Genomic DNA, 57219 nt, shown 5'->3' on the forward strand with positions numbered 1-57219 from the left:
GGGGGTTCGCCAGATCGGAGGCGTAGTCGAAGACATCGTTGATCCCGTACATCGCGAGGTTGTACGGGACGAGGAAGTAGAGGGTCCCGATCACCAGGGTCATGTCGAGTTCTCGCGTGGCGAGGAGATAGGCCGCCGCGAAGGGGAACGCGGTGTTGATCCAGCTGATCGGCCGCGAGGAGAGCACGATCTGCGCGAGATCCCGTCCGAAGGTGCGCTCGCGTGCGGATCGGGCGTTCATCCGCGGGCCTCGTCATTCTCGGTCGAGACTTCGCGCGCTCGCCGCCGTGCGCGCAGAGCCGTCCACAGGGCGGGAAGGAGCAGCGCGCCTGCGAGCGGATACGCGAAGTCCTCGATGGGGGCGAGGCCGATGTGCAGACCGAGCAGGGGATCCTGTGCGTAGTGGAACAGCCCACTCGCGATCATCAGCGTGTCGAAAACGGCCGTGAGGAGGAACAGGACGAGCACCGTCAGCAGGACGGCCGCGGGCACGGGTCCGCGTCGGCGGGAGGCGAGGGCCAGGACGATGCCACCGGCGGCGGCGACGAGGAGGAAGCAGGCTGCGACGTGGATGTAACTCATGCGTCACCGGCCTTCGTACCGAGCCGGTCGCGCCTCCGAGCGAGCAGGCGGGCGGAGCCGGTGTAGATGACCATCGTGCACACGATGAGGAAGAGCAGGAACACCGGTTCCTCCACGGGCAGTTCCGGTGCGAGCACCAGACCCGTCGCGATCGCCGCGTCGCCGCGGAGGAAGATGCCGTTCACGATGCCCGCCGCGTCCCACAGGAGGAAGAAGACGAGGCCGACCACCGTGACGACGGCGGCCGAGAGCGCATCCCGCCAGAAGAACAGCCGGAACCGCCAGTCCAGAAGCAGCATGCAGCCCAGCGAGACCAACAGCGCGGTCAGGTACAGCGCGCCCATCAGGAGCCCGCCGTCCCGATCGTGGGGGCATCCGGTTCCGGGAGTGGGCCAGGGGAGTGATCACCGCGGAGACGCTTCAGGACGATCTCGGCACTGATCAAGCACATCGGCACGCCGACGCCGGGCGCGGTCGTGGCACCGGCGTAGAAGAGTCCCTGCACCCGCCTGGACGCGTTCTGAGCGCGGAACATCGCACTCTGGGAGAGGATGTGCGCCGGCCCGAGCATCCCGCCCCGCCACGAGCGGTAGTCGTCGCGGAAGTCGGCCGGCCCTTTGGTCTCGCGCACGACGATCCGCTCACGGAGATCGGGGATGCGTGCCCATGCCGCGACCTGGTCGATGGCGGCATCGGCCGCTCGCTCGATCTCCGCGGACCCCGACCCATCGGATCCGCCATGCCCGAGCTCGACATCCGCCGGAACGGGAACCAGGATGAACAGGTTCTCGTGGCCGGGCGGCGCGACATCGGGGTCGGATGCGCTCGGTCGGCAGACGTAGGTCGAGGCCGGGGCGGGGACGGACGGGGTGGGGCCGAAGATCGCGTCGAAGTTCGCATCCCAGTCGTCGGTGAAGAACAGCGAGTGGTGAGGGAGTTCGGGCAGGGAGCCTTCTACCCCGAGCATGACGAGCACCCCGCCGGGACCGCTCGTGCGGCGAGTCCACCACGACTCAGGATAGCTCTGCAGTGATCGCGGCAACAGCCTGGTCTCGGTGTGGTGCAGGTCTGCGGCGGAGACGACGATATCGGCGAGCTCGACGTGGGAGGTACCCGATCCGTCCACCCAATCGACGCCGGTCACGCGTGTTCCGCCGTCCCCATCCTCGGTGCGGATGCCGGTGACGTCGGCACCCGTGACGACCCGGGCTCCCGCATCGCGGGCCAGGGCCTCGATCCGTTCGATGACCCGCCAGAACCCGCCCTGTGGGTAGCTGACGCCCTGGTCCAGGTCGAGGGAGCTCATCAGGTGGTACATCGCGGGAGCGCTGCGAGGGTCTGTGCCGAGGAACACCGCCGGGTAGCCGAGGATCTGACGCACGACCGGATGCCGGAAACGACGAGCCGCGAAGGACTGCAGCCGGGTGCCGAGCAGCGTGAACAGACGGGGTAGCGCTCGAAGGACCTCCGGCGCCAGGAGCGACCGTGTCCGGGTGAAAGGGTTGTAGAGGAAGTACTTCTGCGCCATCTCGCCGGCATGACGTGCCGACTGCAGGTAGGAGTCCAGCGCCGGGGCAGAACCCGGTTCCAGATCCTCGAAGAGGCGCGTGACGGCCTGCCTGCCGGCGGGCACCGTCACCGCGCCGCGCGTCGGATCCTCTGCGGTCGGTTCGCGGAACACGCGATAGCCGGGATCCAGTCGGGTGAGGTCGAGCTGCTCCTCGGTCGTGGTGCCCATCATCGCGAAGAAGTGGTCGAAGACCTCGGGCATCAGGTACCACGACGGTCCGGAGTCGAATCGGAAGCCGTCACGCTCCATCGTTCCGGCCCGCCCGCCGACGCGGTCGTTCTTCTCGAGGACGACGACCTCGTGCCCGTCCCGTGCGAGCAGTCCCGCGGTCGCGAGGCCGGCGACGCCCGCACCGATCACCACCACACGGCTCATCGGTCGCGCTCCATCGCGGTCACGGCTACCGCGCGAGCGGCGAGCACGGCCTTGATCGGGTCGGGCACCCGCACCCGTCGTCGGTACAGGACCTCGGCCGGTGTCTTCGCAACGCGGCGGGTCAGTGCGGCGAACAGCGCCAGCGCGCTGCGCACGGCCGCGCGAGCATCCTTCGGGAGCAGGGGGATCGCCGCACGGGCGTCGGCCAGCTGGCGCAGGATCGTGTCGACCCAGTCGTCCCGGTCTGCGTCGGTCAGACGCGTGGTGCCGCCGAGGTAACCGCGGTGCAGACGATCCGTGTCGTCGGCGAGGTCGCGCAGGAAGTTGACGTTCTGGAAGGCTGCGCCGAGCTGTCGCGCACCGCGTCGGAGGGTCTCGAGCTCCTCGGGTGTGCGGGGCGAGTCCCGCAGGAATACCTGAAGGCACATCAACCCGACGACCTCGGCGGACCCGTAGACATATGCCGCGTGGGCGTCGGCGTCGTAGGCGGCGAAACCCGTCTCACGGTCGACGTCGGCACTCATCGAATCGAAGAAGGGCGTGGTCAGGTCTTCGTCGATGTCGCACTCCCGGGCCGTCCGCGCGAAGGCGTGCAGGATCAGGTCGCTGCTGTATCCGCTGCGCATCGAGCGATGAGTCGCTTCCACATAGGAGGCGAGAGCTGCCGACTGCGCCGCGCTGTCGAGCCCGGCCTCGGCGGCGACACCGTCGACGATCTCGTCGGCGATGCGCACCATCGCGTAGATGTTGCGCACATGTTGACGATGTCGCCGTCCGAGAAGCCGGGTCGCGAGTCCGAACGACGTCGAGTAGGTGCGGATCACGTCGCTCGTCGCGATCTCCGCCGTGCGGCTGAAACGGCGGAGGGCGGCGTCGTCGGAGGGATCGTGGGGGATGGTGGTCATCGCTCGCGACCATCGACGCGGGAGGCCAGTGCGCGGATCGTCCGTCCGGCGGCCGGTGGGAGTGTGCCCTCGGACTCCGCGTCGCGGAGAACGGTCGATGCGGCCTCGAGGTGCTCGCGGACGAGCCCACGCACGAATGCCTCGGCGCCGCACTCGCGCAGTCGATCGCGAGCTCGGGAGCCGTCCGCGCCGCTGAGATCGGCTCTGCCGAAGTGCTGTTCGATCCCCTCCCAGTGGCTCGTCATGCGGGCATAGGAGATGATCGCGGTCTCCTTGCCTTCCCGCAGGTCCGAGAAGGGATCCTTGCCGTGTTCGTCGGGGTCGCCGAACACGGAGAGCAGATCATCCTGCAGCTGATACGCGAGGCCGAGGTGTCGGCCGATCGTGGTGAGTCGCTGCTCGGTCGCCGCCGACGACCCTGCCAGCACGGCTGCGGCGCGCAGCGGAAGCACGAACGAGTACGTCGCCGTCTTGTAGGCGCTCGTCGAGAGGATCGTTCGTAGATCCGGAGTGATCATGCCGTCGCTGAGAGCGACATCGGCATGCTCACCGGCGACGGTCTCGAGGATGGTCTGCTCCAGAAGCGAGAGCAGGCGATCGCGTGCGTGCACGGAGACGTCCACCCGGGCGAACCCCAGCACCGCCGAAGTCAACAGGAGATCGCCGAGGAGGATCGCGCTCGATCGCGCCCAGTGCAGTTTCGGTGCGGCAGGGGCGTCCGGCCGACCCGCGACGAGAGTGCCAATCAGGTTCGGTCCGCGCCGGCGGATGAGATCTCCGTCGATGACATCGTCATGCAGGAGGAAGGCGAAGTGCAGCAGCTCGACCTCGGCCGCGACATCGATCGCGGACTCGCTCGCCTCCGCCGAGAGCGGGTGCGGTGAGAGGGCCTGCGCCAGGTCGACGAGCAGTCGCGGCCGGATGAGTTTGCCGCCGAGTGCGTGCTCGGCCGCCACCGTCCACAGCTCCGTGAACCCGGGGCCGTATTTCTCCGCCGCTGCCGTGTGCGCGGAGAAGCGTCGCCGCAGCGCGGCTTCGATCCGTGTACCGAGTGCTTCCTCGGTCGCCGTCGCGCTCATGATTCAGACCTCGCCGAGCCGTCGCAACAGCGGAAGCTGCTCGACGAGCCACGGGCTGAACGCGAACGGTGCATGGGTGACGGCTTCGATCAGGGCGGGAACTTCGACCCACGTCCACTCGGACACCTCGTCCGGATCGGCCTCGGGTTCTCCGTCGATGACGGCCACGTGCACCGGGCAGATCTCGTTCTCGACGATTCCGCTCGCGTCGACGGCGCGGTAGCGGTAGTCGGGCAGCGCGAGGCGAATACCCGTGAGCTGGACGCCGAGCTCGTCGATGCCGCGGCGCCGAACGGCGTCCGCCATCTCCTCGTCGGGTCGTGGATGACCGCAGAAGCTGTTCGTCCAGACTCCTGGCCAGGTCCGCTTCGCGAGGGACCGGCGTGTCAGGAGCAGACGCCCTCGTGCGTCGAAGACGTAGCAGGAGAAGGCGAGATGCAGCGGGGTATCGCTCGTGTGGACGTCGCTCTTCGGCAACGTGCCGACGGCGGTTCCGTCATCGGCCAGGAGGGTCACGTAATCCATGGCATCTCCCTTGTTCGAGCCTCTCAAGATTGCTAACTTGGTGAGTAGTCAACTTAGCATGAAACTGTGGGTGTGTAACATGATCGCATGGACACGGAGCCCGGCACCACCCCGCACGCGGGGTCGCCGGCGATGAATCCGCCCGTCGACGGCGATACGAGCTCTGCTGACCGCACGCCGGATGGGTTGAGCCACGCAGCGATCTACGACGTCGATGCCAGTGATCCGCGAAGCACACTGGTCGACCGAACCGGCGTGCCGCCAGAGGAACTGCGGCAGATCGCCCGCCTCATGGAGTCGCTCGCGGGGCTTCGAGAAGCGGAACAGACCCTCTCTCAGGCGTCACGCCGGTACATGCGGCTGAATGAGACAGATATGCGTGCGCTGCACTATCTGATCGTGTGCGCGAACCGGAGCCTGGTGGCGACACCGGGAGGGATAGCTCACCACCTGGATGTCTCGACGGCCGCGACGACCAAGCTCCTCGATCGGCTGGAGAAGGGCGGGCACATCACCCGCTCACCCCACCCGACCGACCGGAGGGCGCTCCGCATCAGCATCACGCCGGAGACGCGGCTCGCGGCGATGGAGACGGTCGGTCGACAGCAGGCGAAGCGCTTCTATGCGGCCGCCCGGCTCTCGCCGGCAGAACGCGATGTCGTGATCCGATTCCTCCAGGACATGACGGAAGAGATCACGCTTCGAGACGAAGCCTGGTTACAGCAGACGTCTGATTGAGAGAACGGCCCACGAGGGGCCGAACTCAGTGCGCTGCCTTGTACGCATCCAGGATCGGGGCGGGGATGCGTCCTCGCTCGGAGAGCGTGTAGCCGTTCTCATTGGCCCATGCCCGGATGGCGGCGACCTCGGGATTGCGTGCCGGTCGCTTGCGAGAAGATGAAGAGGAACGTGCGGTGCTGGAGGACCCGGCGCGACGCCCTGCAGCGATATACGGCTCGAGAGCCTTTCGCAATTCCTCCGCATGCGCGGCATTCAAATCGATCTCGTAGGAGGCGCCGTTGACCGAGAAATGCACGGTCTCGCCTTCTCCGACTTCGAGGACGCTGCCGTCGATGTCGTCGACCAGCTGGTGCACAATTCGTCTAGCCATGCGTGCGACTTTACCTGCAGAAGCGAAATGCGACAACAATTGAATATTGCATGGTCATAATCCGCTTCAGCGCTGGTCTCAGGGAAGAAGCCCCGCGCGGCGCGCTCGAGTGACGGCCGCATGACGGGTGGAAGCGTCGAGTTTCGCCATCGCGGTGCCGAGGTATGCCTTGACCGTGCCCTCGCGCAGCCCGAGTTGCGCGGCGATCTCCGCATTGGTCGATCCCAGCGCCGCGCAGGCGAGGACGTCGGTTTCACGGGGTGAGAGATGGATCGTAGGCACGGGGGCCGTCGTAGCGGGAGTCGAATCCCCGGCGAGTGCCACGAGGCGCCGCTCGACCTCGGCGATCCGTGCCCGTATCGCCGCGTCGTCGACCGACGCCGCGATGCTGCGCAGCTCGGCGAAGCTCTCCCGGAGCGCCTCGCGCTGCGGGGGCGCCACAGCCTCACTTCCCAGCGGGCTCGTGTCCAGCCGTCGCTGTACCTCGTCGCGGATCCGCAATTCGTCGGCGACGGACTGGGCCACCTGCATGGCTGGAGCGGTGGTGACGCCACCGACCTGTTCCTCATCCCACGCGCCGGCGTAGAGCACGCCGCGGGACCGGCCGTGGACGACGATCGGGAGGGCGAGGAGTGTGCGCAAACCTTCACCGAGGACGAAGACGTCGTAGTCGTGGGTGATCTGCTGCGACGAGCCGTAGTCGCTCGTCATCCGTGGGCGCAATTCCATCATCGCGCGCCCGCCGAGACCGCGCTCCGGTCGCACTCGCAACCCGTCCAGGGATCGGGTTCGCGCGCCGACGATACTGGTCACGCTCACGACGCCCTCTTCGATGAGACCGCCGAATGCGACAGGGAATCGCGTTCGCCGCGCGAGCTCGCGCACCGCATGGGCGACGAGCTCCGACTCGGAACCGAGAGGGACTGGGGCGCTCACAATTACCTACTTCCGGGGTGACGACTGTGTTCCCCGTTTCGTAGCGTCGACTTTATCATCCGCACAGTTCCGCTGCGCGGGGACCGGACATGTGGCAAGGAGGCCCCATGAGTGATCAGACGCACGTCGATTCGAACGGTGAGATCGACTACATCGCCGTCGAGCAGTCTCCACGATTCCAGAGGTTGAAACGGACGCAGAGATCGTTCATCTTTCCGCTCGCCGTGTTCTTCCTGTTGTGGTATTTCGCCTATGTGCTTCTTGCGGCATTCGCGCCCGATTTCATGGGACAACGTGTGTGGGGCGATATCACCATCGGGCTCCTCCTCGGTCTCGGACAGTTCGTCACGACGTTTGGCATAACCATGGCGTACGTGTCGTTCGCGAATCGGAAACTCGACCCGTTGGCGACGGAGATCCGTGAAGAACTCGAGAAGGCGCAGGGGCACGCATGAACGCAATCCGCGCGGCGGTCGAGCCGGTCGCTCTCGATATCAACCCCGTCTTCAACATCTCGATCTTCCTGGCTTTCGTCGCGGTGACACTCTTCATCGTCATCCGCGCGAGCCGCAACAACAAGACCGCTGCCGACTACTACGCCGCCGGCCGTTCTTTCACGGGACCGCAGAACGGATTCGCCATCGCAGGCGACTATCTGTCCGCGGCGTCCTTCCTCGGCATCTGCGGCGCCATCGCGATCAACGGCTACGACGGATTCCTCTATTCGATCGGATTCCTGGTCGCCTGGCTCGTCGCACTGCTGCTGGTGGCGGAGCTGATGCGCAACACCGGGAAGTTCACGATGGCGGACGTGCTGTCGTTCCGCTTGAAGCAGCGCCCGGTGCGAATGGCGGCCGCGATCACGACGCTCGCTGTGTGCTTCTTCTATCTGCTGGCGCAGATGGCCGGTGCCGGTGGGTTGGTATCGCTGCTGCTCGGCATCGACGGACGGCTCGGGCAGTCGATCGTGATCGCCGTGGTCGGCTTGCTGATGATCGTCTACGTCCTGATCGGCGGCATGAAGGGCACCACCTGGGTGCAGATCGTCAAGGCCGTCCTCCTGATCGGCGGCGCCGTCGGCATGACGACCTGGGTGCTCGCGATCAACGGCTTCAGCCTGAACACCCTTCTCGAAGCCGCGGTCGCGAATTCCGACAAGGGCGATGCGATCCTGGCTCCGGGACTGCAGTACGGCGCGAACCCGTGGGACTTCCTGTCCCTCGGCATGGCGCTCGTGCTCGGGACCGCCGGCCTGCCGCACGTGCTCATGCGCTTCTACACCGTGCCGACGGCCAAGGAAGCACGCCGCTCGGTCGTCTGGGCGATCTGGCTCATCGGTGGTTTCTACCTGCTGACCCTCGTGCTCGGCTACGGTGCCGGAGCACTGGTCGGTGCGGATGTGATCGCGGCCGCTCCGGGCGGCGTGAACTCGGCGGCGCCGCTGCTCGCGCTCCGGCTCGGCGGTCCGGTGCTGCTGGGCTTCATCTCCGCCGTGGCTTTCGCGACGATCCTCGCGGTGGTCGCTGGCCTGACGATCACGGCTGCGGCGTCGTTCGCGCACGACATCTACGCCAATGTCATCCAGAAGGGGCGCAAGGATGCTGCCGGCGAGCCGGTCGCCGCAGATCCGAACGGCGAGGTGCGCGTCGCTCGTCGCACTGTGGTCGTGATCGGCATCCTGGCGATCCTCGGCGGCATCGGAGCGCAGGGGCAGAACATCGCATTCCTCGTCGCTCTCGCTTTCGCCGTAGCCGCTTCCGCCAATCTGCCGACCATTCTCTATTCGCTCTTCTGGCGGCGGTTCACGACCCGGGGCGCGGTGTGGAGCATGTACTGCGGGCTCGGGTCGGCGATCCTGCTCATCGTGCTGTCGCCGGTGTTCTCGGGAACCCCGACATCGATGATCCCTGGGATCGACATCGCCGTGTGGCCACTGAACAATCCCGGGATCGTCTCGATCCCGCTGGGTTTCCTCCTCGGCTGGCTCGGAACGGTGACGAGCTCCCGCAAGGAGTCTCCGCAGCTCGCCGCCGAGATGGAGGTGCGCTCGCTCACGGGGTTCGGCGCGGAGAAGGCGGTCGAGCACTGACCGCGGCCTCCTGAGGATCGAACCCGGGCAAGACGTGGACCCGGCGGCCTACTCGCCGGGTCCACGTCTGCGTCCGCTCGCTCAACCCGCCTCGAGGTCGAGCAGGTATCTCTTGCGCTCAGGGTGCGCGCCGTACTGGCCCACACTTCCGTCCGACCGGACGACGCGATGCACCGGCACGATGATCGAGAACGGCGTGAGCCGACACGCGGTGCCGACCGCGCGGGCCGCGCCGGGGTGTCCGGCACGGACGGCCACCTCTCCGTAGCTCATCGTCTCGCCCCATTCGATCGTGCAGATCGTCTGCAGGGCGCTCAGGTGGAATCCGTCCACCAGCCGCCAGTCGAGCCGGAGGTGCTGGTCGAAACGCACCGGGTCGCCGTCGAAGTAGTCGGCCAGAAGATGCGCGAGCTCGTCGGCGGCCCCGGGGTCGGGCTCCGGAACGGCGCCCAGCTGTCGTGTGACGCCCTCGAGGAGCCAGGGAACGAGCGGGTCTTCGGATTCGGAGAGGTCGAATCGCACGATGCCCTCGTCCGAGAACACCGCGAGGGCATCACCGAACGGAGTCGGAGCGAAGTCATAGCGGAAGGTCATGCGACCATCCTGACCGGCATCGCCGTCCGGGGAGCACCGGCCTCCCGGGCGGGGTGGAGAACGTGACGGTCATCGCCACAGGGCAGGAGGAGTGCGGATCGGCTCTCGGAGGCGGATATTCGGCGGAAACCCGCCCGGGATACCCCAGCTCGCCCGGTCTCGCGCCTAGGGTGTCATTGTGTGGCGACGTGAAGACAAGACTGCGGAGAACACAGCGGCAGACGCTGCTGTGGCCATCGGCGATCTGCACGAGCCCACGACCGGCGTTGACATCGCCCATGCCGCTGAGGCTGAGCGCACCCGGCTGAGGGCGGAAGCGGCCGACCTCGGCGGCCCCTCTCCGCTGGTGAGCTTCCGCGACGGCCCGGAATCGGGCATCGACATCTCCAAGGCCCACCCCGGCAGCCTGCCGCAGTTCATCACCGGAAAATCGACCCTACTGTCGAACCTCTTCCGCGACGAGGTGGGTCTGCGCACCGCGCGGCTGGCCGCTGAGCGGATCACCGCGAAGAACACCGAACTGCGCACCGTCCGTGGCATCGAGGCCGTGCACCTGGCCGTCGGAGTCGCCCGGTGGCGCATCGGCGGAGCAGGCTTCGCCGCGCCCGTGCTGCTGCGGCCGCTGGCGATCCGGCGGCATCACTCCGACTTCGAACTCAAGCTCCAGGGCGCGTTCGAAGTCAATCCCGAACTCGTCCGCATCGCCCGTGATCATTTCGGGCTGTCGATCGATGCCGCGTCCCTCGCAGCGCTCGCGTACGACGGTGGGATCTTCAAGCCGCAGCCGGTCATCGACAACCTGCGCGTGATGACCCGCTCGATCGACACCTTCTCCGTAGAGCCGCGGCTCGTGGTGTCGACGTTCGCCGACGTCTCCGGAGCGATGTCCCGCGACGCCGGAAGCCTCGATCACGTGCTCCTCAATGCGCTGGGCGGCCATGTGGGCGACCGCGAGCGTGTGACGGCGCCTCGCGCCACGCCGCACCACACCGGACCCGACGATCGGGCTCCCGCATCGGACAATCTTCTTCTCGACGCAGACGCCGAGCAGGAAGCGGTTCTCGCGCGCATCGCCGCCGGGCACTCGCTCACGGTGGCGACGCTCCCCGGCACGGGCGGAACGCAGACGGTGATCAACGCGCTCGGCGAACTCGTCCGCGCCGGCAAGCGCGTGCTCGTGGTCTCGGCGCGTCGTTCGACACTCGACGGCGTTCGTCATCGGCTCGCGGGTATCGGGCTCGACAGCCTCGCGATCTCGCCGGCCAGCGTGCGTCGCGACCTGGTCAGGGCGATCGGCCGCAACGAGAAGGCGACACCACCCAAGGTCAGTGAGGTCGACGACGCGCTGGTGCGCCTCCGGACCGTCCTGCGCGACTACCGCCAGGCTCTCACGGCTCCCATCGCGGGAGTGGATGCCTCGGTGCTCGACGCGACCCGCCAGCTCACCAGGCTCGCGTCGCTGCCGGTGCCGCCGTCCACCACCGCTCGGCTCGGCACCGACGCTCTCCGTCGCCTCGCGGCAGATCGCAGCGAGGCTGCAGAAGCCCTCGCTCAGGCCGCGCGTCTCGGGGAGTTCCGCTTCGGCCCGAATGATTCGCCGTGGTACGGCGTGACCTTCACGAGCACCGAAGCGGCCAGAGCCGCGCACGAGCTCGCCGGTCGACTGCACTCGGACAGCGTCCCCGCTCTTCTCGAGCGCGGCTACGAACTGATCGCCCAGACGCACATGCGACCGTTTGCGACGATCGACGAGCTCGGCGAATATCTGCGTCTGCTGCAGGGCATCCGCGATTCACTCGATCGCTTCAGCCCCACGGTCTTCGAGCGGCCGTTGGGCGAGCTCATCCAGGCGCACGGCTCGCGTCGCGACGCCCCCGGTCTCTCCGGAGCGAACCGGCGGCGGCTGCGGCGTCTGGCGAAGGAGTATGTCCGTCCGGGCGTCCACGTGACCGAGATGCATGAAGCGCTGCTGCGGATCCAGACTCAGCGCACGCAGTGGCAGCGGTACGTCGAGGCGGGGGTCGCCCCGGAGATCCCGCTCGGTCTCGCCGACGTGTACGTGGCCTGGCAGCGGGCCGAGGCGGAGCTCGCCGAACTGGATGCCGCGCTGGGCCGCCGCGAGCCGTTGGCGTCGCTCCCGGTCGCACGACTCGTCCGCACTCTTGCCGGGCTCGCCGCCAAGTCCGACGTGTTCGAGAACCTCGTGGAACGCGCGCAGCTGCGCGATCGCCTCGCGCTCCTCGGGCTCGAGCCGCTGCTCGCGGAACTTTCGGTGCGGCACGTGGCCGAATCGCAGGTGGGGGAGGAGCTCGAGTTCGCCTGGTGGCAGTCGCTCCTCGAGCGCGCGCTGCAGGATAACCGTGCTCTCCTCGGTGCGAACACCGCCGTCGTCGACCGGCTCGAGCGCGACTTCCGGCTGGTGGACGAGGCACACGCCGCGATGGCGGGCCCGCTCCTGGCCTGGCAGCTCGCCAACCAGTGGCGGATCGCGATCGTCGACGAACCGCAGCAGTCGCAGCATCTCCGGCGCGCGCTGACTCAGCCCGCCGCGACCACTGCGCAGGTCGTCAGCGCCGCGCCGACCCTCGTCGACGTGCTCGCGCCCGTCTGGATCTCTTCCCCGTACCTCGTGCCGGAGATCCCGGAATCGGTCGAGTTCGACACCGTCCTTCTCGTCGATGCGGCCGCGATCAATCTGGCTGAGGCTGCACCGGCGATCTGCCGGGCACGCCAGGTCGTCGCGTTCGGCGATCCGGTCACGCAGCGTCCCACACCGTTCCACATCGCCGTGGACCCGGAGGACACCTGGGAGGCGGAGGTGTCGTTCGACGACGTCTCGGTGTTCGAGCGCCTCTCCGAGCTTCTGCCCGTGATGACTCTGACGCGCAGCTACCGTGCCGGTGGCGAGGATCTCGCTGAGCTCATCAACGATGCGTTCTACGGCGGCGAGATCGTCTCCCTGCCGTGGGCGGGCTCCTATCTCGGTCGCGGCAGCCTCACGGTCGACTACGTCGAGGGCGGGACGGGTACCCCTGATCCGGTGTCCGGTGCGGTCGAGAGCCCCGATGCCGAAGTCGCGCGTGTGGTGACCCTCGTGGTCGAGCACGCCGTTCACCGGCCCTCCGAATCCCTCATGGTGGTCACCGCCAGTGCGCGTCACGCCGAGCGCGTGCGTGCCGCTGTCACCTCCGCCTTCGCCGGGCGTTCCGACGTGGCGGACTTCGTCGGCCGTGATACCGCAGAGCCGTTCGCCGTCCTCACCCTCGAGGAATCCGTGGCGGAGAGTCGCGACCGCGTGATCTTCTCGCTCGGGTTCGGACTCACCAAGCACGGCCGTGTCCTGAGCGACTTCGGCGATCTCTCCACACCGGACGGCGAGCGTCTGCTCACGGTCGGGATGACCCGAGCCCGCCGATCGATGGTCCTCGTCTCGTCGATCCGCCCGTCCTCCTTCGACGATGGGCGCCTCGAGCACGGCGCAGCCACGCTCATGTCGATCCTCGGTGGTCTCGCCGCCCGCGGCAGGGATGCGCGGCTCGAGGATCTGGCTGACCCGCTCACTCTCGCCCTGGCCAGGGAACTGCGGCGGCTCGGCGCCTCCGTCGATGTCGACTACCGCGGACTGCTTCCGCTGGTCGCGCAGCACGGCGGCAAGGCGGTCGTGATCGAGCCCGACCCGGAATCGCGCGGTGAGTCCCTGCGCGAGACGCTGCGGCTGCGGCCGCACGTCCTCCGTCGCCTCGGCTGGCACTACGTGCGCGTGCACGCGTTCGATCTCTACAGCGATCCGGCGACCGTCGCGACGCGCATCGCCGCCGTGTTGGGCATCTCCGACACCGTGCCCCGCGCCGAGAACGACACGCAGCCGCTCGATATCGCCGACACCCCGAATGACTGACCAGGTCGACCCCGATGCTCCGCGTCAACGTGTGGTGCGGGTCGCTGGATCGCGTCGTGCCCGACTGACTCCGGTGCCCGGAAGTGACCCGGCCCCGGAGACGGGGACCGATCAGCCGACGCCGCCACGTGCCCGGCCGAAGGGCGCGAAAGGCCCGAACGACGATCAGCTCATCCAGGACGTGCCGCCGCACTACTGATCGTTCTTCACGAGCCCGAGCCGGAAAGAGAGACGCGCGGTCCCTCCGAAGAGGAATCGCGCGTCTCGTGTCTGAGTGGAGGGCGTCAGGCGCCGCGCTGCGCCTTGAGCAGGTCGCGGATCTCCACCAGCAGCTCGGCCTCGCTCGCTGCGGCCGGCTCCTCCTCGGGCTCTTCGGCCGGCGTGCCTTTGCGTGCCTCGACGTGCGCCTTGAAGGTGTTCATCGGGAGTACGAAGACGAAGTAGACGACGGCGGCGACGGCGAGGAAGCTGATGATCGCCGAGATCAGGTCACCGATCGGGAACGTCACCGTCTCGCCGTAGATGTTCGGAACGGGGATCCCGAACTCCCCTGCGGCATCCGCCTTGAGGAAGAGTGAGATGAAGGGGTTGATGATGCTGTTGACCACCGCGGTCACGATCGCGGTGAACGCCGTGCCGATCACGACGGCCACGGCCAGATCGATCACGTTCCCGCGCAGCAGGAAGTCCTTGAAACCTTTGAGCATGGGAACCCCCAGTAGATCAGGGCCTCACGAAGAGGCCGGAGTCGACGCAGCCGCCGGTTTGGCGCTCGTCGTCGATTCCGTCTTCGATGATGCCGAAGCATCCCCGGAACCGCCGGATTTGGCACGCGAGTCCGTGCGATAGAAACCGGACCCGTTGAAGGTGACGCCGATCGAGCCGTACTGCTTCCGCAGCTGGCCGCCGCACTCGGGGCACACCGTCAGGGCGTCATCCGCGAAGCTCTGCACGGCGTCGAACTTGTGTCCGCACGATGTGCAGGCATAGGCGTAGGTGGGCATGGGGGTCCTTGCAGGTCAGCGTCGCCGAGGCGACAGGGTGAGAGTCTGCGACGGCGTCACGATCCCGTTCACGGGCTGATCGTGCACCTCTCGCGGAAGTTCGTCGAGTACCTCGGAATCATAGATGACCGCGTAGACGGGCGGGCACTGCTCCATGGAGCCGATCGTCTTGTCGAAGTAGCCGCGTCCCCAGCCCATCCGCATCCCGGTGCGATCGACGGCGGCGGCAGGGACGATCATCAGGTCCACGTCGTTGACGGCGATCGGACCGAGGACCTCACCGGTGGGCTCCGGCAGGCCGTGGAGTCCTTCGGAAACCTCGTCGTCGTCGGTGGCCACGGCCCAGTCCAGGAGACCGTCGGCGCGGGTGACCGGCAACAGGACGCGGATGCCGCGGCGCACCGCCCTCGTCACGAAGTCACGGGTGCCCGGCTCGGTGGTGGTCGACAGGAAGCACGAGATCGACTGTGCGCCGAGCTCGTCGACCAGGGCGTCGAGGCGCTCGCCGATCGCCGTGGCCGCGGCCTCGCGTTGCGGATCGGAGAGGAGCTGGCGTCTTTCGCGCAGTTCGGCGCGGAGAGCGCGCTTGGCGTGTTCGACGTCATTCGACATGGCTCCGAGTCTACGGCGACGCTCACCGCTAGGCTGGGAGGATGGCTGACCACAAGATCAAAGCCGTCATTCCCGCGGCAGGACTGGGGACTCGATTCCTTCCCGCGACGAAGGCGATGCCGAAAGAGATGCTGCCCGTCGTCGACAAGCCGGCGATCCAGTACGTCGTCGAAGAGGCTGCGGACGCCGGGATCGACGACATCCTCGTCATCATCGGCCGCAACAAGAACGCGATCTCCAACCACTTCGACTCGGTGCCCGAGCTCGAGGTGAGGCTCATGGAGAAGGGCGATACGGGGCGACTCGAGCGAGTGATGAAGTCGAGCGACCTCGCCGACATCCACTTCGTCCGGCAGGGCGAGCCGAAGGGTCTCGGACACGCGGTCCTGCGTGCACGTACCCACGTCGGCGACAGTTCGTTCGCGGTGCTGCTCGGCGACGATCTCATCGACGAGCGCGATCCGCTCCTCACCGACATGATCGCCGAGCACGAGCGCTCCGGCGCCGCGGTGATCGCGCTGATGGAGGTCGACCCGGCCAACATCCACATGTATGGCGCCGCGGCGGTCGAGCCGATCGAGGGCCAAGCTGCCGTCCGGGTCACCGGTCTCGTCGAGAAGCCTGCGCAGGAAGACGCTCCGTCCAACCTCGCCATCATCGGTCGATACGTTCTTCCCGCGTCGGTTTTCGAGATCCTCGAGCGCACCGAGCCGGGCAAGGGCGGCGAGATCCAGCTCACGGATGCGCTGCAGGAACTCGCGACCGATCCCGACGGACCCGGCGTCGTCGGTGTCATCTTCGGAGGACGCCGTTACGATACGGGCGACCGCGTCGACTACATCAAGGCCATCGTTCAGCTCGCCTCGGATCGGGAGGACCTCGGCCCCGAGCTGCGGCCCTGGCTCAAGGAGTTCGCGGAACGCCTCTAGGCGATCCTGCGGAGGTCGGTGCGGCATGGAACTGGCGACGGGAATGCGACACGGACCGATCGAGCTGCGACTCGTGCGGGCGAAGGATGCCCGCCCGCTGCAGCATGAGCTGCTCGCGAACCGATCGTGGCTCCAGCCCTGGGAAGCGACCGTCCCGTACGGCTCCGTCTCGTTCGACATGAGGCTCAGCATCCGTCGTCTGCTTCAGCAGTACCGTGACGGATCGGGCTATCCGTTCGTCATGGAGTACGACGGCGAGGTCGCCGGGCAGCTCAATGTGTGGGGCGTCTCGCGCGGCTCCCTCTGCTCGGCGACCATCGGGTACTGGGTGAGCGAGCGTTTCGCGGGCCGGGGCATCACCCCCACCGCAGTGGCGCTGGCCACCGATGCCTGCTTCACGGAGTACGGGCTGCACCGGATGGAGATCTGCATCCGACCGGAGAACGCTGCGAGCCTTCGAATCGTTCAGAAGCTCGGATTCCGCTACGAGGGTCTGCGCCGCCGCTACATCCATATCGACGGCGACTGGCGTGATCACTACGCGTTCGCGCTGACCCGCGAAGACGTCCCTCAGGGTGTGCTCGCACGCTGGCTCAGCGGTCAGGTGCCGCCTGACGCCGCGACGGTACCGCCGTCCGACCGAATCCCCCTCTGAGCCGGTGCTCGCCGGGCGATCCTGACGGACTCGCCGCGACACGCGCCCTTCTGTACGGCTCTGTCACCGCTGAACCCGTACCGTTGTCGATATGGACGGGCCGGTGCTGAGCGGGGGAGTGATCGTGCTCGTCGCCGTGCTCCTCTGGATGCTCTACCTGCTCCCTTCGTGGAGAGGCCGCTTCCAATACAACGCCGCGGAACGCAACGCCGTTCGACTGAACCAGGCGCTCCGCATCCTCGCCGAGACGAGTGAGACTCCGGCCGAGGTGCACGTCGAGCTGAACGCCCGTACGGCGCTGGCACAGCAGAAGCTCGCCAAGCGGGTGCAGTCGGAACGCGAGGCCGCCGAGCTCGAGTCTCTTCGCGAGGAACTCGCAGCGACCAGGGCCGACCCGGTGATCCGTCGCGCTCGCGCCCGCCGCCGGGTGCGCATGGTCGCAACGATCTCTCTCCTGCTCGGTCTCGCCGTGGTCGCATTCGGCATCTGGCAGCTCGTGGCCGTCGGGACCTCGGTGCTGCTGTGGCTCGGCGGGTCGATGATCCTGCCCGCCGGCATCGCGCTCCAGAGGATGGCGGCGGTCGCGAACCGCGCGGCGCGCGCCACGCATGAGGTGGCGCCACCCGTCAAGGAACGTGTCGCACCCGTGCTGCACGACCAGGGCCCGGCGACGTGGACACCGCGTCCGCTCCCAGAGCCGCTGGCGTCCGTGTCGGGATCGCGTGCGCAGGCTGCGCAGGCCCAGATCGAGGCGCAGGAGCAACGCCGCAAGGCAGCCAGAGTCGCCGCGCTGCGTGAGCGCGCCGAGCAGATGGCGCCGGCAGCACCGGTGCAGCTTCCTGCCGCGTCGTCGCCCTACGCGAAGATGGGCTTCGTCGACGATGCGGAGATCGAGGCGCACGTGCGGGAGTTGCTCTCGCGTCGCGCCGCGGGGTGATCGTGGCAGACGCGAGCAACGCTTTCGTCGTGATAGCGTAGATCTCGTTCACGGGCCTATGGCGCAGTTGGTAGCGCGCCTCGTTCGCATCGAGGAGGTCAGGGGTTCGAATCCCCTTAGGTCCACAGAACACGAAAGCCCCCGGTGAGAACCGGGGGCTTTCTTCTTTCCTCCGGCGCTCTTTGCCTTCCCCCGTCCTCTTCACTTCATGTGCTTGCTCGAGTCGACGGTCGGACCGCGACGGGGGAGAGTGCGCGGCAACGCCGGTCCCTCTCTCTGCCGAATGCACCCGCGCCGTGACGTCGCGCCCGTACGGGCGATCGAGGGTGTGCTCTCGCCGTCCATCGAGGACGGCTCCGTGACGCGGGTTCTCGGGCGACACGCCCGGCGGTCAGCCCTGATTTGCCCGATCCCCGGGATCCGCGTAACTTATTACTTGTTCGCCCCAAACGGTTGAGCGGAGGTCCTCGGACCGGCTCCCGTCAAGCATCGAACACCTCCCGAATCTGAAACACTCACTGAGTGAAGAGGATGAAGGTGCTGGTCCGTTCCCACGGTCAGGCCGAAGAAACTCGGACTTGACAACGGAAACGAGATCGGTAAGATAGAGAAGTTGCCCTGCGGGCCTGGCTGTGATGGCTGGGTCGTGGGAGCATCCGATCCTTGAGAACTCAACAGCGTGCACTTGTCAAATGCCAAATTATCCTCGTCTCCACTTCGGTGGGGGTGAGAATTCCTTTGGATCAAAGACCAACTCCTTCCGGGGGGTTGGCAATGGATGAAGTCAGCAATGAATTTGTCTCTTTGGTCAGCATCAAACTCGCTGCGTCATCGTTTTCCCGGTGTCGTATGCATTTCTTTTTTACGGAGAGTTTGATCCTGGCTCAGGATGAACGCTGGCGGCGTGCTTAACACATGCAAGTCGAACGGTGAACACGGAGCTTGCTCTGTGGGATCAGTGGCGAACGGGTGAGTAACACGTGAGCAACCTGCCCCTGACTCTGGGATAAGCGCTGGAAACGGCGTCTAATACTGGATATGTGACGTGACCGCATGGTCTGCGTCTGGAAAGAATTTCGGTTGGGGATGGGCTCGCGGCCTATCAGCTTGTTGGTGAGGTAATGGCTCACCAAGGCGTCGACGGGTAGCCGGCCTGAGAGGGTGACCGGCCACACTGGGACTGAGACACGGCCCAGACTCCTACGGGAGGCAGCAGTGGGGAATATTGCACAATGGGCGCAAGCCTGATGCAGCAACGCCGCGTGAGGGACGACGGCCTTCGGGTTGTAAACCTCTTTTAGCAGGGAAGAAGCGAAAGTGACGGTACCTGCAGAAAAAGCGCCGGCTAACTACGTGCCAGCAGCCGCGGTAATACGTAGGGCGCAAGCGTTATCCGGAATTATTGGGCGTAAAGAGCTCGTAGGCGGTTTGTCGCGTCTGCTGTGAAATCCGGAGGCTCAACCTCCGGCCTGCAGTGGGTACGGGCAGACTAGAGTGCGGTAGGGGAGATTGGAATTCCTGGTGTAGCGGTGGAATGCGCAGATATCAGGAGGAACACCGATGGCGAAGGCAGATCTCTGGGCCGTAACTGACGCTGAGGAGCGAAAGGGTGGGGAGCAAACAGGCTTAGATACCCTGGTAGTCCACCCCGTAAACGTTGGGAACTAGTTGTGGGGTCCATTCCACGGATTCCGTGACGCAGCTAACGCATTAAGTTCCCCGCCTGGGGAGTACGGCCGCAAGGCTAAAACTCAAAGGAATTGACGGGGACCCGCACAAGCGGCGGAGCATGCGGATTAATTCGATGCAACGCGAAGAACCTTACCAAGGCTTGACATATACGAGAACGGGCCAGAAATGGTCAACTCTTTGGACACTCGTAAACAGGTGGTGCATGGTTGTCGTCAGCTCGTGTCGTGAGATGTTGGGTTAAGTCCCGCAACGAGCGCAACCCTCGTTCTATGTTGCCAGCACGTAATGGTGGGAACTCATGGGATACTGCCGGGGTCAACTCGGAGGAAGGTGGGGATGACGTCAAATCATCATGCCCCTTATGTCTTGGGCTTCACGCATGCTACAATGGCCGGTACAAAGGGCTGCAATACCGCGAGGTGGAGCGAATCCCAAAAAGCCGGTCCCAGTTCGGATTGAGGTCTGCAACTCGACCTCATGAAGTCGGAGTCGCTAGTAATCGCAGATCAGCAACGCTGCGGTGAATACGTTCCCGGGTCTTGTACACACCGCCCGTCAAGTCATGAAAGTCGGTAACACCTGAAGCCGGTGGCCTAACCTTTTTGGAGGGAGCCGTCGAAGGTGGGATCGGTAATTAGGACTAAGTCGTAACAAGGTAGCCGTACCGGAAGGTGCGGCTGGATCACCTCCTTTCTAAGGAGCATCTGACACCTTCGGGTGTCCAGAACCCAGATCGAAGGCATACGTTCTTCGCTGGGAGCTCATGGGTGGAACATTTGACATGGTGTGAAGGATGTTGTTCTTCTCTAGTACGTCGGGTCTTCGGATCTGGTGGGAACGGGGAGGGTGGCGGATGTCGCACCTGCACGCTGTTGGGTCCTGAGGGACCGGATGCGCACTGGCCTTTGGGTCGAGTGCACAGTCGGTTACTCTGGGCCTCTTTCTGTTTCCCCTTTTGTGGGGTTGTGGATAGGGGCACCGCCCGTACTTTGAGAACTACACAGTGGACGCGAGCATCTTGCAGCTGACTTCGGTCAGTTGCACAAGATGATCTTAAAGATCATTAGTCAATTTCAGATTCCATCTTCGGGTGGGGTCGAGTTTTTGATTCAAACTCATGTGATTTCAAGTCTTTAAGAGCAAACGGTGGATGCCTTGGCATCTGGAGCCGAAGAAGGACGTAGCAATCTGCGATAAGCCTCGGGGAACTGATAAGCAAGTTTTGATCCGAGGGTGTCCGAATGGGGAAACCCCGCTGGGCGGCGTGCCGACCTAGTGACTCCCGCCTGAATATATAGGGCGGGTAGAGGGAACGTGGGGAAGTGAAACATCTCAGTACCCACAGGAAGAGAAAGCAACCGCGATTCCGTTAGTAGTGGCGAGCGAAACCGGAACAGGCTAAACCTAGCGTGTGTGATAGCCGGCAGGCGTTGCACGTTGGGGGTTGTGGGACTTTTCAGTCATCTCTGCCGAGGTGGCGGCGTTACAAGAAGGTATAGACGAACGGTCTTGAAAGGCCGGTCATAGAGGGTGCCAACCCCGTAGTCGAAATGCCTCTCTTGGCGCGAAGAGTATCCCAAGTAGCACGGGGCCCGTGAAATCCCGTGTGAATCTGTCAGGACCACCTGATAAGCCTAAATACTCCCAGATGACCGATAGCGGACAAGTACCGTGAGGGAAAGGTGAAAAGTACCCCGGGAGGGGAGTGAAATAGTACCTGAAACCGTTTGCTTACAAACCGTTGGAGCCTCCTTAGTAGGGGTGACAGCGTGCCTTTTGAAGAATGAGCCTGCGAGTTAGCGATATGTGGCGAGGTTAACCCGTGTGGGGTAGCCGTAGCGAAAGCGAGTCTGAATAGGGCGATTCAGTCGCATGTCCTAGACCCGAAGCGAAGTGATCTATCCATGGCCAGGTTGAAGCGACGGTAAGACGTCGTGGAGGACCGAACCCACTTAGGTTGAAAACTGAGGGGATGAGCTGTGGATAGGGGTGAAAGGCCAATCAAACTTCGTGATAGCTGGTTCTCTCCGAAATGCATTTAGGTGCAGCGTTGCGTGTTTCTTGCCGGAGGTAGAGCTACTGGATGGCCGATGGGCCCTACAAGGTTACTGACGTCAGCCAAACTCCGAATGCCGGTAAGTGAGAGCGCAGCAGTGAGACTGTGGGGGATAAGCTTCATAGTCGAGAGGGAAACAACCCAGACCACCAACTAAGGTCCCAAAGCGCGTGCTAAGTGGGAAAGGATGTGGAGTTGCCTTGACAACCAGGAGGTTGGCTTAGAAGCAGCCACCCTTGAAAGAGTGCGTAATAGCTCACTGGTCAAGTGATTCCGCGCCGACAATGTAACGGGGCTCAAGCACGCCACCGAAGTTGTGGCATTGACATTATTGGTAGGCCTTCGTGGTCCAGCCGTGTTGATGGGTAGGAGAGCGTCGTGTGGCCAGCGAAGCGGCGGTGTGAACCAGCCGTGGAGGCTACACGAGTGAGAATGCAGGCATGAGTAGCGAATGACGTGTGAGAAACACGTCCTCCGAAAGACCAAGGGTTCCAGGGTCAAGCTAATCTTCCCTGGGTAAGTCGGGACCTAAGGCGAGGCCGACAGGCGTAGTCGATGGACAACGGGTTGATATTCCCGTACCGGCGAAGAACCGCCCAAGCTAATCCAGTAGTGCTAAGTGTCTGAATCCCAGTGACTGATCCCTTCGGGGTGACGCTCTGGGCCTAGCGCACGACCCCATTCTGGTGCGGTTAGCGTATTAACAGGTGTGACGCAGGAAGGTAGCCCAAGCCAGGCGATGGTTGTCCTGGTGCAAGTGCGTAGGCCGAGTCGTAGGCAAATCCGCGATTCATTAAGGCTGAGACACGATGCGGATAAAAAGTGGGTGATCCTATGCTGCCAAGAAAAGCATCGACGCGAGGTTCTAGCCGCCCGTACCCCAAACCGACTCAGGTGGTCAGGTAGAGAATACCAAGGAGATCGAGAGAATCGTGGTTAAGGAACTCGGCAAAATGCCCCCGTAACTTCGGGAGAAGGGGGGCCTTCGGCGTATAGGGATTTACTCCCGAAAGCGTTTGGAGGCCGCAGAGACTAGTGGGTAGCGACTGTTTACTAAAAACACAGGTCCGTGCCAAGTCGCAAGACGATGTATACGGACTGACGCCTGCCCGGTGCTGGAAGGTTAAGAGGACCGGTTAGCCGTAAGGCGAAGCTGAGAATTTAAGCCCCAGTAAACGGCGGTGGTAACTATAACCATCCTAAGGTAGCGAAATTCCTTGTCGGGTAAGTTCCGACCTGCACGAATGGCGTAACGACTTCCCAACTGTCTCAACCGCGAACTCGGCGAAATTGCATTACGAGTAAAGATGCTCGTTACGCGCAGCAGGACGGAAAGACCCCGTGACCTTTACTACAGCTTGGTATTGGTGTTCGGTGTGGCTTGTGTAGGATAGGTGGGAGACTTTGAAGCATGGACGCTAGTTCGTGTGGAGTCATTGTTGAAATACCACTCTGGTCACTCTGGATATCTAACTTCGAACCGTAATCCGGTTCAGGGACAGTGCCTGGTGGGTAGTTTAACTGGGGCGGTTGCCTCCCAAAAAGTAACGGAGGCGCCCAAAGGTTCCCTCAACCTGGTTGGCAATCAGGTGTCGAGTGTAAGTGCACAAGGGAGCTTGACTGTGAGACTGACAGGTCGAGCAGGGACGAAAGTCGGGACTAGTGATCCGGCAGTGGCTTGTGGAAGCGCTGTCGCTCAACGGATAAAAGGTACCTCGGGGATAACAGGCTGATCTTGCCCAAGAGTCCATATCGACGGCATGGTTTGGCACCTCGATGTCGGCTCGTCGCATCCTGGGGCTGGAGTAGGTCCCAAGGGTTGGGCTGTTCGCCCATTAAAGCGGTACGCGAGCTGGGTTTAGAACGTCGTGAGACAGTTCGGTCCCTATCCGCTGCGCGCGTAGGAAATTTGAGAGGATCTGACCCTAGTACGAGAGGACCGGGTTGGACGAACCTCTGGTGTGTCAGTTGTTCCGCCAGGAGCACCGCTGATTAGCTACGTTCGGGATGGATAACCGCTGAAAGCATCTAAGCGGGAAGCCGGCCTCAAGATGAGATTTCCATACCTTCGGGTGAGAGGCTCCCAGCCAGACTACTGGGTTGATAGGCCAGATGTGGAAGTGCAGTAATGCATGCAGCTGACTGGTACTAATAAGCCGATGACTTGATAACACACCGTTTGTTGGTGCTACGCGTCCACTGAGTGGTTCTCGATGTACGGTCGAGAACCGCATAACAACAATGACTTTGTTATGTGTTTGATTGAAACATCAATAGTGTTTCGGCGGCCATAGCGTGAGGGAAACGCCCGGTTACATTCCGAACCCGGAAGCTAAGCCTCACAGCGCCGATGGTACTGCAGGGGGGACCCTGTGGGAGAGTAGGACACCGCCGGACTCCTTTTAGACAAAATGGCCACCCATCGATGGGTGGCCATTTTGCATTGTGCTGGAGAAGAACAGGAGAGCCATCCCTCGCGGGGTGGCTCTTCTGCGTTAACCCGCGCCGCGACGTCGTTGCTTCACCGCTTCAGACGAGCCTCGAGCATGGCTGCGCACTCCTGTACAGCTGTGGCCAGAAGATTCTCGTCCAGATCCATGCGACCCCACGTCACGGCGACGGCGGCCACCGGCCACCCGGCAGCGTCGAGAACCGCGGCGCCCACACTGCGCAGGCCATCCGCGATCTCGCTGTTCTCTGTCGCGTACCCTCGTGAGCGCACCTCGCGGAGGAGCTCTCGCAGCTCTCGTGGTGAGCGCGGCCCGAGCCCCGTCCGGTCGGGGAATGCCGACAGATCCGGATACAGGGCCCGCACCTGCTCACGGGGGAGTGCAGCGAGCATCGCTCGCCCCGACGCGGTGAGGTGTGCCGGCAGCCGTACACCGACGTCGGTCACGAGAGCGGGCCGTCGTGGCGCGCGCTCCTCGACGATGTAGAGCACATCGCCGCCGCTCATCACTGCAAGATGCGCGGTCTCTCCCAACCGGTCGGAGAGGGCGGCCACCAGAGGCCTGCCCCTCCGAGCGAGTGGCTGTTGGCGGGTGTAGCCGCCGGCCAGCTCGAATGCCGACGCGCCGAGCCCCCATCGCCGTTCCTCGCGCAGGTGCAGAACGAACCCGTGAGCGGCCAGCGTGCTGAGGAGGTGGTAGACGGTCGACCGGGGCAGATCGAGCTCGCGCGCGATCGCCGACGCCGCCACCGGAGCGGGCCGACCGGCGAGAAAACTCAGGATGCGGAGCGTGTTGTCTGCCGCAGGTACCGGCGTGCCGTCGACCGGTGATGCATCGGGTTTGTCTGGGATCACAGACAAAGCATCGCACGAACGGGTGCCGCTCACGACACGTCGGGTGTGGAATCGAGTCATGACTTTTCCTGTTCCCGTTGTCATCGGTGCAGCCCCGCTGTCGCCTGCCGAGGTCGTCGCCGTCGCCCGCCACGATGTCCCCGTGCAGATCGACGCGGATGCTCTCGGCCGCGTCGCAGAGACCCGTCGCGTGATCGACGGCCTCGCCGCAGACCCGCATCCGCACTACGGCGTCTCGACCGGGTTCGGTGCCCTCGCGACCACCTTCATCGCCCCCGACCGGCGCCTGCAGCTGCAGGCCAGCCTGATCCGCTCGCATGCTGCCGGCACAGGAGCCGAGGTCGAGCGCGAGGTCGTCCGCGGCCTCCAGCTCCTGCGGCTGCAGACCCTCGCCTCGGGACGCACGGGTGTGCGCCCGGTCGTCGTCGACACGTATGCGGCCATGCTGAACTCCGGAATCACCCCCGTCGTGCGTGAGTACGGGTCGCTCGGGTGCTCCGGCGATCTCGCCCCCCTCGCGCACATCGCCCTCGGCGCGATGGGCGAAGGTGAGGTCCGCGACGCATCGGGTGCTCTCGTCCCCGCGTCCGAAGCGCTCGCGACGGCGGGGATCGTACCGCTCGTGCTTGTCGAGAAGGAGGGTCTCGCCCTCATCAACGGCACCGACGGCATGCTCGGCATGCTGGTGCTTGCGCTGTACGACCTCGAGACGCTCTTGCTCACTGCCGACGTGGCTGCGGCGATGTCGGTGGAGTCTCAGCTCGGTACCGACGCGGTCTTCGCCGCCGACCTCATGGCCCTGCGCCCGCAGACGGGGCAGACCGCATCCGCCGCTAACCTTCGGGCGCTGCTGACGGACTCCCCGATGGTCGCCAGCCACAAGGGGCCCGAGGACGGGCGCGTGCAGGACGCCTATTCGCTGCGTTGCTCACCCCAGGTGCACGGCGCAGCCCGCGACACGCTCGCGCACGCAGCGATGATCGCCGGCCGCGAGCTTGCCAGCGTCATCGACAACCCGGTCATCACCGTGGACGGACGCATCGAGTCCAACGGCAACTTCCACGGCGCCCCGGTGGCTGCCGTCCTCGACTTCCTGGCCATCTCGGTCGCCGACGTCGCGTCGGTGTCGGAGCGCCGGACCGACCGCGCGCTGGATCCGGCACGCAGTCACGGCCTCCCTCCCTTCCTCGCCGACGAGGTGGGCGTCGACTCGGGCCTCATGATCGCGCAGTACGCGGCCGCGGGCATCGTCTCCGAGCTGAAGCGCCTGGCGGTGCCGGCATCCGTCGATTCGATCCCATCGTCCGCCATGCAGGAGGACCACGTCTCGATGGGGTGGGCCGCCGCGCGCAAGCTGCGCCGTGCGATCGACGGCCTCGGCCGCGTGCTCGCGATCGAGATCCTCACCGGCGCTCGCGCCCTCGATCTGCGCGCCCCGCTGCAGGCAGGACCCGCGACCGGCGCCGTACGCGACCTGGTCCGCACGGTTGCCGCCGGCCCCGGCCCCGACCGCTTCCTCTCCCCGGAGATGGAAGCGGTCACCGCCCTCGTCCAGTCGGGCGACGTCGCCCGCATCGCAAAGGAGCACATCGATGGCTGAGAACACGACCGCTGGGCCGCGTGCCGTCCGCGCTGCGCGCGGAAACACACGCACCGCGAAGAGCTGGGGCGCTGAAGCCGCCAAGCGCATGCTGATGAACAACCTCGACCCCGAAGTGGCCGAGCACCCCGAGGACCTCGTCGTGTACGGCGGGACGGGCAAGGCCGCCCGCAGCTGGGAGGCGTACGACGCGATCGTGCGCACTCTCGACGAGCTCGAACCCGACGAGACGCTGCTCGTGCAGTCGGGCAAGCCGGTCGGTGTGTTCCGCACCCACGAGTGGGCGCCGCGCGTGCTCATCGCCAACTCGAACCTGGTGGGGGACTGGGCGAACTGGCCGGAGTTCCGCCGTCTCGAGGAACTCGGCCTCATCATGTACGGGCAGATGACCGCGGGCTCCTGGATCTACATCGGCACCCAGGGCATCCTGCAGGGGACCTATGAGACGTTCGCCGCGGTGGCACGCTCCCTCGGCCGGGATTCCCTGCGCGGCACCCTCACCCTCACCGGCGGTGCCGGCGGCATGGGCGGCGCCCAGCCCCTCGCCGTCACCATGAACGACGGCGCGGTGCTGATCGTCGACGTCGACGAGTCGCGTCTCTCTCGGCGGGTGGCGCACGGCTACCTCGACGAGTACACGACCGATCTCGACGCGGCTGTCGCACGGGTCCTCGCAGCCAAGGCTGCCGGCGAGGCCCTCTCGGTCGGCGTCGTCGGCAACGCGGCCGAGGTCTTCCCCGAGCTGCGGCGTCGTGGCGTGCCGATCGACATCGTGACCGATCAGACCAGCGCGCACGATCCGCTCGCGTACCTCCCGATCGGGATCGGCGTCGAGGAGTGGAAGGCCGAAGCCGAGCGCGACGCCGAGGAGTTCACTCGCCGGTCGCGCGCATCCATGGCGGCACATGTCGAGGCGATGGTCGCGTTCCAGGACGCGGGAGCCGCCGTGTTCGACTACGGCAACTCGATCAGAGCCGAGGCGCAGCTCGGTGGCTACGACCGGGCCTTCGCCTTCCCCGGATTCGTGCCCGCCTACATCCGTCCGCAGTTCGAAGAGGGGCGCGGCCCGTTCCGCTGGGCGGCTCTCTCCGGAGACCCCGAGGACATCTACAAGACCGATCGCGCCATCGCCGACCTCTTCCCCGAGGACGCGGCCCTGCACCGCTGGCTGGAGAAGGCCGCGGAGAAAGTGCACTTCGAGGGACTCCCCGCACGCATCTGCTGGCTCGGCTACAAGGAGCGGCACCTCGCGGGGCTCAAGTTCAACGAGATGGTCGCGTCGGGCGAACTCTCGGCGCCGATCGTGATCGGGCGGGACCACCTGGACTCGGGCTCGGTCGCCTCGCCGTACCGCGAGACCGAGGCCATGAAGGACGGCTCCGACGCCGTCGCCGACTGGCCCCTGCTGAACGCGCTGCTGAACACGGCATCCGGGGCCTCCTGGGTATCGCTGCACCACGGAGGCGGTGTCGGCATCGGCCGATCGATCCACGCGGGTCAGGTGACCGTCGCCGACGGCTCGGCCCTCGCCGCGGAGAAGCTCGAACGGGTGCTCACCAACGACCCGGGCACCGGTGTGATGCGTCACGTGGATGCCGGGTATGAGCGCGCCCGCGAGGTCGCGCGCGAGCGCGGCCTGAACATCCCGATGCTCTGACACACTCGAAGGATCTCGAACGGGAGGAACAGCGATGCGCACGCTGCTCACCAACATCGCGGAACTGACCACCAACGTCGCCGTCGACGGCGACCCGTGTGGAACCCTGAGCAATGCGGCCGTCCTGATGGAGGACGACCGCATCGCCTGGGTCGGCGCGGCCGCGGACGCACCGGCGTCCGATGGCACGGTGGATGCCGGCGGCCGGGCCGTGATCCCCGGATTCGTCGACAGCCACAGCCACCTGGTGTTCGCGGGCGACCGCGCGGCGGAGTTCGAGGCGCGCATGGCGGGGCAGAAGTACGCGGCCGGCGGCATCCGCTCCACCGTCGCCGCCACCCGGGCAGCGAGTGACGAGGAGCTGCGCGCGCGACTCCGCGGGTTCCTCGCCGAGATGCTCGCGCAGGGGACGACCACCGTCGAGGTCAAGAGCGGCTACGGGCTGAGTGTCGCCGACGAGGAACGGCTCGTGCGTCTGGCGGCGGAGGTCACATCGGAGGTGACCTTCCTCGGCGCGCACGTCGTTCCCGCGGAGTACGCCGACCGCCCGGATGAGTACGTGGACCTGGTCACGGGCCCCATGCTCGACGCCTGCGCACCGTACGCGAAATGGATCGACGTGTTCTGCGAGACCGGTGCGTTCACGGTGACGCAATCACGGCGAGTGCTCGAGGCGGGGATCGCGCGCGGACTCGCGCCCCGCGTCCATGCGAGCCAGCTCGGACCGGGCGACGGCGTGCGCCTCGCGGTCGATCTGGGCGCAGCGTCCATCGACCACGGCACTTACCTGACGGACGCCGACATCGACGCGCTCGCCCAGAGCTCCACCGTCCTCACGCTGCTTCCGGGAGTCGAGTTCTCGACCAGACAGCCCTACCCCGACGCGCGACGCCTGGTCGATGCGGGCGTCACCGTGGCCCTCGCGTGCGACACGAATCCGGGATCGAGCTTCACCTCGTCGATGCCGTTCTGCATCGCGATCGCTGTGCGCGACATGGGCCTGACCCCGGCCGAAGCCGTCTGGGCGGCGACCGCAGGCGGCGCCCGTGCGCTGCGGCGCGACGACGTCGGGATCATCGCCCCCGGTGCCCGCGCCGACCTCGTGCTGCTCGATGCCCCTACCCGCGTGCATCTCGCGTACCGCCCAGGCGTGCCCCTGGTGCGTCAGGTGTGGAAGGACGGCGCGACCGTCGTGCGAGTCGTCGCCGTCGTGTGAGTCACCGACGGGCGGCGAGACCGGCGAGCAGTTCGAGCACGCACAGCGCCGCGAGCCGGACCGTGCGGGCATCCTCGGCATCGGCCGTCGCGTCGACCTCGGCGATGTCGGCGCTCACGACGCGGGGATCCGCGGCCACGGCACGGGTCAGCGCGCGCAGCTCCCATGCCTGGAGCCCGCCCGGCACACTCGCGGGGCAACCCGGTGCGACCGAGCGGTCGCACACGTCCACGTCGATGTCGAGGTGCACGCGGGAGTCCTCACCGGCGCCCGCGATCTCCAGGGCCTCCGCGACCACGTCGTCGACGCCGCGACGGCGCAGCTCGTCGAGGGTGATCACCCGGATGCCCCACTCAGCGGCACGCTGCGCGTAGGCGGCGGAGTTCGCGAAGTCGGCGATGCCGATCTGCACGATCCTGGACGGATCGATGCGCGCGGTGCCGAGCGACGACACAGCAGGCACGTCTTCGACGAGGCGGCGCACCGGCGTGCCGTTGGAGATCCCGTCACGAAGGTCGAAGTGCGCGTCGAAGGTGATCAGCCCTGTCGCCTCGGCGCCGAGGGCCACCGGATAGGTGAGCGAGTTGTCGCCGCCGAGTGCGATCACGAGTTCTGTGGCACCGGTGAGCTTTCGCACGCGGGAGATGACCCTCGCCTCACCGGCGGATCCGTCGGGATCGGTCACGTCGCCGGCGTCGGCGATGCGCAGAACGTCATCGAGTTCGACCACGGGCGGGCCCATCAGGGCGGTTCCGTATCGGGGGAGGGCTTCGCGGATCGCGGTCGGTGTCGCGTGCGCACCTGTCGGTGAAAGCGACGTGCGCCAGGTCGGTACGCCGAGCAGCACGGCATCGGCTGCACCGCTGAAGGCGGGCCAGGATCCGGCGCGCCGCCAGAGCGGGTCGTGACTCAGCTGTCGGGATGCGGGTGCCATATCAGACTCCGGGGATCAGGGCGTGGGCGATCGTGAAGATGGCGAGGCCGGCGAGGGCGCCGACGAACGTGCCGTTCAGGCGGATGTACTGCAGGTCGCGTCCGACCATGAGCTCGATCTTCTCCGTGGTCTCGGCCGGGTCCCAGCGCTCGACGGTGTCGGTGATGATCGACGCGATGTCGTGGCGGTAGCGGTCGACGAGGAAAACGGCGGCATCGGACACCCAGGTGTCCACGCGGTTCTGCAGCGCGGCATCCGTCGTCAGGCGTTCGCCGACCTCCTGCAGCGCTTGCACCGCTCGTCGGCGCAGACCGCTCTCGGGGTCGGCGAGAGCGGCGAGCAACCCGTTCTTCGCGGTGTTCCACGCCTCGGCGGCCAGGGCACCGACCCGAGGGCTGTCGAACAGCGACGCCTTCGCGTTCTCGAGCTTGGCGCGGGTGGCGGGGTCGTTCTGCAGGTTGTCGGCGAGGCGGCCGAGGTAGCCGTCGACGGCGATGCGGGCCGGGTGCCGCGGGTCGGCCTGCACGGCGTGGACGAACTTGATCGCCTCGTTGTAGACGGTGTCGTCGACGAAGCGATGCGCGAGCTTCGGGACCCAGCCGGGAAGGCGCCGCGAGACGAGGCCCGAGAAGGACTCGGCGTTGGCCTCGAGCCAACGTCCGATGCTGTCGACCGCGAGATCGACGGCGCCGTGATGTGCGTCGGCCTCGACGATCTTCTCGAGCCACGCGCCCGCGGGAGGGCCCCACTCCGGAGCGACGAGGTGCTCGCGCGCGAGGTCGGTGATGAGGTCGCGCACGTCGTCGTCGCTCAGCGCGTTGAGCACCGCTGTCGCGATGGTCGCCCCCTCGGCGCCGACACGCTCGGCGTGCGGAGCCTCGCGCAGCCATTCGCCGGCACGGAGGGCGATCCGCGTGCTCGACAGCTTGGTGCGCACGACATCGCCCGCCAGGAAGTTCGTCTCGACGAACTCGCCGAGGCTCCGGCCGATCTCGTCCTTGCGGCTCGGGATGATCGCGGTGTGCGGGATCGGCAGTCCCAGCGGGCGGCGGAACAGCGCGGTCACGGCGAACCAGTCCGCGAGCGCGCCCACCATGCCGCCCTCTGCCGCGGCACGGACATAGGCGAGCCAGTCGAACCGCTGCTGGAAGGCGAAGGCGAACACGAAGACCACGGCCATGAACACCAGCGCTCCGAGGGCGACGGCCTTCATCCGGCGGAGCGCGCGCAGGCGTTCCTGGTCAGCGGGCGAGAGCTGCGTCATCGGTGTTCGCGGCATGACGTCATCCTTTCACGGGCGGTAGCCTCGAGACGTGATCGAAGACATCAAGAAGCGCGCCCTGCACCGCACCAGCATCCTCGAGGGGCAGATGCGCGGCGTCGCGCGGATGATCGAGAACGAGGAGTACTGCATGGACATCATCACGCAGTCGCGTGCGATCCAGCGTTCCCTCGAGTCGCTGAACCGGCTGCTGCTCGAGAACCACCTCCGCACGCACGTCACCCACATGTTCGATGCGGGTGGAGACGAACGCGACAAGGCCGTGGTCGAGCTGCTCAAAGCCTTCGACTTCGACTCCAAGTAGCCGGTTCTCGTCCGCCCACCTGCGACGGATTCGACGCCTTAGAGCACCGACTGCGCGCGCGTCAGCACGTCACGGAGGATCTGCTCGATCTCGCGGAACTCGGCCGGCCCGACGGTGAGCGGTGGCGCGAGCTGGATGACGGGGTCGCCGCGATCGTCGGCGCGACAGTACAGGCCCGCCTCGAACAGCGCGGGGGAGAGGAACCCACGCAGCAGCCGCTCGGACTCGGCGCCGTCGAAGGTCTCCTTGGTGGCCTTGTCCTTCACGAGCTCGATGCCGAAGAAGTACCCGTCCCCGCGCACGTCACCGACCATGGGCAGGTCGAGCAGCTTCTCGAGCTCGGCGCGGAAGAGCGGAGAGTTCTCGCGGACATTCGCGTTGAGTCCCTCCTCGTCGAAGATGTCGAGGTTCTCCAGTGCGACTGCTGCGGAGACGGGGTGACCGCCGAACGTGTAACCGTGCGGGAACGAGACGTCTCCCTTCGAGAACGGCTCGTAGATGCGGTCGCTGACGATCGTCGCACCGATGGGGGAGTATCCGCTCGTCATGCCCTTGGCGCACGTGATCATGTCGGGCACGTAGCCGAGGCCCGTGCAGGCGAACGTGTGGCCGAGGCGCCCGAAGGCGCAGATGACCTCGTCCGACACGAGGAGCACGTCATGGCGGTCGCAGATCTCGCGGACGCGCGCGAAGTAGCCGGGAGGCGGCGGGAAGCAGCCGCCGGAGTTCTGCACCGGCTCGAGGAACACCGCGGCGACCGTGTCGGCACCCTCGAACAGGATCATCTCCTCGATGCGGTCTGCCGCCCAGCGTCCGAAGGCCTCGAGGTCGTCGGCGGGCGCGCCCATCTCGGCCGCGCGATAGAAGTTGGTGTTCGGCACGCGGAAGCCGCCAGGGGTGACCGGCTCGAACATCGACTTCATCGCCGGGATGCCGGTGATCGCCAGCGCTCCCTGCGGGGTGCCGTGGTACGCGACCGCCCGGGAGATCACCTTGTGCTTGGCGGGCTTCCCCTGCAGCTTCCAGTAGTGCTTCGCGAGCTTGAACGCGGTCTCGACGGCCTCGCCGCCGCCCGTGGAGAAGAAGACTCGGTTGAGGTCGCCCGGAGCCTCGTCCGCGAGACGGTCGGCCAGCTCGATCGCCGCCGGATGCGCATACGACCACAGCGGGAAGAACGCCAGCTCGGATGCCTGCGCGGCGGCCGCCTCCGCCAGCCTTCGCCGACCGTGCCCGGCGTTCACCACGAACAGGCCGGCGAGGCCGTCGAAGTACTCCTTGCCCTTCGCGTCCCAGATCCGATGGCCGTCGCCTTTGACGATGATCGGGACACCGGACGCGGTCATCGTGGACTGCCGGGCGAAGTGCATCCAGAGATGGTCCTTCGCCATCGTCTGCAGCGCGGACTCCGACGGGATGGTGCGTGCGGTGTTCATCTGGTCCCCCAGTTGTAGAGCTGCTTCTGCAGCTTCGCGTAGATGAAGGTCTCGGTGGAGAGGACGCCGTCGATCGGGCGGATGACGTCGTTGATCAGAGACAGCAGGTCGTCGTCGTCCTCACAGACCACCTCTGCGAGGACGTCGAAGGAGCCGACCGTGATGACGACGTAGTCGACGGCATCGATCGCCGCCACGGCCTCGGCGACGTGTCGTGTATCTCCCGACACGCGGATGCCGATCATCGCCTGCCGGGGGAAGCCGAGCTGCATCGGATCGGTGACCGCGACGATCTGCATCACCCCGGACTCCGTCAGTCGCTGCACGCGCTGCCGTACGGCGGCCTCGCTCAGGCCGACCACACGACCGATGTCGGAATACGAGCGGCGTCCGTCTTCCTGGAGCAGCTCGATGATCGTCTTGGAGATCGCGTCGAGTGTGGGATTCTTCTTCACCGGACCCATGGTGCGATCTTCGCACTCGTCACCGCGTCAGGCAACCGATTCCGCGGTCGCGACGTGCTTCATCGACGGAACCGGCGGGAATGCGCTCAGGACTCGATCGGACCCAGCAGTGCGCTCGCCGCAGTGGAATGCGCGGATTCGGGGTCGGAGGGGTGGAAGGCACCCGCCAGCACGTCGCGATACAGCCGGGACAGCTCGTTCGCCGAGAAGTAGGAGCCACCGCCCGCCACGAGCATCGCCTCGTCGACGACGTGCTTGGCCATCGTGATCGCGCGGTGCTTGACGCCCGAGAGCAGCGGGAACCAGCGCGCCCCGTTGTCGACACGATCGTCGACGTCGCGGGCGAGCGCCGCGATCTGCGGAGGCAGCGCGTCGTACGCGAGCCCCATGTCAGCGATGCGCCAGCGGATGTCGGGGTCCTGGCTGTACGCCAGCCCGGTCTTCTTCGAGTGCCGCTTCTGCGCGGTGGCGATCGCCAGCTCGAGTGCGCGCCGGGCGATGCCGGTGTACACCGAGGCCAGGAGGATCTCGAACACCGAGAAGATGCCGAACACGATCGGGTCGGGGCTGGGACCGGGATCGATGCGGCGCACCACGTGCGCGGCATCCGCCACTGCACCGTTCAGCCGCGTGGTGCGGCTCTGCGTTCCGCGCATGCCCAGGGTGTCCCAGTCATCGGAGGTGGTGACGGCATCCGTCCGCTCCACGAACGCGAACACCAGCTTCGGCGCGTCGGGGCTCGTGGTGTCGAGGCCGTGCAGTCCGAGCCGCGTCCACACCGGGGCGAGAGACGTGAAGATCTTCGTGCCGGTGAAGGCGTAGCCGCCGTCCCCGTCGGGCACGGCGGCGGTGTCGCTGCCGAACAGGACCAGGTCGTTGCCGCCCTCGCTGATCCCGAACGCGAAGACCTCGCCGGCGACCGCGCCGTCCTGCACGAACTCGAGGCCCGGAACGCCGCGGTCGGAGAACACCTTCGCCACCCCGGTCCACACCAGGTGCATGTTGACGGCCAGCGCCGTCGCCGGAGCGGCACCCGCCAGTCGCTGCTGGAGGAGCGCGGCCTCGGCGAGTCCGAGCCCGGCACCGCCGCGTTCGGTGGGCACCAGGATCGACAGGTAGCCGGCGGCGCGCAGCTCGTCGAGGTCCTGCCGGGGGAAGGTGTTCTCGCGGTCGTGGATCGGCGCGCGCTCCCTGATTCGTTCGAGAAGGTCGTCGGGCAGGAAGGCCGTGGGATCGAACGTGCTCATGCGAGTGCCTCCAGAAGCTGACGGACGGATTCGTCCGGGCGATCACGGTGCAGCGAATGTCCTGCACCCTCGACGACGGACAGGGTGATCAGCGGATTCGCGGCGAGGACTTCCGCGGCGAGGTCCCCGGTGAAGATGCTGTAGACCGCGGGATCGGCGCCGATCACGTGCGTCGGCACGGTGAGGCGCGCGGCGTCGGCACGCACATCCCACGGCTGGTTCTGGACGCTGGTCTGCTCCACCGCCCAGGCGCTGGCGCGCAGGACGGCGTCGACTTTGAGCTCCTGGTCCTGCGGATGCCAGTGCGGGTGCTCCTGCTGCACGACCTCGAGCCGGGTGTCGGCGAAGGCGCGCTCCTGGCTCCGGCGGACGATGGCCGCGTCGCGTCCGTCGACATGGATCGCGGGATCGATGAGCACGAGGCGTCGCGTCCAGCCGGGGGAGGATGCGGCCGCGACCGTGCTCGCCGCGCCGCCGAGGGAGTGGCCGATGACCGCGTCCCAGGATCCGCCGTCCTCCGGATGAGTGGCGGCGAGGTCGGCACCGTAGGCGGCGACGGAGTAGTCGAGGGAGCGCGGGGCGTCGCCGTGACCCCGGAGATCGACGGCCGTGGCATGCCATCCGGCGTCGGCGAGAGCATCACCCAGGCGCCACATCAGCGCGCCCGAAGAGCCGAGACCGTGGACCAGAAGCGCCCGCCGCGAGGCCGACGGAGAACCCCAGGCGAGGCGGGGCAGCGTGAGCGGTGCAGGCATGGCACCAGCCTACGACCGGGAGAGGCGACGGTCCCTGCGCGTATTGGCGGGGGAGTGTCAGTCGAGCGGCGGCAGTGCCGGCAGGTCCGCCGCGATCAGCAGCACTCTCTCGGCGGCGGCGTGGCCCGCGGAGAGGCGCGCGGCGAGGTCGGCGCCGTCGAGGGTCGCCGCCAGGAAGCCGGAGGCGAAAGCATCGCCCGCGCCGACCGGCTCGACCACGTCGACCACCGGAGCGGGGACGAACACCGGCTCGGCATCGCCGTCGTACGCGGTCGCGCCGATGTCGCCGTCCTTGACGATCAGCAGCGCGCAGTTCGGCAGGAAGGCCCGGATCTCGGCCGCCGTCGCGGTTCCCCAGATGCGTTCGGCCTCGTCGCGTCCGACGAAGGTGATGTCGGCGGCGTCGGCCAGGCGGGCGAGGGTCTCGGCCGCGTCCTCTCGACTCCACAGGGGGCGGCGGTCGTTCACGTCGAAGGACACCAGCGCACCGGCTGTGCGCGCATCGGCGAAGAGCCGGTACACCATCTCGCGGCAGGATGCGGAGAGCGCGGGCGTGATCCCGGTGGTGTGCACGATGCGCACGCCGTCGAGCCGCTCCGGCGTCAGGAACCCCGCCTCCATGCGAGAGGCCGCGGAGCCTCGGCGGTAGTAGTAGACGGAGGAGGACTCGACGCCCGGATCCTTGAACATCACGCCGGTCGGGGTGGTGTCGTCGCGCTCGACCCACAGCTCCACGCCGCGACGCTCGAGCTCCGACGCGATGCGGTCGCCGAGCGGATCGGCGCCGAGCCGGGATGCCCACGCCACGCGGTGCCCGGTCGCGGCGACCCCGGCCGACACGTTCGACTCCGCCCCGGCGATGCCGATCGTCGCGTGACCGGCTGTCGCGAGTGCGGCATCGGTCGGTGTGATCAGCGCCATGGTCTCGCCGACGCAGACGATCTCGGGTGCGGAGACGGGGGAGGAGGTGGAGCTCATGAGGGGGTGACCGCCAGGGGTTCGGTGTCGGGATACGGGCTCGCGTCGCGATGACGCAGGTCGGGGAAGGAACGGACGAAGACGATGGAGACGAGCAGGCCGACCGCGGCGAAGATCGTGGCGGCCAGGTAGGCGCCGCGCCAGTCGCTCGCATCGACGAGGAACCCGGCGACGGCGGATCCGGCTGCCGCGCCGATCAGCTGCCCGGTGCCCGCCCAGCCGAAGGCTTCAGCGGTCTCGCTGAACTTCACGCTGGCCGAGGTGATGGCGAAGAGCACGGCGAGGGCGGGAGCGATGCCGATGCCGGCGAGGATCAGGGTGCCGCCCAGCCAGAACACGTTGAGCATGACCATCGTGAGGCCCAGGCCGATCGTGACGATCAGCAGGCGGCGCGCCATGGCCCACGGCCCGATCGGGATGTGGCCGAACGCCAGGCCGCCCGCCAGGCTCCCCGCCGAGAACACGGCGAGCACGAGTCCGGCCGCGAGACTGCCGTGCTCGAAGGTCGCGACGACGCCCACCTCGACCGCCGAGCAGGCGCCGATCAGCAGGAAGCCGATGACGGTCGCCAGCAGCACGGGAGGTTTGAGGACGACCTTGCCCAGCGCATTGCGGCTGCGCGGGATGCGCACCCGACCGACCTCGGGGGAGAGGATGAACCAGGCGCCGCCGCCGACGAGGATGATCGCCACCAGCAGCAGGCCCTCCGCCGTGCCGATCTGGGTGGAGACCAGGGTGATGACGACCGGCGCCAGCACCCAGATGATCTCCTGCAGCGAGGCGTCGAGGGAGAACAGCGGCGTGAGGTTCGAGGAGTTCACGAGCTTCGGGTAGATCGTGCGCACGGCGGCCTGCACGGGCGGGGTGGAGAGCCCCGCGACCATCCCGAGCAGCATGTAACCAGGCACGTCGAGCGGAAGCAGAGCGAGGCCGAGCACGGTGACGACGCACACCGACAGGGTGAGGGTGATCACGCGTCGCATGCCCCAGACGCCCATCCACCGACTCGTGATCGGGCCGGCGACGGCCTGCCCCACGCTGGTCGCGGCTAGGACGAGGCCGGCGGAGCCGTACGACCCGGTCTGCTGCTCGACGTGCAGCAGGATCGCGAGGGACATCATGCCGTTGGGGAAGCGCGCGGTCAGCTGAGCCGCGATCATGCGCGCCACTCCGGGCGTGCGAAGAAGGTCCCGATATCCCGCCACCAGACAACGGTACCGGGCCTCGAGTGTGGTCGTGGAAGAGGCCGTGCGGCGACACGCCCGCGACACGCCGAAAGTCCGATTCCACAGGAAACGAAATGTCTGAGGGGCGGCGTAGCGTGCCCCCTGTGGATGGATCGTTCACAGGGGCTTCCCAGCCGCGATTTCTCGCGGTTCGCGAGCCTCGCGAAGGGGCCTCAGCCTGTGGAAGAAACGGTGGAGAACCTGTGTTGTATCTGTAGAGAACGGTGGATAACTACACGGATGTAACTACTACCCCTTGTGGTCGCCCCCAATGTCGGTCCCCATATGTAGTATTGAAGTCCCGGCAGGGGGTCTACCGGGAAACAGCCTGATGAGAAGCAGGCCAGAGATTTGAGGGGTTACGAAAAGATGTCGATCACGGTCTACACAAAGCCTTCCTGCGTTCAGTGCAACGCCACCTACCGCGCCCTCGATGCCAAGGGCATCGAGTACGAGATCCTCGACCTTTCCGAGGACCCGACGGCGCTCGAGCAGGTCAAGGCGCTCGGCTACCTGCAGGCACCCGTCGTCGTCACCGACGAGGGTCACTGGTCGGGTTTCCGTCCCGACAAGATCGACGAGCTCGCCTCCCGTCTGGCGTGACGCCCCATGAGCGCCGTCGCGACCGCAGCGCCGCTCCTGATCTACTTCTCGAGCGTGTCGGGTAACACTGCGCGCTTCATCGAGAAACTCGGACTCCCGTCCCGACGCATCCCCCTCCACCGGCACGAAGAAGATCTCGTCATCGACGAGCCGTTCGTGCTGGTCACCCCCACCTATGGCGGGGGCGCGGGGCGCGGCGTCGAGAAGGGCGCCGTCCCCAAACAGGTGATCCGGTTTCTCAACGACGAGCGCAACCGGCGCCACATCCGCGGAGTGATCTCCGCGGGCAACACCAACTTCGGCGATGCATTCTGCCTCGCCGGTGACATCATCAGCCGCAAGTGCCACGTGCCGCACTTGTATCGGCTCGAGATCTTCGGCACACAAGACGATGTGGATCGCGTGAGCGACGGATTGGAACGACGGTGGCAGCTTCAGTGACCGAGACAGTGGCATTCAAGGCGAACCCTGCATACGAGGGTCTCGACTATCACGCCCTCAACGCGATGCTCAACCTGTACGACGCGGACGGGAAGATCCAGTTCGACGCCGACAAGCGCGCGGCGCGGGAGTACTTCCTGCAGCACGTGAACCAGAACACGGTGTTCTTCCACTCGCTCAAGGAGCGTCTGGACTACCTCGTGGAGAAGGAGTACTACGAGGGTGCCGTCATCGAGAAGTACTCGATGGAGTTCATCCAGAAGCTCAACGATCTCGCCTACGGCAAGAAGTTCCGCTTCGAGACGTTCCTCGGCGCGTTCAAGTACTACACGAGCTACACGCTCAAGACCTTCGACGGCAAGCGCTACCTCGAGCGCTTCGAGGACCGTGTCGTCATGACCGCGCTCGGCCTCGCCGACGGTGACGAGAAGCTCGCGGTCGCCCTCGTCGAGGAGATCATCTCCGGTCGCTTCCAGCCCGCAACCCCGACCTTCCTCAATGCCGGCAAGGCACAGCGCGGCGAGCTCGTCAGCTGCTTCCTGCTGCGCATCGAAGACAACATGGAGTCGATCGCCCGCGGCATCAACTCCGCGCTGCAGCTCTCCAAGCGCGGCGGCGGCGTGGCGCTCCTGCTCTCGAACATCCGCGAGTCGGGTGCGCCGATCAAGCAGATCGAGAACCAGTCCTCGGGCATCATCCCCGTGATGAAGCTCCTCGAAGACAGCTTCAGCTACGCCAACCAGCTCGGTGCCCGTCAGGGTGCGGGTGCGGTGTACCTCAACGCGCACCACCCCGACATCATGCGCTTCCTCGACACCAAGCGTGAGAACGCCGACGAGAAGATCCGCATCAAGACTCTCTCGCTGGGTGTCGTGGTTCCCGACATCACGTTCGAGCTCGCCAAGAACGACGAGGACATGTACCTGTTCTCGCCGTACGACGTCGAGAAGGTCTACGGCGTGCCGTTCGGCGACATCTCGGTCACCGAGAAGTACCGCGAGATGGTCGACGACCCGCGCATCAAGAAGACCAAGATCAACGCGCGCGAGTTCTTCCAGACCGTCGCCGAGATCCAGTTCGAGTCCGGCTACCCGTACGTCATGTTCGAAGACACGGTGAACAAGGCCAACCCGATCAAGGGTCGGATCAACATGTCCAACCTCTGCAGCGAGATCCTGCAGGTGAACACGCCGACGACGTACAACGACGACCTGTCGTACGACAACATCGGCAAGGACATCTCCTGCAACCTCGGCTCGATGAACATCGCGCTGTCGATGGATGCCGACGACCTGGGTCAGACCGTCGAGACGGCGATCCGCGCTCTCACCGCGGTCAGCGACCAGAGCCACATCGGCTCGGTGCGCTCGATCGAGGACGGCAACGACCGCTCTCACGCGATCGGCCTCGGCCAGATGAACCTGCACGGATACCTTGCCCGCGAGCACGTGTACTACGGCTCCGAAGAGGGCATCGACTTCACGAACATCTACTTCTACACGGTGCTGTTCCACGCGCTGCGTGCGTCGAACAACCTCGCCATCGAGCGCGGCACGACGTTCGACGGGTTCGAGGACTCGACCTACGCGTCGGGTGCGTTCTTCGACAAGTACATCGACCAGGCGTGGGTCCCCGCGACCGAGAAGGTCAAGGAGCTCTTCGCCGGCAAGCACATCCCGACGCAGGATGACTGGGCCGAGCTGAAGGCGTCGATCCAGAAGCACGGCATCTACAACCAGAACCTGCAGGCCGTCCCGCCGACCGGGTCGATCTCGTACATCAACAACTCCACGTCGTCGATCCACCCGATCGCGTCGAAGATCGAGATCCGCAAGGAAGGCAAGCTCGGTCGCGTGTACTACCCGGCGGCGTTCATGACGAACGACAACCTGGAGTACTACCAGGACGCATACGAGATCGGCTACGAGAAGGTCATCGACACGTACGCGGCTGCCACGCAGCACGTCGACCAGGGTCTGTCGCTGACGCTGTTCTTCAAGGACACCGCCACCACGCGTGACATCAACAAGGCGCAGATCTACGCATGGCGCAAGGGCATCAAGACGATCTACTACATCCGCCTGCGTCAGCTGGCGCTCGAGGGCACCGACATGGCCGAGTGCGTCTCGTGCATGCTCTGACCTGTTGACCCGAGAACACAGCTGAACCCCGAGAGACGACGAAGAAAATGACTCCTGAAAGACTCAAGCTGGTCTCCAGCGTGCAGGCGATCAACTGGAACCGCATCCAGGACGACAAGGACCTCGAGGTCTGGAACCGTCTGGTGAACAACTTCTGGTTGCCGGAGAAGGTGCCGCTGTCGAACGACGTGCAGTCGTGGAACACGCTCACCCCCGACGAGCAGCTGCTCACCATGCGGGTGTTCACCGGTCTCACCCTGCTCGACACGATCCAGGGCACCGTGGGTGCGGTGTCGCTGATCCCCGACGCGATCACGCCTCACGAAGAGGCCGTGTACACGAACATCGCGTTCATGGAGTCGGTGCACGCGAAGAGCTACTCCTCGATCTTCTCGACGCTCGCGTCGACGAAGGAGATCGACGAGGCGTTCCGGTGGTCGACCGAGAATCCGAACCTTCAGAAGAAGGCTCAGATCATCATGGACTACTACCAGGGCGACGACCCGCTCAAGCGCAAGGTGGCCTCCACCCTGCTGGAGTCGTTCCTCTTCTACTCGGGGTTCTACCTGCCGATCTACTGGTCGTCGAAGGCGAAGCTGACGAACACGGCCGACCTGATCCGCCTCATCATCCGTGACGAGGCCGTGCACGGCTACTACATCGGCTACAAGTTCCAGAAGGGCCTCGAGAACGAGACCCAGGAGCGTCGCGATGAGCTCAAGGACTACACGTTCTCGCTCATGTACGAGCTCTACGACAACGAGGTGCAGTACACGCAGGACCTCTACGACGGCGTCGGGCTGACCGAAGACGTCAAGAAGTTCCTGCACTACAACGCCAACAAGGCCCTCATGAACCTGGGCTACGAGGCGATGTTCCCCTCCAGCGTCACCAACGTGAACCCGGCGATCCTGTCGGCACTCTCGCCGAATGCCGACGAGAACCACGACTTCTTCTCGGGGTCGGGCTCGTCGTACGTCATCGGCAAGGCCGAGGCCACGGAAGACGACGACTGGGACTTCTGACCCGTTGTGCGGCGTCGCGCATTGCGGCGCCGCACCTCGCTGAAGTTGGCGCAGCCAACCATACGTGGCACTGATTCGACAGTTGGCACAACGGTCGCAGCGCGTCTGAACTATTGAAAGTAAAGGTGGTAGCAGACATTGCGTTCAACACGTTGCTCGGCGGGCGACTCCCGTTGCGCGTCTGAGGTCTGATGCCGGTGGTTAACATGGCGGCATACTCGGCGACTAAGGGCGCGATTGCGTCGTTCACTCACTCCATCGCACTCGAATATGCGAAGCAGGGGCTGCGTGCCATCAACATCGTGCCCGGCGGCATAGAAAGTGGCATCACGAGCACTACCGCGCAAACCCTCCCCGCGGACACGGACTGGTCTCTGTTCGGTAATTCGCAGGCTCAACTCAACGACGGTCGTCAGGGGACGCCGGAAGATGTCGCCGGAGTCATTGCCATGCTCATCTCCAGCGACGGGGCCTTCATCACCGGTACCGAGATCCGCGTCGATGGCGGAGCCCACATGTAGTGCAAGCGTGGCTGTTCAGCGAGATGTCCGGCCAGAGGCGGATGTGCGGGATGTGCCTTGGGGTACTGGGCACGCTCAATTTGGCGCCCGCGACGATGAGGCTTTCGGGAAGCGCAGGGGCACAAGGCGTCAGCGCGCTGGTGGATCGACGATAGGCGTCGGTGCCGGCCCCAACTGTTCGATCTTCGCCCACAGCTCCGACGGAACCGTCTGACGCTGTAGCTCGTCCAGCTCGTCCAGGCGCCGAGGTGAGGAGATGCCGACGACTGTCGAGTCGATGAGAGATGACTGGAGGGAGAAGGCCAGGGCGACTGCGGGGAGGGAGAGGTCGTGCTCCCTGCACAGCAGCTCGAGAGCACGCGTCCAGGTCAGGAGCTCTGCCGAGGCAGGCAGGTAAGCATAGCGCGCATCCTGCCGCGGACCGGCGGCGAGAAGGCCTGCGCCGAACGGTGCGGCGTTGAAGACGACCATGCCGCGGCGGCGAGCGTCCTCGAACAGTGCCGTTGCGCTCTGGTCAACGAGGGTGAATCGGTTGTGACAGAGCACCGCATCGAACACGCCGCTCGACACGTAAGCGCTCATCATCGGGATCGGGCCGCCGGCGACACCGATGGCCCCCACTGCACCCGAGTCGCGAAGTTCCACAAGACCTTGGACTGCTCCTCCGGGCCCCAGGGCTTCCGACATCGAGAGCATGTCCGGATCATGGAGGTGCAGGAGGGGGATCGTATCGATCCCGAGCCGCGCGCGACTCTCATCGAACGAGCGCCATACACGGTCCCGGTCGAAGCGCCCTGTGACGGGATCGACATCGACCTTGGTGATGATGTCTGCAGAACGGGTGGGCCCCAGTCGAGTCGCTGCAGCACCGAGGACTGCTTCGGAGCGGCCGCCGGCGTAGTTGCTCGACGTGTCCACGTATGTGTGGCCGGAGGCGAGCGTGAGCTCTGCGAAGTCGATGGCACCGCGTTCCTCGACGGAGCCGACGGTCGTGCTTCGCCCGAGATTCGACAGCCCCAGGGTGAGGGAAGAAGGGGTCCTCAGACGAGCTTCGGCGGTCATCGACGACTCTTTCGTTCCGTGGATGGGTGTGTGGTCACCCTACGGTAAAAACCGAACAGTTGTCACACATTTAGTGCGGCGTGCCAAAGGTAGGGGGTCGTCATGAATGGGCGGAAGCATCCATCCCCGTCAGCGCCTCGGGGACGGCCGACTCGAAGAACAAGACCATGGCGGCACTCATGTCCGCGGACGGGTCGATGAGCCACTGGAGCTGCACCCCGTCCCATGTTGCGATGAGGAGGCGGCCCAGCAAGTTCGCGTCGCGCTCAGGGTTGATGCGACCCTGCTTCTGGTCGTATGCGAAAGCGGCCGCAAGTTCCTTCGCCTTGCGTTCATAGCGGGTGACGAACCAGTCGTGCGCGGGGTGGGTCGGTGCTGACGATTCGGCCGCCAGGATCGCGAACAACCTCAGCAACTCCGGTCGTTCGACGCTGGAACGCACTCGTTCGAGCGTTGCAGGAACGATGCCGCGCTCGATGCATGCCGCGTTGAAGTCGAAGGCCTCGTTGCCCGAAGTTGTCCCATCGGACCTCTCCAAGACCGCCTCAAGAAGCTCGTACTTCGTGCCGAAGTGATGGACCACGCTGGTCAGGGCTACATCCAGTTGGCGGGCGATGTCTCGCAATGAACCGCCGTGGTAACCGTGCGTGCCGAACACCGTCGTCGCTGCATCCAGGATGTCGTTGGAGCGCTGAGCGGACTTGGCGTACGGTCCGCGGGTGCCAGCGGATTTCGGTCCAGTCATGAACGCGACCCTACCGACTTCCTTCACCCACGTCACGCCCGCGCGCCCCGACCCGCGCGTCGAAACGAAAATGTAGCACTTGTTCCAAATTCGATGTATGGTGACTTCACCAAGGGTGGCCCGCGTCCGGGCTTGCCATGTTCACAAGGAGGTTGACATGACTACACGCACGTCCCGCGCACGGCGAAGGGTCGCCGTTCTCGGCTCATTCGTAGCCGCTTCGGCTCTACTCGCCGGGTGCACCGGTGGAGGCGCCGGAGGGAGCAGTTCCGGAGACACCACGCTCGACGTCATGGTCGGAGCACAGGATCTGTCTGAGGAGCAGATCGCAGCGTTCGAGAAGGACAACCCGGGCATCAAGATCAAGATCGTTCTGTACGACCTCACGCGCCTGAACACGATGCTCACGTCCGGAAACACGCCGGACATTGCGTTCGGAAACGCGGTCGGCAGCGCGAACTTCAACGCCCGTGGTCTGGCCACCGACCTCACGCCGTACCTCGAAAAGAGTGAGGTGCTGAAGGAAGACGACCTGCAGCCGGTAAACGACGCATTCCGCTGGGACGGCTCTAAGAGTGGTGAGGGCCCCATCTACGGCATCGTGAAGGACTGGAGCCAGGACAACGCGCTCTGGTACAACACGGCGCTGTTCGATGCCGCCGGCGTCCCGTACCTCAGCGACACGGAACCGATCACGTACGACGAACTGCTCGACATCTCGAAGAAGCTCTCCAAGTTCGAGGGCGGTACAACCACCGTGTACGGCCTGGGCATGGAGTGGCAGTGGACCCTCTACGGTCCTCTCGCTGCGATGGTCGAACAGCAGGGCGAGAGTCTGTTCAACGACGACCTGTCCGAGATCGACTTCACGTCTGACGCTGCTCAGAAGGCCCTCCAGTGGTTTGTCGACTACGGACAGTCCGGCGTCGGCCCGACGTCTCTCAACCCGCTCCCGGACGGTTCGGATTACTCGACCTTCGCCGCCGAGCGCATGGCAATCAGCCAGGACGGCTACTGGTTCGGAGGCAACTTCGCCGGCGACGACGCGCTGAAGACGGTGCGCTTTGCACCCGCACCCACTATGGGCGACACCCCCGCAGCGATGAGCTTCGGCGGCGCGGGAATGTGGATCCCCGAGCAGGCGAAGGACAAGGACGCCGCCTGGAAGTTCATGGAGTACTTCATGGCGGGGGAGCCTGCCGAGGCGCGTGCCTCCAGTGGCTGGGGCCTCCCGTCGCTGAAGTCCCTGTCGGACAAGCTGCCGCAGGAACAGCCGTTCCAGCAGCAGGCGTACACGGTCGTGCAGTCGCAGTTGGACCACACCGTCCCGCTGCCCGACTCGCCCTACATTTCGGCAGGGCTGCTGCAGGACACCATCGACAAGTATCTGCAGCTTGCCATCAAGGGCGACCTCAGTGTCGAAGAGGCCGGCTCGCAGCTGACCGATGAGTTGAACGACGCGCTCGCCAAGGGCGTCGACCAGATCAAGGAGTAGTTTGATGGCTCGCAAGTGGACCCGGTACCCGAAACGGACGTTCTATGCGTTCGTCGCACCGTGGGCGATTGGTTTCCTGCTGCTGACCGCAGCGCCCATGGTGTACGGGTTCGTTGTGAGCCTGACCAACTTCGATGGAAGCTCGCCCCGTTTCAAGTGGGTGGGGCTAGCGAACTACATCGAGCTGTTCTCCGACAGCGACGTGTGGGCGGCACTTCTGAGAACGCTGGGTTTTGCAGCGCTCGTGGTGCCGCTCACCGTCGGCGGATCCCTGGGCCTGGCCGTCCTCATCAACCGTCGGCTGAGAGCGGTGGGTCTGTGGCGCACCGTCTTCTTCCTCCCCTCGGTCGTGCCCGTGGTGGCGATGGCCATCATGTGGAAGCTCGTCTTCAATAAAGACTCAGGCATTCTCAATGCCATCCTCGGGACGGTCGGGATCGACCGCATCGCGTGGCTCATCGACCCGATGGTGTTCTACTCGCTCATCATCCTCATGCTGTGGGGATTGGGAGGCGGCATGATCATCATGCTCGCAGCGCTCCAGGGCGTTCCCGCTGAGCTCGAGGAAGCAGCCATCGTCGACGGCGCCGGGCGGTGGACGGTCTTCCGCCACGTGACGATTCCGATGATCTCGCCCATTCTCTTCTTCCAGCTGGTCACCGGTGTCATCACCGCGCTGCAAGTGTTCGTTCAGCCCTTGTTGCTGACGAACTCCTCCGGGATCTCCGCCGCAAACGGCGTCCCCGACAGCACCAAGCTCTACATGGTGCAGGTCTACCAAGAATTCTTCCTCAGCAACCGATTCGGTTACGGCTCGGCGATGCTCTGGATCTTCTTCATCATCATCCTCGGCCTCACCCTCGTCCTGCTGCGCTCCAGCAAGTCCTGGGTCTACTACGAAGTTGACACCGAAGCCGAAAGCGAAGGAGCAAAGCGATGACCATGGAAGACACCTCTACGCGAGCGATGGTCGCGCCAGCCGCTCGCCGCACACCTCGTCGGCGCAACGTTCTCACGAACGCCAAGAAGCGACCAACGGCATGGACGTACATCCTTATCCTCGCGCTCACTGCCTTCTTCGTCGGCCCATTCATCTGGCTCGTCCTTGCCGCGCTGAAGACCCCTGCCGAGTGGGCCTCGCTACCCATTTCCATCCTCCCTGAGGAGGCGCAGTGGAATAACTTCGTTTCCGCCTTCGCCGATATGAACTTCATCGGGTACGCGGGGAACTCGCTCTTCGTGGCGACGACGTACTCAGTCCTGATTACTCTGTCCAGCGCCGCCGTCGGGTTCGGGTTCGCCCGACTCCGTGCTCCCGGCAAGAAGGCCTTGTTCCTGGTCGTTCTCGCGACGATGATGATTCCGCAGATTCTCACCCTGCTCCCGACGTACGTGATGTTTGCGCGCATCGGACTGCTGAACACCTACTGGCCGTGGGTCCTGTGGGGCCTGGCTGCCTCGCCGTACATGGTTTTCCTCTTCCGTCAGTTCTTCTCCTCGCTGCCCAAGGAACTGGAAGACGCAGCCATCATCGACGGCGCGGGATGGTTCCGCATCTTTGCGACCATCTTCCTCCCGCTGTCCCGGCCTATCCTCATCACCTCATTCCTGCTGTCATTCACATGGACCTGGGGTGACTACATCGCCCCGGCTCTGTTGCTCGACTTGGACCGAACGACGCTCGCTGTGGCCATCACAGCCTGGTATCAGGACCCCAACGGGAACGTGATTCCGACGATTCAGGCGGCGGCCGCGGTGATGTACATCATCCCTGTACTGCTGATCTTCTTCTTCGCCCAGCGCTACTTCGTCCAGTCGAACGTCTCCTCCGGGATTAAAGGCTGATCATCTCCCGGCCGGGCCGTATTGACAGCCTGGCCGGGGCACCACCCCGAGCCGCCCGCGACCAGCGGATTCTCGGACTCGTCACACAACCGACAGGAACTGTCTTCATGCATGACCACCTGATCCGAAACGGGACCCTCACGTTCCCGCCCACCTTCACTCTGGGGGCGGCGACCGCGGCGTACCAGATCGAAGGCGGCGCCACAGAAGGTGGTCGTGCGGCATCTATCTGGGACACGTTCAGTCACACGCCGGGGAAGACGGCGGGCGGCGCCACCGGTGACGTGGCTGCTGATCATTACCACCGCGTGCCGGAAGACCTAGGGCTCATGGAAGCCCTCGGTCTCGACGCGTATCGTTTCTCCATCTCCTGGTCGCGCGTCATGCCGCTGGGGGAGGGCGACGTCAACCCGGCAGGTATCGAGTTCTACTCCACCCTCATCGACGGCCTCCTCAGCCGCGGTATCGACCCGGTGGTCACGCTGAACCACTGGGACCTCCCGCAAGCGTTGGAGGACAAGTACGGCGGATGGCGTGGTCGGGAAACGGCCTACGCGTTCGAGAAGTACGCCGAGGTGGTCGGCGCGGCGTTCGGAGATCGGGTCGCGATCTGGAGCACGCACAACGAGCCGTGGAACAACTCCTTCTCCGGCTACGGAAGCGGCGCATTCGCGCCAGGAGGCACCAGCCACGAGGACGCGCTGAAGGCTGCGCATCACCTCAACCTTTCCCATGGTCTGGCAATGCAGGCGCTGCGGCGTACCATCACCCGACCGGATGCGCGGCTGTCCGTTGCGCTGAACATCTTCCGGGTCCAGGCGCAGACGCCGGCTGACGAGGACGCCGCTCGACGTTTCGACGCGGTCGCGAATCGCGTCTTCACCGGACCGATGCTCCGCGGTGAGTATGACGCCGACCTTCTCGAGGACACGCGCATGTTCACCGACTGGGCGTTCGTCGAAGCCGGCGACCTCGAGGTCGCGCACCAGCCGCTAGACCTCCTCGGTGTGAACTACTACGAGGTCATGCATATCCGTCAGGCGCCGGGATTCGTGCCCGGTAGCGAGACAACTGGAGGCACGGCATTCCCCGGTTCGGAGCAGGTCGAGTTTGTGCGCCGAGGCGATCTCGCGCGAACCGGAATGGACTGGGGTATCGAGCCGCAGGGACTGGAAGAGCACCTGGTGGCACTGTCCGCACAGTTCCCCGACCTGCCGATCATGGTGATGGAGAACGGAACAGCCTTCCCCGACGAGGTCGTCGTCGTCAACGGCACTCGCACAGTCCTCGACCTGGACCGCACCAGCTACCTCGCAGACCATGCAGCCGCCACCCATCGCGCCCTGTCACGAGGCGCGAACGTCGTGGGGTATTTGGTGTGGTCTCTCCTCGACAATTTCGAGTGGGCGGCCGGATACGGCCCGCGTTTCGGCATCATCCACGTGGACTACGAGACGCTCGAGCGCACCCCGAAGCTGAGCGCTCATTGGCTCACCATGCTCTGCTCGACACGCACGGTGCCGGTGTTGTCCTCGTCCGGCTCCCCGGAGCTCAACGCTCAGCTGGCAACAACGTCTGCGGACCGCTGAGGGACGAACAGTTGTGACATCGGCGCACCACGGGGTGCGCCGCCTGACTAGGGATAAGGGAACTGCAGTGAAACCGACTCAGGCCGTGACCGAAGACGGAGTGGCTTACCGAGACCTCAATGGCAACGGGGTGATGGACCCGTACGAGGACCCTCGGTTGTCGCCTGAGGACCGCGTCGCAGACTTGCTGCCCCGTCTCTCGCTGGAGGAGAAGGTGGGCCTCCTGTTCCAGACCGTCATCGAAGTCGGCCCCGGCGGAACCCTTCTGGAAACGTCAGGTCACATCAGTAAGTCGCCCACGTCGACCGTGGTTCGGCAGAAGCACATCAATCACTTCAACGTGCACAAGCTCGAATCCGCGGCAGAGGCCGCGTCCTGGAACAACGCACTGCAGGCCCTCGCCGAACAGAACCCGCACGGGATCCCGGTGACGATCTCGACCGACCCTCGGCACTCGTTCACAGAGAACAGCGGTGTGGCATTCTCCGCGGGCCCGTTCTCGCAATGGCCGGACGCACTGGGGCTTGCTGCCCTGGACGACGATGATGCGATCCATGATTTTGCCCGACGTGCAGGGAACGAGTACCGCGCCGTCGGGATTCGCGCGGCGCTGCACCCCCAGATCGACCTGGCCACGGAGCCGCGCTGGGCGCGGCAGCTGCAGACGTTCGGAGCGGATGAGGAGCGGGTGTCGCGATACACGCGTGCGTATCTGTCCGGGTTCCAGGGTGATGCCTTGGGACCGGGCAGCGTGGCATGCGTCACGAAACATTTCCCTGGCGGTGGGCCACAGAAAGACGGAGAGGACGCCCACTTCCCCTATGGCCGTGAGCAGGTCTACACCGCCGAGGCTTTCCAGACTCATCTTCAGCCGTTCATCGCAGCTATCGAGGCCGGCACGGCAGGCATCATGCCTTACTACGGCATGCCCATCGGTTTGACGATAGACGGCGAACAGATCGAGGAAGTCGGGTTCGGCTACAACCGACAGATTCTCACCGGTCTTCTGCGTGAGAAGCTAGGATTCGACGGGGTCATCCTCACCGATTGGGAGCTGGTGAATGACAACTACGTCGGCGAGCAGGTGCTTCCTGCCCGGGCTTGGGGCGTAGAGCACCTGGACGCCCGCGGCCGAATGCTGAAGATCCTGGAAGCCGGCGCTGACCAGTTCGGTGGGGAAGAGTGCACGGACATCCTTCTTGACCTTGTCCGCATCGGCCTGGTCGACGAACAACGACTCGATCAGTCGGCTCGTCGCCTCCTTCTCGTGAAGTTTCAGCTCGGCCTGTTCGACAACCCTTACGTGGACGTTGACCAAGCGGTCGCAGTGGTCGGCTCTGCGGAGAACGCTGCGGCAGGGCTGCGGGCTCAAGCGCGCTCGCTGGTCATCCTCGAGAATCGCGACCAGTTCCTTCCGCTCCGCGGCATGCCACGAATCTACGTCGAGGGTGTGGATCCGGTCGTCCTCGAAGGACGTGCCTACGTAGTGTCAGACCCGGGTGAGGCAGACCTTGCCATCGTCCGGGTCAGTGCGCCGTTCCAGCCCCGAAACGACCTCTTCCTCGAGGACTACTTTCACCAAGGGGACCTCGAATTCGCTCCCGGTCTCATCTACCGTCTGCAGCAGATCGCACACAGCACCCGCCTTCACGTAGACGTTGCCCTCGACCGTCCGGCAATCCTTACACCGCTGACGGAGTTGGTGTCCGGACTCACCGTCAGCTTCGGGGTCAGCGACGAGGCACTGTTGCTCGCCCTCACCGGGGGTATCGAACCACGGGGGGTTCTCCCTGTCGAGATTCCACGGTCGATGCACGCGGTTCGTGCGTCCCACGAGAGCATCCTGGGCACGGTGAACCCGCTGTACAGCGTCGGCGATGGACTGCGTCTCGGCTCGGACAGCGATGCACCTGGTCGGACCTAAGGAAGTCAGGGTGCCTGCAACCCTGCCGTAAAGCGGTGGGCTGGCAGCGTCCGCCTTGCGGGGGCGTGTCAGCGAACGCGGCCAGCGGTTCGGGGCGGGGTGGGCGAACAGAGAAAGCCTGCTCGCCCACCCCGCTGATCAATCCACCGTCACGACGACGGGTTCAGATGAGGTTGAGCCGTTCGCGTTCGTGAACGACACGGTCAGCGTGTGCGCTCCGGGGGCGACACCTTCCAACGTGAGCGATGCGGTCTGCGCATTCGGGGTCGCTGCGCTCAGCTCGCCAGCCCCGACCTCCACACCATCGAGGAAGAACGCATACGAGGTGGCGTTGGTTCCCCACCACAGGTTCGCGGTCGCGATGAAGTTCCCATCGCGGTCCCAGTTGTCCGTACTGACCACCGGCTGTGCCGGTGCGGCGTCGGTGACGATCACTGTGACAGAAGACGTGTGGGTGACGCCTTCTGAGTTGATGAGCTCGGCGCGGTACGTGTACGAGCCGTTCGCTTTGCCCGAGAACTCCGTTGACGCCGTCTGGGACGTGACATCCACTGCATTCAGCTGCTGGCCGTCTACAAGAACGTCGTTCTCGTAGAGTCGGTAGTAGCTGCCGGGTGTCCCATGCCACAGGTTCATCTCGATGTTGTAGTTACCGTCGCGGAGCCCGTTTGCCCACCCTGCAGTGCTCGACAAAACTGCCGCGCTGGGTGCGGATTCGTTGTGGATGTAGGACTTGAGCGCGTCGCGAACCGCTACGAAGGCCGGCTTCGGATTGAACTCCTCGTCGAACATCGTCGGCTTCGCGCCGGGAAGCCAGGTGTAGAGGTGCTTGTCCGTGAAGCCCCACACGCTGATGTCGGTCACCCCAGCCGCGAGTGCTTCAGCGACGACATCTCCGTAGATCTGAGCCTGCGAGATGGGGTCGTAGGTGTGCACATCGAGCTCGGCGATGGTGACCTCGAGTCCGAGCGCGCGATAGTCGTTGATGATGTCGGTGAGCACTCCAGGCGTCGGGCCGACATATGTCTCATGCATCTGCAGGGCCACGCCATCGAGGGGGACGCCATCTGCGACCATGCCTGCGACAAGGTCGTAGAGCTCCTGCCGCTTGGCGGGATAGAACTCGACCATGTTCTCGTTGATGAAGAGTTTCGCCGTCGGGTCTGCGGCATGCGCGATGCGCAGCGTTTCGGCGACGTAGTCCGGGCCCATGCGCTCATAGAACAGGTTGTGTTCGAGGCCCTCGCCGCCGAAGGTCGTGAACATCTCCGTGACGATGTCCCACCGATCCATCTTTCCGCTGTAGCGCGGCATGATGGTCTCGAAATGCTCGACGACGGCGGCCCGGAACTCTGCCGGATCGGTCTTGGCGACCAGATAGTCGGGGTTGAACGACCGGGAGATGCCGCTGTGAGCTTTGACCTCCATGTCATGCTCCTGTGCGAAGGCAACGAGACGGTCGAGGCCGGCGAAGTCGAAGACGCCCTCCTCCGGTTGCACCATGTTCCACTTGAACTCGTTCTCAGGTGACAGGCTGTTGAACTGCTCGGACAGCGTTGCCCCATAACGGGGGTCCGTGAAGTAGTTGGCGGGGCGGTCGTCCGTCGTGGATTCTGAGGCCTTCACCGAACCAGAGCCGAAAAGGATGCCTGCTTGATCGGCAAGCTCTCGAATGGTTGGTCCGGAATCGTTGGTGTTGTCTGCCATGGCGGGTGCGGAGGTGATGAGGGATGCTCCAAGGAAGAGGGTAGATACAAGGGCGAACGTCTTGCGTGTTCTCATGAGTCTCTGATTCTTGTTCTCCGCGCGCAAACCAGCGTCCGCGCACGGTAGGGAAACTGCAGGGAGGGAACTCGAAAATGTGCGTTGCGGGGCGTCGCAGATCCTTTCTGACTCATCTTTGAGTGGGATCGAGAGCCGCCGGCACACTCATCATGCTGACGGTTGGAGAAAATGTAGCAGACGTACGGATTTCAAAGAACCGCCTGTTGCGCTCTCACGGCACGGTGGATGAAGTCGCGGGCGGTTACGCTCAGCGAATGGATGATGACGGTGTCGGTGACGCTCAGCGTTCGATGAAGATCCTCGTGAACAAGCAGTACGAGGCGCACCAGTTCGCGCTGGTCGACGTCGCTCAGCTCCGCGCGTGGTGGGAGTCGCCAGTGAATGACGTCATGCGGGATCTCCATCGATGTCGAGCGGAGTGCACCGACCGACATGACCCTGCCTGTCAGTATGTGCAAGACATCGATGCCCAGGCAGCCGTGGAAGATGCGGCAGCGTATATAAGAAGTCTTCGCGGCGAGGGCGTCATCCCGCTGTTCATCGACTCGGCGACCGTCGGTGCCAGGGCTCATGAAAGATCGGCGCAAGCGCGTTTGACGCTGTCCTTGATCCTCGACCCGCTTGTCGTAAATGGGGAGGGGCGATTCGGAGAAGGCCGACACCGGTTGCGCACGATTCTGGGTGAGGGTGTTACGGGGGACGTTCCTGTGATCGTCGGGTGACACGCGTCCCGGGTTGTTTCCGCGACCAAGGATGTGTGCCGCTCATTGCCCGCGGCTCCGGAGAGCACGAGCGAGCTCAGCACGCACGCGACATAGGTTTGACGCGCGTCAATATTCGTGATTATCTGACAGAGTCCTCGTGTCGTTCGCGCGGGGATCACGCTACGGCGAGGCGCACAGAAGGGCCCCGACATGACCACGACCCACCCCGTCCTTTCTCCCGAGGCACAGTTCATCTCGGCAGCGAGCGTAAGCGAGGAGGGGGATCCGGCGCCGTACTTCCGCCGAGAGTTCCAGGTGAGCGAGGGCCTGCGCTCGGCCACGTTGCGCGTAACCGCACTCGGGATCGTCACCAGCTTCGTGAACGGACGACGGGTGGGCGAGGATGTCCTCGCGCCGGGATGGACCGCGTACCAACACCGCATCGCCGTTTCCACGTACGACGTCACCGAACACATCACGCCGGGTGACAACGCGCTCGGAGCGATAGTCGCGGAAGGTTGGGCGGTGGGCAAAATGGGGTTCGAACTCAAGCGCCATCACTACAGTGACCGCCCCGCTCTGTCGGCTGAGCTGGTGTTGGAGTACGAAGACCGAACCGAAAGCATCACGACGGATCAGACCTTCCGCGTCGGTGAAGGCGCGGTCCGCTCCGCGAGTATCTACGACGGTGAGGTGTACGACGCTCGGCTGCAGTCGACCGGATGGGATCTGCCCGGATTCGACGATTCCGCTTGGGAGCCGGCGACCGTGCATCCGCAGGACGTCTCCGTGGTGACGGCGGACGGCCCACCGCCCATCCGCCGCACCGAGGAGCTGCCTGTTGCCTCCATCATCTCCACGCCAGGCGGCCGCACGGTCGTGGACTTCGGACAGGTTCTCACCGGGTGGGTCCGCATTCGCGTCAGCGGGGAAGAGGGGCAGACCGTGGTTCTGCGCCACGCTGAGCTTCTCAATGCGCACGGCGAACCAGAGTACGAGACTCTTCGCACCGCTAAAGCAACCGACACCTACACGCTCAAAGGCGACGACGAGGAGACCTGGGAGCCGGACTTCACCTTCCACGGTTTCCGATATGTCGATGTCGAGGGCTGGCCTGGTGAGCTCGACGCGGCCGCTCTGACCGCGGTGGTCGTCCACAGCGAGATGAACCGCACCGGGTGGCTGGATACCTCGGATAGCTTGCTGAACCGCCTGCACCAGAACGTGGTGTGGTCCATGCGTGGAAACTTCCTCGGTGTTCCGACTGATTGTCCGCAGCGCGACGAGCGACTGGGTTGGACGGGTGACCTCCACGCCTTCGCGCCGACAGCCGCATTCCTGTGCGACGTTCGCGGAGTACTCGGATCCTGGATGAAAGACGTTGCTGCCGAGCAACGTGAGAAAGGGTACGTGCCCTTCTACGTGCCGGACGTATCGACGACGCCCTCGGCGCCGACCGCGCTGTGGAGCGACGTGGTCGTCGGGTTGCCGTCGATTCTCTACCGGGAATACGGTGACGTCGAAATCCTCCGCCAGAACTGGCCGGCGATGACAGCCTTCGTGGACCAGGTCGAGGCCCTCCTCGACCCGACGGGTCTGTGGGGATCGGGCTTCCAGTTTGGCGACTGGCTTGACCCGGATGCACCGGCTGACGATGCCAGCGGCGGCAAAACGGACCGGCACCTGGTGGCCTCAGCGTGCTTCGTGAAAACGGCGCAACAAATGGCGGATGCCGCGCGCGCACTCGGACTCGTCGACGAAACAGCGCGGTACACGGAACTGGCCAAGCGCACCCGCACCGCCTTCCGTACCGAGTACCTGGCCCCGTCTGGACGCCTCGTGAGCGACTCGGCGACGGCCTACGCGCTCGCAATCTGCTACGACCTGCTGGACACCGAGCAGCGAGTGCGTGCCGGTGAGCGGCTAGCGCAGCTCGTTACCAAGAGTGGCTACACCGTGTCCACGGGTTTCGTGGGAACACCGTTGGTCGCACACGCGCTCTCCGACACCGGGCACGTCGATACCGCCTACCTCCTCCTTACGGAGAAGGAGTGCCCCTCCTTCCTCTATCCGGTGACTCAGGGCGCAACGACCATCTGGGAGCGATGGGATGCGGTCCGTCCTGACGGAACTCTGAACTCCACCGGCATGACCTCTCTCAACCACTACGCGCTAGGATCCATCGCACACTGGATGCACCGTGTCATCGGCGGTCTTGAGGCCGTGGAGCCTGGATACCGTCGTATGCGTATCGCCCCGCAGCCAGGTGGGGATCTCACGTCTGCACTCCTCGTGCACGACACGGTCCTCGGCGAGGTCCGCATCGCATGGAACATCACCGAGGGACAGGTCTCGATGACGGCGACGGTGCCCGAGGGAGCCTCTGCGGAGGTCGTGCTGCCCAACCATCCGGATGGTCTCGAACTGGAGGTGGGGGCGGGAACGCACACCTGGTCCTATGGCGTCGGCGTCGAGGAGCACGAGGACTATACGTTCGACACGTCTCTGAAGACCCTGGCCGAGGATCGCACGGCGTGGCGAGCGCTGACTCAGGTCTTCAAGAAGCACCTTCCGTTCCCCATCGATGCATCAGGGCCTGACGCAGCGCACGTCAATCTCAACATCCTGCTGGCCGCAGTCCCGCACAGCACCCCGGAGCTCGAACGAGACCTCCGTGAGACGTTGGCCGCGCTGTGACGAATCGAGGCGACATCAACGTCTTCTGCAACCCCCTCGATCTCGCATACCGGTACCAGGACTTTGCCCGCGGACCGTTGCGCGCGGTCTTCCGGGAGGCGGCCGACCCCTCGGTGGTGCGGTTCCAGGACCACTTCTATATGTTCGCGTCGATGAGTGGCGGGTTCTGGCATTCGGCTGATCTGCGTCAATGGCATTTCGCCGCCGCGCCTGACCTGCCCGCAGGGGACTACGCGCCAGACGTCCGCGAAGTCGACGGGGCGCTCATCGTCACGGCGTCGAGGCGGAAGCCCGGTAGTCCCATCTTCCGGTCGCGCGACCCTCTCGGCGAAGGCTTCGAGCAGATCAGCGAAAGTGCCTTCGCGTGGTGGGACCCGAACCTGTTCCAGGACCTTGATTCTCGAACGTATCTGTACTGGGGGTGCTCGAACAAAGAGCCGTTGCGAGGCGTCGAAGTGTCTCCGGACTCTCTCCGCCCGCTTGGGGAACCCGTCGACGTCCTGTCGGGTGACATCTCTGCGTACGGCTGGGAGCGAAACGGCGAAAACAACCGGATGGCTCCTCCCGTGACGCTGGGCGAGAAGTTCAGTGCGAAAGCCTTCGGTACGCACAGCCCGTCTCCATATCTGGAAGGCGCATGGATGACGCGCCACAAAGACACGTACTACTTCCAATACGCAGGGCCGGGCACCG

General features: G+C 65.2%; 49 protein-coding genes, 1 tRNA gene and 3 rRNA genes (2 of these 53 running past the window's edge). 27 read left to right on the forward strand and 26 right to left on the reverse strand.

The window, feature by feature from the left end; all coding sequences use genetic code 11:
* The 7 genes in view from ACCO44_RS08550 to idi are tightly spaced (at most 3 nt apart) and all read right to left on the reverse strand, a layout consistent with a single transcriptional unit that may run on beyond the window.
* Positions 1 to 241: the 5' portion of a prenyltransferase gene (locus ACCO44_RS08550; RefSeq protein WP_372469247.1), read on the reverse strand. Its footprint begins 653 nt before the window's first position; the window shows 241 of its 894 coding nt (coding positions 1–241); its start codon is at positions 239 to 241; the stop codon falls past the left edge of the window.
* Positions 238 to 582 (reverse strand): lycopene cyclase domain-containing protein, encoded by a 345-nt coding sequence (locus tag ACCO44_RS08555; protein WP_372469248.1) that lies wholly within the window; start codon positions 580 to 582, stop codon positions 238 to 240. The genes ACCO44_RS08550 and ACCO44_RS08555 overlap by 4 nt, the downstream gene beginning before the upstream one ends.
* Positions 579 to 926 carry a lycopene cyclase domain-containing protein gene (locus ACCO44_RS08560; protein WP_372469249.1) on the reverse strand — a complete coding sequence of 116 codons (348 nt, stop codon included), beginning with the start codon at positions 924 to 926 and terminating at the stop codon, positions 579 to 581. Before ACCO44_RS08560 ends, ACCO44_RS08555 begins: the two co-directional genes overlap by 4 nt.
* Entirely contained in the window at positions 926 to 2527 is a 1602-nt protein-coding gene (gene crtI / locus ACCO44_RS08565; protein WP_029262727.1) for a phytoene desaturase family protein, read from the reverse strand. The genes ACCO44_RS08560 and crtI overlap by 1 nt, the downstream gene beginning before the upstream one ends.
* Complete coding sequence (locus ACCO44_RS08570; protein ID WP_372469250.1) at positions 2524 to 3432, reverse strand: phytoene/squalene synthase family protein; 909 nt, start codon at positions 3430 to 3432, stop codon at positions 2524 to 2526. The genes crtI and ACCO44_RS08570 overlap by 4 nt, the downstream gene beginning before the upstream one ends.
* Positions 3429 to 4511: a polyprenyl synthetase family protein gene (locus tag ACCO44_RS08575; RefSeq protein WP_372469251.1), complete on the reverse strand. Its 1083-nt coding sequence runs from the start codon at positions 4509 to 4511 to the stop codon at positions 3429 to 3431. The genes ACCO44_RS08570 and ACCO44_RS08575 overlap by 4 nt, the downstream gene beginning before the upstream one ends.
* Positions 4512 to 4514: 3 nt before the next feature.
* Positions 4515 to 5036, reverse strand: a complete 522-nt coding sequence (gene idi, locus ACCO44_RS08580) for an isopentenyl-diphosphate Delta-isomerase (protein WP_372469252.1) — start codon at positions 5034 to 5036, stop codon at positions 4515 to 4517.
* A gap of 87 nt (positions 5037 to 5123) precedes the next feature.
* On the opposite strand from idi, the gene ACCO44_RS08585 reads away from it, so the two are divergent.
* The gene (locus tag ACCO44_RS08585) at positions 5124 to 5774 is read left to right on the forward strand and encodes a MarR family winged helix-turn-helix transcriptional regulator (RefSeq protein WP_372469253.1); all 651 of its coding nucleotides are present in this window, start codon (positions 5124 to 5126) and stop codon (positions 5772 to 5774) included.
* Positions 5775 to 5799: 25 nt separating this feature from the next.
* Here ACCO44_RS08585 and ACCO44_RS08590 read toward each other — a convergent pair whose 3' ends face one another.
* The gene (locus ACCO44_RS08590) at positions 5800 to 6147 is read right to left on the reverse strand and encodes an Lsr2 family protein (RefSeq protein WP_029262722.1); all 348 of its coding nucleotides are present in this window, start codon (positions 6145 to 6147) and stop codon (positions 5800 to 5802) included.
* A gap of 78 nt (positions 6148 to 6225) precedes the next feature.
* Positions 6226 to 7083 carry a LuxR C-terminal-related transcriptional regulator gene (locus ACCO44_RS08595; protein ID WP_372469254.1) on the reverse strand — a complete coding sequence of 286 codons (858 nt, stop codon included), beginning with the start codon at positions 7081 to 7083 and terminating at the stop codon, positions 6226 to 6228.
* A gap of 107 nt (positions 7084 to 7190) precedes the next feature.
* Between ACCO44_RS08595 and ACCO44_RS08600 the strand changes: the two genes are divergently transcribed.
* Positions 7191 to 7538, forward strand: a complete 348-nt coding sequence (locus tag ACCO44_RS08600; RefSeq protein WP_029262720.1) for a DUF485 domain-containing protein — start codon at positions 7191 to 7193, stop codon at positions 7536 to 7538.
* The gene (locus tag ACCO44_RS08605) at positions 7535 to 9172 is read left to right on the forward strand and encodes a cation acetate symporter (protein WP_372469255.1); all 1638 of its coding nucleotides are present in this window, start codon (positions 7535 to 7537) and stop codon (positions 9170 to 9172) included. The genes ACCO44_RS08600 and ACCO44_RS08605 overlap by 4 nt, the downstream gene beginning before the upstream one ends.
* Positions 9173 to 9253: 81 nt before the next feature.
* Here the strand turns inward: ACCO44_RS08605 and ACCO44_RS08610 are convergent, their stop codons facing one another.
* Positions 9254 to 9766: a methylated-DNA--[protein]-cysteine S-methyltransferase gene (locus ACCO44_RS08610; protein ID WP_105711310.1), complete on the reverse strand. Its 513-nt coding sequence runs from the start codon at positions 9764 to 9766 to the stop codon at positions 9254 to 9256.
* 229 nt (positions 9767 to 9995) lie between these two features.
* Between ACCO44_RS08610 and ACCO44_RS08615 the strand changes: the two genes are divergently transcribed.
* Positions 9996 to 13664, forward strand: a complete 3669-nt coding sequence (locus tag ACCO44_RS08615) for an AAA family ATPase (protein WP_372469388.1) — start codon at positions 9996 to 9998, stop codon at positions 13662 to 13664.
* A 284-nt stretch (positions 13665 to 13948) separates the two neighbouring features.
* Here ACCO44_RS08615 and mscL read toward each other — a convergent pair whose 3' ends face one another.
* From mscL to ACCO44_RS08630, 3 genes are read right to left on the reverse strand one after another with little or no spacing between them, the layout of a single operon-like run.
* The gene (mscL, locus tag ACCO44_RS08620) at positions 13949 to 14371 is read right to left on the reverse strand and encodes a large conductance mechanosensitive channel protein MscL (RefSeq protein WP_029262715.1); all 423 of its coding nucleotides are present in this window, start codon (positions 14369 to 14371) and stop codon (positions 13949 to 13951) included.
* 24 nt (positions 14372 to 14395) lie between these two features.
* Entirely contained in the window at positions 14396 to 14668 is a 273-nt protein-coding gene (locus tag ACCO44_RS08625; protein ID WP_029262714.1) for an FmdB family zinc ribbon protein, read from the reverse strand.
* A gap of 15 nt (positions 14669 to 14683) precedes the next feature.
* A complete protein-coding gene (locus ACCO44_RS08630) occupies positions 14684 to 15280 on the reverse strand; it encodes a 5-formyltetrahydrofolate cyclo-ligase (RefSeq protein ID WP_029262713.1) in 597 nt (198 codons plus the stop codon).
* A 41-nt stretch (positions 15281 to 15321) separates the two neighbouring features.
* On the opposite strand from ACCO44_RS08630, the gene galU reads away from it, so the two are divergent.
* The 7 genes from galU to rrf all read left to right on the forward strand — a co-directional run bounded on the left by galU (position 15322) and on the right by rrf (position 23946).
* Positions 15322 to 16209, forward strand: a complete 888-nt coding sequence (gene galU, locus ACCO44_RS08635; protein WP_029262712.1) for a UTP--glucose-1-phosphate uridylyltransferase GalU — start codon at positions 15322 to 15324, stop codon at positions 16207 to 16209.
* Positions 16210 to 16252: 43 nt separating this feature from the next.
* Positions 16253 to 16864 carry a GNAT family N-acetyltransferase gene (locus tag ACCO44_RS08640; RefSeq protein WP_036303703.1) on the forward strand — a complete coding sequence of 204 codons (612 nt, stop codon included), beginning with the start codon at positions 16253 to 16255 and terminating at the stop codon, positions 16862 to 16864.
* A gap of 91 nt (positions 16865 to 16955) precedes the next feature.
* On the forward strand, positions 16956 to 17801 hold the full coding sequence (locus ACCO44_RS08645; protein ID WP_105711307.1) for a hypothetical protein: 846 nt from the start codon (positions 16956 to 16958) through the stop codon (positions 17799 to 17801).
* 52 nt (positions 17802 to 17853) lie between these two features.
* Positions 17854 to 17926 (forward strand) — tRNA-Ala (locus tag ACCO44_RS08650).
* Positions 17927 to 18662: 736 nt separating this feature from the next.
* Positions 18663 to 20186: ribosomal RNA gene (locus ACCO44_RS08655) — 16S ribosomal RNA — on the forward strand.
* 430 nt (positions 20187 to 20616) lie between these two features.
* Positions 20617 to 23721 (forward strand): 23S ribosomal RNA (locus tag ACCO44_RS08660).
* 108 nt (positions 23722 to 23829) lie between these two features.
* Positions 23830 to 23946, forward strand: a 5S ribosomal RNA gene (gene rrf / locus ACCO44_RS08665).
* The 16S, 23S and 5S rRNA genes sit together here, the layout of an rRNA operon.
* Positions 23947 to 24070: 124 nt before the next feature.
* On the opposite strand, the gene ACCO44_RS08670 is transcribed toward rrf, so the two are convergent.
* Positions 24071 to 24853 carry an IclR family transcriptional regulator gene (locus tag ACCO44_RS08670; RefSeq protein WP_372469256.1) on the reverse strand — a complete coding sequence of 261 codons (783 nt, stop codon included), beginning with the start codon at positions 24851 to 24853 and terminating at the stop codon, positions 24071 to 24073.
* 58 nt (positions 24854 to 24911) lie between these two features.
* Here ACCO44_RS08670 and hutH point away from each other — a divergent pair, with 58 nt between their 5' ends.
* The 3 genes from hutH to hutI are packed head-to-tail and all read left to right on the forward strand — an operon-like array spanning position 24912 to position 29326.
* Positions 24912 to 26453, forward strand: coding sequence for a histidine ammonia-lyase (gene hutH, locus ACCO44_RS08675; RefSeq protein ID WP_372469257.1), 1542 nt, complete (start codon positions 24912 to 24914; stop codon positions 26451 to 26453).
* Entirely contained in the window at positions 26446 to 28110 is a 1665-nt protein-coding gene (gene hutU, locus ACCO44_RS08680) for a urocanate hydratase (RefSeq protein ID WP_372469258.1), read from the forward strand. Before hutH ends, hutU begins: the two co-directional genes overlap by 8 nt.
* A gap of 34 nt (positions 28111 to 28144) precedes the next feature.
* Positions 28145 to 29326 carry an imidazolonepropionase gene (hutI, locus tag ACCO44_RS08685; protein ID WP_372469259.1) on the forward strand — a complete coding sequence of 394 codons (1182 nt, stop codon included), beginning with the start codon at positions 28145 to 28147 and terminating at the stop codon, positions 29324 to 29326.
* 1 nt (position 29327) lies between these two features.
* Here the strand turns inward: hutI and ACCO44_RS08690 are convergent, their stop codons facing one another.
* Positions 29328 to 30260: an agmatinase family protein gene (locus ACCO44_RS08690; protein ID WP_372469261.1), complete on the reverse strand. Its 933-nt coding sequence runs from the start codon at positions 30258 to 30260 to the stop codon at positions 29328 to 29330.
* Position 30261: 1 nt separating this feature from the next.
* Positions 30262 to 31539 carry a DUF445 domain-containing protein gene (locus ACCO44_RS08695; protein ID WP_372469262.1) on the reverse strand — a complete coding sequence of 426 codons (1278 nt, stop codon included), beginning with the start codon at positions 31537 to 31539 and terminating at the stop codon, positions 30262 to 30264.
* Between the two features lie 34 nt (positions 31540 to 31573).
* Between ACCO44_RS08695 and ACCO44_RS08700 the strand changes: the two genes are divergently transcribed.
* Positions 31574 to 31846: a metal-sensitive transcriptional regulator gene (locus tag ACCO44_RS08700; RefSeq protein ID WP_029262067.1), complete on the forward strand. Its 273-nt coding sequence runs from the start codon at positions 31574 to 31576 to the stop codon at positions 31844 to 31846.
* 38 nt (positions 31847 to 31884) lie between these two features.
* Here the strand turns inward: ACCO44_RS08700 and ACCO44_RS08705 are convergent, their stop codons facing one another.
* The 6 genes from ACCO44_RS08705 to ACCO44_RS08730 all read right to left on the reverse strand — a co-directional run bounded on the left by ACCO44_RS08705 (position 31885) and on the right by ACCO44_RS08730 (position 37928).
* A complete protein-coding gene (locus tag ACCO44_RS08705) occupies positions 31885 to 33279 on the reverse strand; it encodes an aspartate aminotransferase family protein (RefSeq protein ID WP_105710997.1) in 1395 nt (464 codons plus the stop codon).
* A complete protein-coding gene (locus tag ACCO44_RS08710; protein WP_029262065.1) occupies positions 33276 to 33743 on the reverse strand; it encodes an Lrp/AsnC family transcriptional regulator in 468 nt (155 codons plus the stop codon). The genes ACCO44_RS08705 and ACCO44_RS08710 overlap by 4 nt, the downstream gene beginning before the upstream one ends.
* Positions 33744 to 33829: 86 nt before the next feature.
* Complete coding sequence (locus ACCO44_RS08715) at positions 33830 to 34990, reverse strand: acyl-CoA dehydrogenase family protein (RefSeq protein WP_372469263.1); 1161 nt, start codon at positions 34988 to 34990, stop codon at positions 33830 to 33832.
* Positions 34987 to 35745: an alpha/beta fold hydrolase gene (locus tag ACCO44_RS08720; protein ID WP_372469264.1), complete on the reverse strand. Its 759-nt coding sequence runs from the start codon at positions 35743 to 35745 to the stop codon at positions 34987 to 34989. Before ACCO44_RS08720 ends, ACCO44_RS08715 begins: the two co-directional genes overlap by 4 nt.
* Before the next feature lie 57 nt (positions 35746 to 35802).
* Positions 35803 to 36723: a sugar kinase gene (locus ACCO44_RS08725; protein ID WP_372469265.1), complete on the reverse strand. Its 921-nt coding sequence runs from the start codon at positions 36721 to 36723 to the stop codon at positions 35803 to 35805.
* Positions 36720 to 37928: an MFS transporter gene (locus ACCO44_RS08730; RefSeq protein WP_029262704.1), complete on the reverse strand. Its 1209-nt coding sequence runs from the start codon at positions 37926 to 37928 to the stop codon at positions 36720 to 36722. Before ACCO44_RS08730 ends, ACCO44_RS08725 begins: the two co-directional genes overlap by 4 nt.
* 390 nt (positions 37929 to 38318) lie before the next feature.
* Here ACCO44_RS08730 and nrdH point away from each other — a divergent pair, with 390 nt between their 5' ends.
* The 5 genes from nrdH to ACCO44_RS08755 all read left to right on the forward strand — a co-directional run bounded on the left by nrdH (position 38319) and on the right by ACCO44_RS08755 (position 42680).
* On the forward strand, positions 38319 to 38552 hold the full coding sequence (nrdH, locus tag ACCO44_RS08735) for a glutaredoxin-like protein NrdH (RefSeq protein ID WP_028503264.1): 234 nt from the start codon (positions 38319 to 38321) through the stop codon (positions 38550 to 38552).
* A 6-nt stretch (positions 38553 to 38558) separates the two neighbouring features.
* A complete protein-coding gene (nrdI, locus tag ACCO44_RS08740) occupies positions 38559 to 38993 on the forward strand; it encodes a class Ib ribonucleoside-diphosphate reductase assembly flavoprotein NrdI (RefSeq protein ID WP_029262703.1) in 435 nt (144 codons plus the stop codon).
* The gene (nrdE, locus tag ACCO44_RS08745) at positions 38990 to 41134 is read left to right on the forward strand and encodes a class 1b ribonucleoside-diphosphate reductase subunit alpha (RefSeq protein WP_036303651.1); all 2145 of its coding nucleotides are present in this window, start codon (positions 38990 to 38992) and stop codon (positions 41132 to 41134) included. The genes nrdI and nrdE overlap by 4 nt, the downstream gene beginning before the upstream one ends.
* A 47-nt stretch (positions 41135 to 41181) precedes the next feature.
* Positions 41182 to 42159: a class 1b ribonucleoside-diphosphate reductase subunit beta gene (gene nrdF, locus ACCO44_RS08750; RefSeq protein ID WP_017828866.1), complete on the forward strand. Its 978-nt coding sequence runs from the start codon at positions 41182 to 41184 to the stop codon at positions 42157 to 42159.
* 191 nt (positions 42160 to 42350) lie between these two features.
* On the forward strand, positions 42351 to 42680 hold the full coding sequence (locus ACCO44_RS08755; protein WP_372469266.1) for an SDR family NAD(P)-dependent oxidoreductase: 330 nt from the start codon (positions 42351 to 42353) through the stop codon (positions 42678 to 42680).
* A gap of 129 nt (positions 42681 to 42809) precedes the next feature.
* Here the strand turns inward: ACCO44_RS08755 and ACCO44_RS08760 are convergent, their stop codons facing one another.
* Entirely contained in the window at positions 42810 to 43742 is a 933-nt protein-coding gene (locus ACCO44_RS08760) for an aldo/keto reductase (protein ID WP_372469267.1), read from the reverse strand.
* A gap of 100 nt (positions 43743 to 43842) precedes the next feature.
* Complete coding sequence (locus ACCO44_RS08765; protein ID WP_372469268.1) at positions 43843 to 44487, reverse strand: TetR/AcrR family transcriptional regulator; 645 nt, start codon at positions 44485 to 44487, stop codon at positions 43843 to 43845.
* A 157-nt stretch (positions 44488 to 44644) separates the two neighbouring features.
* On the opposite strand from ACCO44_RS08765, the gene ACCO44_RS08770 reads away from it, so the two are divergent.
* From ACCO44_RS08770 to ACCO44_RS08790, 5 genes are all read left to right on the forward strand, one after another.
* Entirely contained in the window at positions 44645 to 45982 is a 1338-nt protein-coding gene (locus tag ACCO44_RS08770) for a sugar ABC transporter substrate-binding protein (RefSeq protein WP_372469269.1), read from the forward strand.
* A 4-nt stretch (positions 45983 to 45986) separates the two neighbouring features.
* Entirely contained in the window at positions 45987 to 46922 is a 936-nt protein-coding gene (locus tag ACCO44_RS08775; protein WP_372469270.1) for a carbohydrate ABC transporter permease, read from the forward strand.
* On the forward strand, positions 46919 to 47827 hold the full coding sequence (locus ACCO44_RS08780) for a carbohydrate ABC transporter permease (RefSeq protein WP_372469271.1): 909 nt from the start codon (positions 46919 to 46921) through the stop codon (positions 47825 to 47827). Before ACCO44_RS08775 ends, ACCO44_RS08780 begins: the two co-directional genes overlap by 4 nt.
* A gap of 107 nt (positions 47828 to 47934) precedes the next feature.
* Positions 47935 to 49416, forward strand: a complete 1482-nt coding sequence (locus tag ACCO44_RS08785; RefSeq protein WP_045279622.1) for a GH1 family beta-glucosidase — start codon at positions 47935 to 47937, stop codon at positions 49414 to 49416.
* Positions 49417 to 49483: 67 nt separating this feature from the next.
* Entirely contained in the window at positions 49484 to 51340 is a 1857-nt protein-coding gene (locus ACCO44_RS08790) for a glycoside hydrolase family 3 protein (RefSeq protein WP_372469272.1), read from the forward strand.
* A gap of 138 nt (positions 51341 to 51478) precedes the next feature.
* Here ACCO44_RS08790 and ACCO44_RS08795 read toward each other — a convergent pair whose 3' ends face one another.
* Both ACCO44_RS08795 and ACCO44_RS08800 read right to left on the reverse strand, forming a co-directional pair.
* Complete coding sequence (locus tag ACCO44_RS08795; protein WP_372469273.1) at positions 51479 to 53047, reverse strand: endo-1,4-beta-xylanase; 1569 nt, start codon at positions 53045 to 53047, stop codon at positions 51479 to 51481.
* Between the two features lie 266 nt (positions 53048 to 53313).
* Positions 53314 to 53850 (reverse strand): hypothetical protein, encoded by a 537-nt coding sequence (locus tag ACCO44_RS08800; RefSeq protein WP_372469274.1) that lies wholly within the window; start codon positions 53848 to 53850, stop codon positions 53314 to 53316.
* 189 nt (positions 53851 to 54039) lie between these two features.
* Here ACCO44_RS08800 and ACCO44_RS08805 point away from each other — a divergent pair, with 189 nt between their 5' ends.
* Positions 54040 to 56526 (forward strand): family 78 glycoside hydrolase catalytic domain, encoded by a 2487-nt coding sequence (locus tag ACCO44_RS08805; protein WP_372469275.1) that lies wholly within the window; start codon positions 54040 to 54042, stop codon positions 56524 to 56526.
* Positions 56523 to 57219, forward strand: partial view of a family 43 glycosylhydrolase gene (locus ACCO44_RS08810; RefSeq protein WP_372469276.1) — the 5' portion only. The gene runs 1079 nt beyond the window's last position; the window shows 697 of its 1776 coding nt (coding positions 1–697); it begins with the start codon at positions 56523 to 56525; its stop codon lies off the right edge, out of view. Before ACCO44_RS08805 ends, ACCO44_RS08810 begins: the two co-directional genes overlap by 4 nt.

The organism is Microbacterium maritypicum (genome assembly GCF_041529975.1).
Classification (GTDB): domain Bacteria; phylum Actinomycetota; class Actinomycetes; order Actinomycetales; family Microbacteriaceae; genus Microbacterium.

Bases quoted from the DNA above. Each gene is read 5' to 3' on its own strand.
- ACCO44_RS08610 (WP_105711310.1), bottom strand. From the start codon at position 9,766: ATGACCTTCCGCTATGACTTCGCTCCGACTCCGTTCGGTGATGCCCTC.
- ACCO44_RS08765 (WP_372469268.1), bottom strand. From the start codon at position 44,487: ATGACTGGACCGAAATCCGCTGGCACCCGCGGACCGTACGCCAAGTCC.
- ACCO44_RS08590 (WP_029262722.1), bottom strand. From the start codon at position 6,147: ATGGCTAGACGAATTGTGCACCAGCTGGTCGACGACATCGACGGCAGC.
- ACCO44_RS08755 (WP_372469266.1), top strand. From the start codon at position 42,351: ATGCCGGTGGTTAACATGGCGGCATACTCGGCGACTAAGGGCGCGATT.
- ACCO44_RS08630 (WP_029262713.1), bottom strand. From the start codon at position 15,280: ATGTCGAATGACGTCGAACACGCCAAGCGCGCTCTCCGCGCCGAACTG.
- mscL (WP_029262715.1), bottom strand. From the start codon at position 14,371: ATGCTCAAAGGTTTCAAGGACTTCCTGCTGCGCGGGAACGTGATCGAT.
- ACCO44_RS08555 (WP_372469248.1), bottom strand. From the start codon at position 582: ATGAGTTACATCCACGTCGCAGCCTGCTTCCTCCTCGTCGCCGCCGCC.
- ACCO44_RS08605 (WP_372469255.1), top strand. From the start codon at position 7,535: ATGAACGCAATCCGCGCGGCGGTCGAGCCGGTCGCTCTCGATATCAAC.
- ACCO44_RS08805 (WP_372469275.1), top strand. From the start codon at position 54,040: ATGACCACGACCCACCCCGTCCTTTCTCCCGAGGCACAGTTCATCTCG.
- ACCO44_RS08585 (WP_372469253.1), top strand. From the start codon at position 5,124: ATGGACACGGAGCCCGGCACCACCCCGCACGCGGGGTCGCCGGCGATG.
- hutI (WP_372469259.1), top strand. From the start codon at position 28,145: ATGCGCACGCTGCTCACCAACATCGCGGAACTGACCACCAACGTCGCC.
- ACCO44_RS08760 (WP_372469267.1), bottom strand. From the start codon at position 43,742: ATGACCGCCGAAGCTCGTCTGAGGACCCCTTCTTCCCTCACCCTGGGG.
- ACCO44_RS08770 (WP_372469269.1), top strand. From the start codon at position 44,645: ATGACTACACGCACGTCCCGCGCACGGCGAAGGGTCGCCGTTCTCGGC.
- ACCO44_RS08795 (WP_372469273.1), bottom strand. From the start codon at position 53,047: ATGGCAGACAACACCAACGATTCCGGACCAACCATTCGAGAGCTTGCC.
- ACCO44_RS08775 (WP_372469270.1), top strand. From the start codon at position 45,987: ATGGCTCGCAAGTGGACCCGGTACCCGAAACGGACGTTCTATGCGTTC.
- idi (WP_372469252.1), bottom strand. From the start codon at position 5,036: ATGGATTACGTGACCCTCCTGGCCGATGACGGAACCGCCGTCGGCACG.
- nrdH (WP_028503264.1), top strand. From the start codon at position 38,319: ATGTCGATCACGGTCTACACAAAGCCTTCCTGCGTTCAGTGCAACGCC.
- ACCO44_RS08640 (WP_036303703.1), top strand. From the start codon at position 16,253: ATGCGACACGGACCGATCGAGCTGCGACTCGTGCGGGCGAAGGATGCC.
- ACCO44_RS08780 (WP_372469271.1), top strand. From the start codon at position 46,919: ATGACCATGGAAGACACCTCTACGCGAGCGATGGTCGCGCCAGCCGCT.
- ACCO44_RS08710 (WP_029262065.1), bottom strand. From the start codon at position 33,743: ATGGGTCCGGTGAAGAAGAATCCCACACTCGACGCGATCTCCAAGACG.
- ACCO44_RS08725 (WP_372469265.1), bottom strand. From the start codon at position 36,723: ATGAGCTCCACCTCCTCCCCCGTCTCCGCACCCGAGATCGTCTGCGTC.
- ACCO44_RS08645 (WP_105711307.1), top strand. From the start codon at position 16,956: ATGGACGGGCCGGTGCTGAGCGGGGGAGTGATCGTGCTCGTCGCCGTG.
- ACCO44_RS08705 (WP_105710997.1), bottom strand. From the start codon at position 33,279: ATGAACACCGCACGCACCATCCCGTCGGAGTCCGCGCTGCAGACGATG.
- crtI (WP_029262727.1), bottom strand. From the start codon at position 2,527: ATGAGCCGTGTGGTGGTGATCGGTGCGGGCGTCGCCGGCCTCGCGACC.
- ACCO44_RS08600 (WP_029262720.1), top strand. From the start codon at position 7,191: ATGAGTGATCAGACGCACGTCGATTCGAACGGTGAGATCGACTACATC.
- ACCO44_RS08720 (WP_372469264.1), bottom strand. From the start codon at position 35,745: ATGCCTGCACCGCTCACGCTGCCCCGCCTCGCCTGGGGTTCTCCGTCG.
- hutU (WP_372469258.1), top strand. From the start codon at position 26,446: ATGGCTGAGAACACGACCGCTGGGCCGCGTGCCGTCCGCGCTGCGCGC.
- ACCO44_RS08560 (WP_372469249.1), bottom strand. From the start codon at position 926: ATGGGCGCGCTGTACCTGACCGCGCTGTTGGTCTCGCTGGGCTGCATG.
- ACCO44_RS08715 (WP_372469263.1), bottom strand. From the start codon at position 34,990: ATGAGCACGTTCGATCCCACGGCCTTCCTGCCCGACGACCTTCTCGAA.
- ACCO44_RS08695 (WP_372469262.1), bottom strand. From the start codon at position 31,539: ATGCCGCGAACACCGATGACGCAGCTCTCGCCCGCTGACCAGGAACGC.
- ACCO44_RS08575 (WP_372469251.1), bottom strand. From the start codon at position 4,511: ATGAGCGCGACGGCGACCGAGGAAGCACTCGGTACACGGATCGAAGCC.
- ACCO44_RS08785 (WP_045279622.1), top strand. From the start codon at position 47,935: ATGCATGACCACCTGATCCGAAACGGGACCCTCACGTTCCCGCCCACC.
- hutH (WP_372469257.1), top strand. From the start codon at position 24,912: ATGACTTTTCCTGTTCCCGTTGTCATCGGTGCAGCCCCGCTGTCGCCT.
- galU (WP_029262712.1), top strand. From the start codon at position 15,322: ATGGCTGACCACAAGATCAAAGCCGTCATTCCCGCGGCAGGACTGGGG.
- ACCO44_RS08570 (WP_372469250.1), bottom strand. From the start codon at position 3,432: ATGACCACCATCCCCCACGATCCCTCCGACGACGCCGCCCTCCGCCGT.
- nrdF (WP_017828866.1), top strand. From the start codon at position 41,182: ATGACTCCTGAAAGACTCAAGCTGGTCTCCAGCGTGCAGGCGATCAAC.
- ACCO44_RS08625 (WP_029262714.1), bottom strand. From the start codon at position 14,668: ATGCCCACCTACGCCTATGCCTGCACATCGTGCGGACACAAGTTCGAC.
- nrdI (WP_029262703.1), top strand. From the start codon at position 38,559: ATGAGCGCCGTCGCGACCGCAGCGCCGCTCCTGATCTACTTCTCGAGC.
- ACCO44_RS08690 (WP_372469261.1), bottom strand. From the start codon at position 30,260: ATGGCACCCGCATCCCGACAGCTGAGTCACGACCCGCTCTGGCGGCGC.